This is a genomic window from Pantoea sp. X-Soil-ISGK-355, from assembly GCF_059730805.1.
Genome location: NZ_AP035971.1, coordinates 631,896 through 688,593 on the forward strand (window position 1 = coordinate 631,896; position 56,698 = coordinate 688,593).

53 protein-coding genes, 3 tRNA genes and 1 other annotated feature (2 of these 57 only partly in view) are annotated in these 56,698 nt (G+C 57.0%); of the genes, 26 read left to right on the top strand and 30 right to left on the bottom strand.

Annotated features, from left to right (window positions below):
• Positions 1-687, bottom strand: the 5' portion of a protein-coding gene (locus tag AC6I8J_RS02710; protein WP_285086527.1) for an amino acid ABC transporter permease. 120 nt of this gene lie to the left of the window's left edge; only the first 687 of its 807 coding nucleotides appear in the window; the start codon lies at positions 685-687; the stop codon falls past the left edge of the window.
• Between the two features lie 61 nt (positions 688-748).
• Entirely contained in the window at positions 749-1,561 is an 813-nt protein-coding gene (locus AC6I8J_RS02715) for an ABC transporter substrate-binding protein (RefSeq protein ID WP_161735952.1), read from the bottom strand.
• 193 nt (positions 1,562-1,754) lie between these two features.
• Here AC6I8J_RS02715 and AC6I8J_RS02720 point away from each other — a divergent pair, with 193 nt between their 5' ends.
• A complete protein-coding gene (locus tag AC6I8J_RS02720; RefSeq protein WP_497825070.1) occupies positions 1,755-2,840 on the top strand; it encodes a LacI family DNA-binding transcriptional regulator in 1,086 nt (361 codons plus the stop codon).
• 5 nt (positions 2,841-2,845) lie between these two features.
• Here the strand turns inward: AC6I8J_RS02720 and pdxR are convergent, their stop codons facing one another.
• Positions 2,846-4,294, bottom strand: coding sequence for a MocR-like pyridoxine biosynthesis transcription factor PdxR (gene pdxR, locus AC6I8J_RS02725; protein ID WP_497825071.1), 1,449 nt, complete (start codon positions 4,292-4,294; stop codon positions 2,846-2,848).
• A gap of 99 nt (positions 4,295-4,393) precedes the next feature.
• Here pdxR and AC6I8J_RS02730 point away from each other — a divergent pair, with 99 nt between their 5' ends.
• Positions 4,394-5,107, top strand: coding sequence for a GNAT family N-acetyltransferase (locus AC6I8J_RS02730; RefSeq protein WP_161735955.1), 714 nt, complete (start codon positions 4,394-4,396; stop codon positions 5,105-5,107).
• Positions 5,108-5,123: 16 nt separating this feature from the next.
• On the opposite strand, the gene AC6I8J_RS02735 is transcribed toward AC6I8J_RS02730, so the two are convergent.
• The 3 genes from AC6I8J_RS02735 to AC6I8J_RS02745 all read right to left on the bottom strand — a co-directional run bounded on the left by AC6I8J_RS02735 (position 5,124) and on the right by AC6I8J_RS02745 (position 8,821).
• The gene (locus AC6I8J_RS02735; RefSeq protein WP_497825072.1) at positions 5,124-5,711 is read right to left on the bottom strand and encodes a hypothetical protein; all 588 of its coding nucleotides are present in this window, start codon (positions 5,709-5,711) and stop codon (positions 5,124-5,126) included.
• A 218-nt stretch (positions 5,712-5,929) separates the two neighbouring features.
• Positions 5,930-8,221 (bottom strand): phosphatidylglycerol--membrane-oligosaccharide glycerophosphotransferase, encoded by a 2,292-nt coding sequence (gene opgB, locus AC6I8J_RS02740; protein WP_161735957.1) that lies wholly within the window; start codon positions 8,219-8,221, stop codon positions 5,930-5,932.
• Positions 8,222-8,431: 210 nt separating this feature from the next.
• Positions 8,432-8,821, bottom strand: a complete 390-nt coding sequence (locus AC6I8J_RS02745; protein ID WP_098051578.1) for a tautomerase family protein — start codon at positions 8,819-8,821, stop codon at positions 8,432-8,434.
• A 102-nt stretch (positions 8,822-8,923) separates the two neighbouring features.
• Here AC6I8J_RS02745 and AC6I8J_RS02750 point away from each other — a divergent pair, with 102 nt between their 5' ends.
• Positions 8,924-9,841, top strand: a complete 918-nt coding sequence (locus AC6I8J_RS02750) for a LysR substrate-binding domain-containing protein (protein ID WP_222924610.1) — start codon at positions 8,924-8,926, stop codon at positions 9,839-9,841.
• Here AC6I8J_RS02750 and AC6I8J_RS02755 read toward each other — a convergent pair.
• The gene (locus tag AC6I8J_RS02755) at positions 9,818-10,831 is read right to left on the bottom strand and encodes a glycosyltransferase family 32 protein (protein ID WP_161735960.1); all 1,014 of its coding nucleotides are present in this window, start codon (positions 10,829-10,831) and stop codon (positions 9,818-9,820) included. The genes AC6I8J_RS02750 and AC6I8J_RS02755 overlap by 24 nt on opposite strands.
• 502 nt (positions 10,832-11,333) lie before the next feature.
• On the opposite strand from AC6I8J_RS02755, the gene AC6I8J_RS02760 reads away from it, so the two are divergent.
• Positions 11,334-12,299, top strand: a complete 966-nt coding sequence (locus AC6I8J_RS02760; protein WP_253420996.1) for a beta-propeller fold lactonase family protein — start codon at positions 11,334-11,336, stop codon at positions 12,297-12,299.
• Here the strand turns inward: AC6I8J_RS02760 and AC6I8J_RS02765 are convergent.
• The gene (locus tag AC6I8J_RS02765; protein ID WP_161735962.1) at positions 12,281-12,835 is read right to left on the bottom strand and encodes a histidine phosphatase family protein; all 555 of its coding nucleotides are present in this window, start codon (positions 12,833-12,835) and stop codon (positions 12,281-12,283) included. The genes AC6I8J_RS02760 and AC6I8J_RS02765 overlap by 19 nt on opposite strands.
• A gap of 580 nt (positions 12,836-13,415) precedes the next feature.
• Here AC6I8J_RS02765 and AC6I8J_RS02770 point away from each other — a divergent pair.
• The 3 genes from AC6I8J_RS02770 to AC6I8J_RS02780 all read left to right on the top strand — a co-directional run bounded on the left by AC6I8J_RS02770 (position 13,416) and on the right by AC6I8J_RS02780 (position 16,912).
• Positions 13,416-14,804, top strand: coding sequence for an MFS transporter (locus tag AC6I8J_RS02770; RefSeq protein ID WP_222924608.1), 1,389 nt, complete (start codon positions 13,416-13,418; stop codon positions 14,802-14,804).
• 87 nt (positions 14,805-14,891) lie between these two features.
• On the top strand, positions 14,892-15,914 hold the full coding sequence (locus tag AC6I8J_RS02775) for a LacI family DNA-binding transcriptional regulator (RefSeq protein ID WP_222924606.1): 1,023 nt from the start codon (positions 14,892-14,894) through the stop codon (positions 15,912-15,914).
• Between the two features lie 11 nt (positions 15,915-15,925).
• Entirely contained in the window at positions 15,926-16,912 is a 987-nt protein-coding gene (locus AC6I8J_RS02780; protein ID WP_497825073.1) for a nucleoside hydrolase, read from the top strand.
• Positions 16,913-17,062: 150 nt separating this feature from the next.
• Here AC6I8J_RS02780 and AC6I8J_RS02785 read toward each other — a convergent pair whose 3' ends face one another.
• The 3 genes from AC6I8J_RS02785 to AC6I8J_RS02795 form a co-directional block, all read right to left on the bottom strand.
• Positions 17,063-17,527, bottom strand: a complete 465-nt coding sequence (locus AC6I8J_RS02785; protein WP_098051571.1) for a YbaK/EbsC family protein — start codon at positions 17,525-17,527, stop codon at positions 17,063-17,065.
• 94 nt (positions 17,528-17,621) lie between these two features.
• Complete coding sequence (fhuF, locus tag AC6I8J_RS02790) at positions 17,622-18,416, bottom strand: siderophore-iron reductase FhuF (protein WP_161735966.1); 795 nt, start codon at positions 18,414-18,416, stop codon at positions 17,622-17,624.
• Positions 18,417-18,600: 184 nt separating this feature from the next.
• Positions 18,601-19,698, bottom strand: a complete 1,098-nt coding sequence (locus tag AC6I8J_RS02795) for a diguanylate cyclase (protein ID WP_497825074.1) — start codon at positions 19,696-19,698, stop codon at positions 18,601-18,603.
• A 232-nt stretch (positions 19,699-19,930) separates the two neighbouring features.
• On the opposite strand from AC6I8J_RS02795, the gene AC6I8J_RS02800 reads away from it, so the two are divergent.
• Positions 19,931-20,215 carry a DUF1435 domain-containing protein gene (locus AC6I8J_RS02800; protein WP_161735968.1) on the top strand — a complete coding sequence of 95 codons (285 nt, stop codon included), beginning with the start codon at positions 19,931-19,933 and terminating at the stop codon, positions 20,213-20,215.
• Positions 20,216-20,361: 146 nt separating this feature from the next.
• Here AC6I8J_RS02800 and AC6I8J_RS02805 read toward each other — a convergent pair.
• From AC6I8J_RS02805 to rsmC, 4 genes are all read right to left on the bottom strand, one after another.
• Positions 20,362-20,448, bottom strand: a tRNA-Leu gene (locus AC6I8J_RS02805).
• Positions 20,449-20,476: 28 nt separating this feature from the next.
• A tRNA-Leu gene (locus AC6I8J_RS02810) sits at positions 20,477-20,563 on the bottom strand.
• A 30-nt stretch (positions 20,564-20,593) separates the two neighbouring features.
• A tRNA-Leu gene (locus AC6I8J_RS02815) sits at positions 20,594-20,680 on the bottom strand.
• 151 nt (positions 20,681-20,831) lie between these two features.
• The gene (gene rsmC / locus AC6I8J_RS02820) at positions 20,832-21,863 is read right to left on the bottom strand and encodes a 16S rRNA (guanine(1207)-N(2))-methyltransferase RsmC (RefSeq protein WP_253421005.1); all 1,032 of its coding nucleotides are present in this window, start codon (positions 21,861-21,863) and stop codon (positions 20,832-20,834) included.
• Between the two features lie 106 nt (positions 21,864-21,969).
• Here rsmC and AC6I8J_RS02825 point away from each other — a divergent pair, with 106 nt between their 5' ends.
• The 3 genes from AC6I8J_RS02825 to yjjG are packed head-to-tail and all read left to right on the top strand — an operon-like array spanning position 21,970 to position 23,491.
• Entirely contained in the window at positions 21,970-22,380 is a 411-nt protein-coding gene (locus AC6I8J_RS02825; RefSeq protein WP_161735969.1) for a DNA polymerase III subunit psi, read from the top strand.
• Complete coding sequence (rimI, locus tag AC6I8J_RS02830) at positions 22,352-22,792, top strand: ribosomal protein S18-alanine N-acetyltransferase (protein WP_161735970.1); 441 nt, start codon at positions 22,352-22,354, stop codon at positions 22,790-22,792. The genes AC6I8J_RS02825 and rimI overlap by 29 nt, the downstream gene beginning before the upstream one ends.
• Positions 22,793-22,810: 18 nt before the next feature.
• Positions 22,811-23,491 carry a pyrimidine 5'-nucleotidase gene (gene yjjG, locus AC6I8J_RS02835; protein WP_285086509.1) on the top strand — a complete coding sequence of 227 codons (681 nt, stop codon included), beginning with the start codon at positions 22,811-22,813 and terminating at the stop codon, positions 23,489-23,491.
• A 91-nt stretch (positions 23,492-23,582) separates the two neighbouring features.
• Here yjjG and AC6I8J_RS02840 read toward each other — a convergent pair whose 3' ends face one another.
• Complete coding sequence (locus AC6I8J_RS02840) at positions 23,583-24,233, bottom strand: YtjB family periplasmic protein (RefSeq protein ID WP_095706238.1); 651 nt, start codon at positions 24,231-24,233, stop codon at positions 23,583-23,585.
• A gap of 107 nt (positions 24,234-24,340) precedes the next feature.
• Here AC6I8J_RS02840 and serB point away from each other — a divergent pair, with 107 nt between their 5' ends.
• From serB to nadR, 3 genes are all read left to right on the top strand, one after another.
• Positions 24,341-25,318: a phosphoserine phosphatase gene (gene serB, locus AC6I8J_RS02845; protein ID WP_440829865.1), complete on the top strand. Its 978-nt coding sequence runs from the start codon at positions 24,341-24,343 to the stop codon at positions 25,316-25,318.
• A 13-nt stretch (positions 25,319-25,331) separates the two neighbouring features.
• A complete protein-coding gene (gene radA, locus AC6I8J_RS02850; RefSeq protein ID WP_010253610.1) occupies positions 25,332-26,714 on the top strand; it encodes a DNA repair protein RadA in 1,383 nt (460 codons plus the stop codon).
• Between the two features lie 75 nt (positions 26,715-26,789).
• Complete coding sequence (nadR, locus tag AC6I8J_RS02855; RefSeq protein ID WP_161735973.1) at positions 26,790-28,031, top strand: multifunctional transcriptional regulator/nicotinamide-nucleotide adenylyltransferase/ribosylnicotinamide kinase NadR; 1,242 nt, start codon at positions 26,790-26,792, stop codon at positions 28,029-28,031.
• Between the two features lie 45 nt (positions 28,032-28,076).
• Here nadR and AC6I8J_RS02860 read toward each other — a convergent pair whose 3' ends face one another.
• Entirely contained in the window at positions 28,077-29,078 is a 1,002-nt protein-coding gene (locus AC6I8J_RS02860) for a zinc-binding alcohol dehydrogenase family protein (protein ID WP_161735974.1), read from the bottom strand.
• Between the two features lie 95 nt (positions 29,079-29,173).
• On the opposite strand from AC6I8J_RS02860, the gene AC6I8J_RS02865 reads away from it, so the two are divergent.
• A complete protein-coding gene (locus AC6I8J_RS02865; RefSeq protein WP_161735975.1) occupies positions 29,174-30,070 on the top strand; it encodes a LysR family transcriptional regulator in 897 nt (298 codons plus the stop codon).
• Positions 30,071-30,182: 112 nt separating this feature from the next.
• Positions 30,183-30,560 carry a type II restriction endonuclease gene (locus AC6I8J_RS02870; RefSeq protein WP_260059136.1) on the top strand — a complete coding sequence of 126 codons (378 nt, stop codon included), beginning with the start codon at positions 30,183-30,185 and terminating at the stop codon, positions 30,558-30,560.
• A gap of 54 nt (positions 30,561-30,614) precedes the next feature.
• Here the strand turns inward: AC6I8J_RS02870 and ettA are convergent, their stop codons facing one another.
• A complete protein-coding gene (gene ettA, locus AC6I8J_RS02875; RefSeq protein ID WP_013356691.1) occupies positions 30,615-32,282 on the bottom strand; it encodes an energy-dependent translational throttle protein EttA in 1,668 nt (555 codons plus the stop codon).
• 180 nt (positions 32,283-32,462) lie between these two features.
• On the bottom strand, positions 32,463-33,227 hold the full coding sequence (deoR, locus tag AC6I8J_RS02880) for a DNA-binding transcriptional repressor DeoR (RefSeq protein WP_161731745.1): 765 nt from the start codon (positions 33,225-33,227) through the stop codon (positions 32,463-32,465).
• Between the two features lie 380 nt (positions 33,228-33,607).
• On the opposite strand from deoR, the gene rbsK reads away from it, so the two are divergent.
• The 3 genes from rbsK to AC6I8J_RS02895 are packed head-to-tail and all read left to right on the top strand — an operon-like array spanning position 33,608 to position 36,870.
• On the top strand, positions 33,608-34,525 hold the full coding sequence (rbsK, locus tag AC6I8J_RS02885; RefSeq protein WP_161731733.1) for a ribokinase: 918 nt from the start codon (positions 33,608-33,610) through the stop codon (positions 34,523-34,525).
• Positions 34,526-34,534: 9 nt separating this feature from the next.
• Complete coding sequence (gene fucP, locus AC6I8J_RS02890; protein WP_161731731.1) at positions 34,535-35,860, top strand: L-fucose:H+ symporter permease; 1,326 nt, start codon at positions 34,535-34,537, stop codon at positions 35,858-35,860.
• Complete coding sequence (locus AC6I8J_RS02895) at positions 35,857-36,870, top strand: aldose 1-epimerase family protein (RefSeq protein ID WP_260059137.1); 1,014 nt, start codon at positions 35,857-35,859, stop codon at positions 36,868-36,870. The genes fucP and AC6I8J_RS02895 overlap by 4 nt, the downstream gene beginning before the upstream one ends.
• Positions 36,871-36,877: 7 nt before the next feature.
• Here the strand turns inward: AC6I8J_RS02895 and urtE are convergent, their stop codons facing one another.
• From urtE to atzF, 8 genes are all read right to left on the bottom strand, one after another.
• On the bottom strand, positions 36,878-37,576 hold the full coding sequence (gene urtE / locus AC6I8J_RS02900; RefSeq protein WP_497825075.1) for an urea ABC transporter ATP-binding subunit UrtE: 699 nt from the start codon (positions 37,574-37,576) through the stop codon (positions 36,878-36,880).
• Position 37,577: 1 nt separating this feature from the next.
• Positions 37,578-38,369, bottom strand: coding sequence for an urea ABC transporter ATP-binding protein UrtD (gene urtD / locus AC6I8J_RS02905; protein ID WP_161731728.1), 792 nt, complete (start codon positions 38,367-38,369; stop codon positions 37,578-37,580).
• A complete protein-coding gene (gene urtC / locus AC6I8J_RS02910; RefSeq protein WP_222924594.1) occupies positions 38,366-39,439 on the bottom strand; it encodes an urea ABC transporter permease subunit UrtC in 1,074 nt (357 codons plus the stop codon). Before urtC ends, urtD begins: the two co-directional genes overlap by 4 nt.
• Positions 39,439-41,004, bottom strand: coding sequence for an urea ABC transporter permease subunit UrtB (gene urtB / locus AC6I8J_RS02915; RefSeq protein WP_222924592.1), 1,566 nt, complete (start codon positions 41,002-41,004; stop codon positions 39,439-39,441). The genes urtC and urtB overlap by 1 nt, the downstream gene beginning before the upstream one ends.
• Positions 41,005-41,103: 99 nt before the next feature.
• On the bottom strand, positions 41,104-42,372 hold the full coding sequence (gene urtA, locus AC6I8J_RS02920) for an urea ABC transporter substrate-binding protein (protein ID WP_161731743.1): 1,269 nt from the start codon (positions 42,370-42,372) through the stop codon (positions 41,104-41,106).
• A 27-nt stretch (positions 42,373-42,399) separates the two neighbouring features.
• Positions 42,400-43,101 (bottom strand): GntR family transcriptional regulator, encoded by a 702-nt coding sequence (locus AC6I8J_RS02925; RefSeq protein ID WP_161731722.1) that lies wholly within the window; start codon positions 43,099-43,101, stop codon positions 42,400-42,402.
• Between the two features lie 9 nt (positions 43,102-43,110).
• Positions 43,111-46,728 carry an urea carboxylase gene (uca, locus tag AC6I8J_RS02930; protein WP_497825076.1) on the bottom strand — a complete coding sequence of 1,206 codons (3,618 nt, stop codon included), beginning with the start codon at positions 46,726-46,728 and terminating at the stop codon, positions 43,111-43,113.
• Positions 46,729-46,730: 2 nt separating this feature from the next.
• Positions 46,731-48,527 (bottom strand): allophanate hydrolase, encoded by a 1,797-nt coding sequence (gene atzF, locus AC6I8J_RS02935; RefSeq protein WP_497825077.1) that lies wholly within the window; start codon positions 48,525-48,527, stop codon positions 46,731-46,733.
• A gap of 271 nt (positions 48,528-48,798) precedes the next feature.
• Between atzF and sltY the strand changes: the two genes are divergently transcribed.
• Both sltY and trpR read left to right on the top strand, forming a co-directional pair.
• Entirely contained in the window at positions 48,799-50,718 is a 1,920-nt protein-coding gene (gene sltY, locus AC6I8J_RS02940; protein WP_161731716.1) for a murein transglycosylase, read from the top strand.
• A gap of 45 nt (positions 50,719-50,763) precedes the next feature.
• Positions 50,764-51,084: a trp operon repressor gene (gene trpR, locus AC6I8J_RS02945; protein WP_222924588.1), complete on the top strand. Its 321-nt coding sequence runs from the start codon at positions 50,764-50,766 to the stop codon at positions 51,082-51,084.
• On the opposite strand, the gene yjjX is transcribed toward trpR, so the two are convergent.
• On the bottom strand, positions 51,085-51,603 hold the full coding sequence (yjjX, locus tag AC6I8J_RS02950) for an inosine/xanthosine triphosphatase (RefSeq protein WP_161731712.1): 519 nt from the start codon (positions 51,601-51,603) through the stop codon (positions 51,085-51,087). It lies immediately after the preceding gene.
• Positions 51,604-51,807: 204 nt separating this feature from the next.
• Here yjjX and gpmB point away from each other — a divergent pair, with 204 nt between their 5' ends.
• Positions 51,808-52,455, top strand: coding sequence for a 2,3-diphosphoglycerate-dependent phosphoglycerate mutase GpmB (gene gpmB, locus AC6I8J_RS02955; RefSeq protein ID WP_497825078.1), 648 nt, complete (start codon positions 51,808-51,810; stop codon positions 52,453-52,455).
• A gap of 39 nt (positions 52,456-52,494) precedes the next feature.
• Here gpmB and robA read toward each other — a convergent pair whose 3' ends face one another.
• Positions 52,495-53,376 (bottom strand): MDR efflux pump AcrAB transcriptional activator RobA, encoded by an 882-nt coding sequence (gene robA, locus AC6I8J_RS02960; protein WP_161731708.1) that lies wholly within the window; start codon positions 53,374-53,376, stop codon positions 52,495-52,497.
• 194 nt (positions 53,377-53,570) lie between these two features.
• On the opposite strand from robA, the gene creA reads away from it, so the two are divergent.
• Positions 53,571-54,044 (top strand): protein CreA, encoded by a 474-nt coding sequence (gene creA, locus AC6I8J_RS02965; protein WP_161731706.1) that lies wholly within the window; start codon positions 53,571-53,573, stop codon positions 54,042-54,044.
• 71 nt (positions 54,045-54,115) lie between these two features.
• Here the strand turns inward: creA and arcA are convergent, their stop codons facing one another.
• Positions 54,116-54,832 (bottom strand): two-component system response regulator ArcA, encoded by a 717-nt coding sequence (gene arcA, locus AC6I8J_RS02970; protein WP_010253677.1) that lies wholly within the window; start codon positions 54,830-54,832, stop codon positions 54,116-54,118.
• A gap of 609 nt (positions 54,833-55,441) precedes the next feature.
• Between arcA and AC6I8J_RS02975 the strand changes: the two genes are divergently transcribed.
• From AC6I8J_RS02975 to thrA, 3 genes are all read left to right on the top strand, one after another.
• On the top strand, positions 55,442-56,146 hold the full coding sequence (locus AC6I8J_RS02975; RefSeq protein WP_161731704.1) for a tRNA/rRNA methyltransferase: 705 nt from the start codon (positions 55,442-55,444) through the stop codon (positions 56,144-56,146).
• Positions 56,147-56,334: 188 nt separating this feature from the next.
• A complete protein-coding gene (gene thrL, locus AC6I8J_RS02980) occupies positions 56,335-56,403 on the top strand; it encodes a thr operon leader peptide (protein ID WP_071822204.1) in 69 nt (22 codons plus the stop codon).
• Positions 56,342-56,460 (top strand) — a sequence feature (Thr leader region). It overlaps the preceding gene by 62 nt.
• A gap of 26 nt (positions 56,461-56,486) precedes the next feature.
• Positions 56,487-56,698, top strand: the 5' portion of a protein-coding gene (thrA, locus tag AC6I8J_RS02985) for a bifunctional aspartate kinase/homoserine dehydrogenase I (RefSeq protein ID WP_161731702.1). It continues 2,251 nt past the right edge of the window; 212 of the gene's 2,463 nt are visible here — the first part of the coding sequence; its start codon is at positions 56,487-56,489; its stop codon lies beyond the right edge, outside the window.

A 56,698-nucleotide genomic window follows, 5' to 3' on the forward strand; every position in this document is an offset into this window, starting at 1 on the left:
GCGCACATCGACATAGTTGACCATGTGTGTCAGCGGCACCGTGATGATCAGATAGAACAGCCCGGCCAGCATCAGGGGCGAGAGGTTGCCAGTGAGCACTGCCGCATCCTGACCCACGCGAAACAGCTCCCGCTGCTGGGTCATCAGGCCCAGCAGGTAGACCAGCGATGAATCTTTGATAATGGCGATGAACTGGTTAACGATGGCGGGCAGCACACGGCGGATCCCCTGCGGGATGACCACCAGCCGCATTGCCCGGCCATAACTCATCCCCAGCGCCCGGCAGGCCTCCATCTGGCCGCATTCCACGCTCTGAATACCGGCGCGGAAAATCTCGCCCATATAGGCGCTGGCGATCAGGCTGAGGGCGAAGATCCCCAGCGGATAGGGTGTAGGACCGAACAGCTGATAGCTGAATCGCGCCAGGCCCTGACCAATCAGCAGAATGGTCAGAATCGAAGGCAGACCGCGGAACAGATCGGTATAGAGCCGGGCAGGTAGTCGCAGCCAGCGTGAGGGCGAGATGCCCATCAGCGCCAGCAGAAGACCAGACAGCGTGCCGAGCAGCGTAGCTGCCAGCGAGATAATCACCGTGTTGACCAGCCCGGTGGTCAGCATCTGCGGCAGTACTTCCATCATTGATGGAAAATCAAAGAAGGTGCGGGAAAGAATCGTGAGCAGGTCCATCGCCGTCTCCATGCAGGGTGGGGGATCCCCCGGTTAACTCAGGACGCGGACGTCCGCATCTTTACTGCCCGCCAGGCAGATACTGTTTTGGCATCGGCGATCCGGGGAACCACTTCTCGTAAAGTCGTTTCCAGGTGCCATCCTGCATCGCGGCTTTGATGGCGCCGTCCAGCGCAGCCTTAAAGGCGGGTTTGCCTTTGGCGATGGCAATGCCGGCCGGTGCATCAAACGAGGGGATGTCGGCGGCAGAGACCAGCTTAAAGCGGTCGGCATAGCTTTTTGCTGCCTCGTAGTCGAGGAAGATCGCGTCGAGCGTACCGTTGTTGAGCGCGGAAACTGCGCTGTTGTTATCCGGGAAGCGCACGAGATCGGTCTGGGTGAAGTGTTCGACGGCATAGCTCTCCTGCAGCGTACCCTGGACCACCCCGAGCCGGCGTTTTGCCAGGGTGGCGACATTCTTGACGCCGCTGTCAGAGCGGGTCAGCACGGTGAGAAATCCCGCCAGATAACCCGTCGAAAAGTCGACCGTCTTTTCCCGCGCCGGAGTGATACCGATAGCCGCCACCGCCGCGTCATACTGACCGTTAGCCACGGCCGGCATAATCGCCGAGAAGTCCTGACCAATAAAATCGACCTTATCGATCCCGATTCGGTGGGCGACATTCCGGAAGAACTCGACGTCAAAGCCGGTAAACTCACCGCTGGCATCCGTGAAGGTGTAAGGTTTTGAGTCGCCGACGCTGGCGATGCGTAGCTGACCCGGTTCGATCAGCCCATAAGGATTGTTATCGCTGGCAGCCAGCGTACAGAACGAAAGTGAACAGAGTGCGAGCGTGGTGCCGAGCAGCTTGCCCAGGGTGGTTTGCGATTTCATAGCTCATCCGTTTTTGCAGGTTTAAACATCAGAGACAGTTGAGCCAGCAATTATAATTGAGACCGGTCTCAACGCAGGTGACACCTCAAGACGTGGGCATTGTGAGACCGGTCTCAAGGGGTTATAATGAGTTTAAGCACAGCCTTTTTTCGGCGTCAATATTCCTGTCATCAACCTGTGATTCAAAATAATTATGACGAGTCAGAAACGACAATCGAAAGCGCCTACCGTGGCGGATGTGGCACGTGCAGCAAACGTCTCTAAAGCTCAGGCGGCCCGTGCGCTGGGCGGTTATGGGGCCGTCAGTGATGAGGTGCAGGAGCGGGTCAGCAGCGCGGCCTCAGCGCTGGGCTACCGTCCGAATGCTTTGGCCCGCAGCATGAATACCGGGCGTTCTCATACCATCGGTGTGATTGTCGGTGATATCGAAAACCCTCACTTTGGCCTTGCGCTGCGCGGCATGGCCGATGTAGCGCGCACGGCCGGTTACCATCTGCTGCTTAGCAACAGTGATGAGAAACTGCAGGCTGAGCAGGATGCAGTGCGGGTGATGCTGGAAAAGCGGGTCGACGGCATTATCGTTGCGCCATGCTGTTCGGAGCACCAGCACAACAGCCATCTGACGCAGGTACTGGAAGAGGGCAGAGCGCTGAAATTATTTGATCGCGCAGTGACTGACCTTAATGTGGAAGCGATCTGCTGCGAATTTACGGATGTCGCCGCAGAAGCGACCGCCCGATTGCTGGAGGCAGGTCATCGTCATATCGCCTATGTTACCAGCATGGCGCTGGCAACCGATTTCAGAGCACCAGAGGATTTTGGCCTGACGCCGGTTGCTCAGCGCGTTAGCGGCATGATGCAGGCCTTTGCTGCCGCGGGCGTGGAGTTTGATCCAACGCTGGTGAAAGTGAACGCGCTGGATGAAGCGGAGATTGCCCGTATTGTGGCTGAGCTGTGGCAGCGTCCGCAGCCGCCCACGGCGCTGGTGGCCTCTGACAGCGTGGTCGCGATGTGGCTGCTGCGGGAAGTCACGCAGCGCGGACTGCGCATCCCTGCCGATCTCTCATTTGTGATGTATGACAATTTTCCGTGGAGTGAGATTGTCACGCCGCCGCTGACGGTGGTGGCGCAACCGGTCTATGAGATGGGCCGTGAGGCGGCACGACGCCTGATTGAGGAGATACGCGGCGAGGCAGCCGGGCCAATGCCGCGCTTTGACGCCCGCCTGATGATTCGCCAGTCGATTGCTGCGCCGGCCAGCCTGATCAGCGCGGAATGATCAGGTTATCCGGGCCAGCCGAGCAGGCGGCTTAGCTGGCGCGTAGCTGCGGTAATTTGCGTGTCGCTGCAGTTGCCATAGCCAATAACCAGCCCCTGCTGTACCCGTTCCTGCAGATAGAAGGTCGAGAGAGGTGTGGGTGCGTATCCCGCCTGGAGCAGTTTGCGGGTGATAGCGACGTCATCCCGATGAGGATCGAGTGGCAGCACCAGATGCATACCGCTGTTACCGCCCAGCAGCGGAATCGACTGACCCGCAGCGCGCTGCAGTTCGGTTCGCAGCCATGCCTGTCGCTGACGATAGAGACGACGCATTTTACCGAGATGGCGGCGATAATCACCACTGAGAATAAAATGCGTCAGTGCCTGCTGCTCGAGACGGTTTCCGCCGCGCAGTAGCTGATGAAGCGCTGGTCGCAGTCGACTGACCAGCGGGGCGGGCAGTACCATAAAACCGATGCGCAGCGCAGGGAACAACGTCTTGCTGAAAGAACCAAGATAGATAACCGGGGCATTATCGGTCATGCCCTGCATCGCCATGACAGGCTCGCCGTGGTAATGGAAGTCGCCATCATAATCATCTTCAATAATCCAGGCCTGGTGCTGCTGCGCAGCAGCAATCAGCGCCAGACGCCGGGCCGCGCTCATTACCGCGCCGGTGGGATACTGATGGGTAGGCGTTGTATAAATCAGACGGGGCGGAGTCCGTTCCCAGTGTATCGGCTCGGGGGCAAGACCCTGCTGATCGATGGGGATCGGGACAACGTTAAGCTCCCCGGCCTGCAGAGCGGCTTTGGCACCGCGATAGCCGGGCTCTTCAATCCAGCCATGGTCGCCAGGATTGCTTAACAGGGCGACGCACAACGTTAGCGCCTGCTGCACACCTTCGGTAATCACAATCTGTCCGGCATCACAACGTACACCACGCGTGAGACGCAACTGCTGCGCCAGTACATCACGCAGTTCGGGATCGCCAAACGGATCGCCATAGCCGAGTAGCTGCGGTGGCGTGTGACTCAATATCTGATTCAGCGTCCGGCGCCATGCAGCCAGCGGGAAATGGGTCAGAGCGGGGATACCGGGACGCAGGGGCAATGCGCCGCTGTCCATTTCCCTGCTGTGGTGAAAGAGATCAATTCGTTTTGCCAGCGGCCAGCTGGCTAACGTATCGTCATCCGTCTGTACGGCAGGTAAAGCCAGCGGGCTGATGCGGCTGCCTTGCCGATCGCTCATCAGATAGCCCTCTGCCTGTAGCTGTGTCCAGACGTTAAGCACCGTATTCCGTGAAACCTTTAGCTCAGGTGCCAGCTGACGCGTGGACGGTAACATCGTTCCGGCAGCAAGCTGACCCTGCAAAATGCCCTGTTTTATCCGCCGATAAAGTTGCTGCTGCAGTGTGGTCCCTGCTGCTGGTATCAATGGAGCCAGCAGCAAATCTGGGATCTCTGGCTTCATGACCTGCTCCGTGGATCCATCATTTTTCAGGATTGTGGTACTTTTTAACCCACCATGATAGTGGCAATCTGCAGATATCATCTGTAGCCGGGAGGCGATATGTCACAACACCTGAATCAATTCGGTCAGCCGGTCGGTCAGCCTTTACCAGACTGGCAACCCCGTCCTTTGCCCCAGCATCAGGTTTTCACCGGCGAGTCGTGTCGGCTGGAGCCGTTCAGTGCAGCACGGCATGGTGATGCACTGTCTGAGGCCTGGGAGATGGCTGAGGATGGACGCGACTGGACTTACCTGCCAGCCGGTCCCTTTACCGAACGCCAGGCATGGCAGGCGTATGCCGCACAGCTTGAAGTGAGCCGCGATCCGCTGCATTTTGCTGTGATCGATCTCGCCACCGACCAGGCGGTGGGGAGCCTGTCGTTAATGCGCATCCAGCCTGAATATGGCGTGATGGAAGTCGGGCATGTCATGTTTTCGGCCCGGCTGAAGCAGACCCGCATGGCAACGGAGGCGCATTTCCTGCTAATGCGTTACGCATTTGAGACGCTGGGTTATCGTCGCTATGAATGGAAATGCGACAGCTGTAATGCCCCGTCGCGTAAGGCGGCGGCACGGCTGGGCTTCCGGTATGAAGGCGAGTTCCGTCAGGCAATCGTCTACAAAGGGCGTTCGCGTGACACCAGCTGGTTTTCGATTATCGACAGCGAATGGCCGCAGGTGAAAAAGGGCCTGAAGCGCTGGCTGGCGGAGGATAACTTTACCGCCGAGGGTCAGCAGCGCGAAAAGCTGGAGGCGCTTCGCGACAGACCCTGACCGGGCGATAACGGGATCACATTACACAATCTTTCAGAACCGCCGCCAGCAGGGTGGTGGTCATCAGGATAGACAACCGTTTGATCCAGCGCATATCGGTGGTCAGGGTCACAACGTCATTTCTCAGGCTGTCGACAGCCGAAGTTAATCGGAAATTCATTTCACTGAGAGCGACATCCAGCTTATCCACTTTGCCTTCTGACTGATTAAAACGGATGGCCAGTTTGTCTGTTTTTCTTTCAACATGGCCAAGCCGCTCATCTATCTGATGTACTTTTGTTGTGAGCTGACCAAGCCACTCATCTATCTGATCGACTTTGGCCGTAAGTTTGCCGAGTCGATCGTCCATCTGGTCGATTTTGGTCGTGAGGTTACCGATCCGATCGTCTGTCTGGTCGGCTTTTGTCTGAAGCTGGCCGATCCGGACGTCAATATGATTGGTTTTGGTCTGAATCTGACCGAGTTGCTTCCCGACCTGTGCGCCAGGCGGCCTCTGCTGCATATCGTTAAACACCTCCACCATCGCCTCCGCTTGCTGATCGTCGATCCCTGCCTGTTGCAGCGCTTTAAAGGCTTTATGGGTACTCATCATTGTGTTTGTCATCACGACACCTCCCTGTGTACTCCAGCGATAACCGCATCATGACAGGCACAAAGCGTATCCCCACTCAACCGGTTATATTTTGCGCGACATGCCGAAAAATATCAATTAGTTCAAAAGGTAACGTGCAGCGAAGTACGGGCTGGTTCGCAACAGAGAGCCGATGACAGTATGAGGTGCCTCTGCGGATTACCGCAGAGGCGGAAGGGGAAAAAACGGCGTTATGGCTGTGGTACGATTTTAATTTCAACCATACCGATGCCCAGTTTGCGCGGATCCTGGCCGGTGATATTGCCGATGTTACTCAGCTGCGGTTCCGGTGGCGCAATCACCAGCTGATGGCTGGCGTTTGGGTTATCGAAATGCAGAGTATGCGTCGATACCTCTTCGCCCAGCGACAGCAGTTGCTGCTGATCGCCAACCCGAACCGGGATCGCGCGGTGTGCGTTGGGGCCATATGCGCGTGCGGTAATGACCAGATCAAACTTAGCCGGAAGCGCATCGACATAATCGATATGCACTTCTGGCGCGAGATTGGCGTTTGACCAGCGCCCCCAGCTCTCTGGCCGTGAGATGCCGCTGAAGCTTTTAACCGTTTCTGGCGCGCCAGGCACGTCGAGCCGGAAGCTGTCAGCGCTATAGCGAATGTTGTTATCTTCAATCCGGATCTGCGCCAGGTTCTGCTGGTAACGTGCCTCGCTGACAACGCCGTCCGGAAACTGCACTTTGCCTTTCCATTGCGGTTTGTCGACATGCGTCACGGTTGGCGTGCCGCCAAGCTGCCCCATCGCCACACAGAGATCGCCGGAGAGGGCCAGCGAAGGCTGCCAGAGTCGTGCCATTTTAAAACAGCGATCCACCCAGAGAAATTTATCGGCTGAGGCGAAATCGGCCAGCTGATAGCGCAGCGGGGCCGAATATTCCCCTTCCGGCATCGGCTCCACATGCTTATCGCTGATGCGGAACAGAATCGGCAGTTTAAAGGTGGTGCCTGAGAAGCTGAACGTATTCTTCGCCTGATCCACCGTGAAGTTGTCTATCTTCTTCGGGAAATTCCAGAGCTGAATAATGTCAGGTTTCCAGCTCGCCACCTTACTCTTCATATCGTCGAACTGGGTGGAAAGTGAAAGAGAAGAAAGGCTGCTGCGGCCCAGGCCAATCGCGTTATCGCCGCCGAGAATATCCAGCAGCGTTGCGCCATTATCCAGTGTGCTGCGCTTCGCTTCCATCAGTTCCGCCTGCGGTTTATCACCCCGGATCACCATGAATAGATTACGACGAGGTTGTTTGACCAGCCACGGATGCGCCGTATTATTCATGGCCAGATGATCGGAGCTCACCACAATCACGGTATTTTTAAACCACGGCGACGCTTTGATGCGCGCAATCAGTCGCGCCACATGTTCCTGCGAGCAGGCGACCGCACTGAAGGACTGATTCGGTTTGCCTGCAATGCTGTAGCTTCTGCGATCGCAACTGCGTGAGATAAACCCGTCCGGGTGATGCGTATCGACGGTCAGCGTAAACAGCGCAAAAGGTTTACCGGCCTGGGAGAGTTCCTGATATTTTTCAAAGACTTCGTCCAGCACCGTATCGTCGTAATAACCCCAGTTATTGCGGTAAGCAGGATCGGCAACGCGACTTTTCAGCTCCTGCGAACCATAAAGATTTTCAGGGTCGAAACCGTGCGATTTCAGGAAGACATCTTTACCGGCAAAACGGAGATCGGCACCCTGAATAAACCAGTTCTGGTAGCCGGAGTTTTTCAGGATGTCGCCCAGACAGACGTTTTGCGGATAGAAGCTGGAGAGCGACGCCGACGCATTGCCGTCAAACGGCGCAAACAGCGGAATGCCGCACTGTGAGGCGACCATACCTGCAATGGTGTAGTCGGTGCCGGGTAACTGTTCAGTTTCGCTGAAGTCGATACTCTGCTCTTTCTGCCGGCTCAGCTCAGGCGCCAGGCCGGGAAAGGCGATGGGGTCGAAATAGGTGCGCTCTAAGCTTTCACCATAGATGTAAACCACGTTGAGGCGCGGCTGTTCAATGCGATTACGCGGCACTTTATAAAAGTTGTCGAAGTCAGAATCGGCCATCTGGGTATGCGACACGATGAGCGTCGCAACCTGACGAAAGGCCGGGGTAGTCTGCACTGAGCCGAGTGCGCAGGCGGCCGCCAGCAGCGACCAGCCCATGTGATGCGGACGCTTACGCCGACGCAGAATCCACGACAGCAGGCAGAACAGCAGGAACAGCACAATAATCAGCCCAATCGCGGGCACCACATACTTACTGACACCCGCGCCGGTCAGGCTATTGGTCAGGGTATAGAGCACCGCATCGTTGATGCCGTCTCCGGTAAAATAGTTGCTGGCATACAGGGTGGCGTTCAGCACAACGAAAAGCACCAGCAGGATAAGAACAAGAATAAACCAGAATTTGTTACGCCCGGCTTTACAGGAATAGATTGCAATAGCGGCCAGAAACAGCACGACGGAGACCAATTCGGACAACGGTAAATCCTCTCTCTACAGGGTTGCACGAGGCTTCACGCAACCGGCCACCTTCGGGGGATGGTTTTTCGACAATCTATATTGGCTGTCATCCGGCTGCAACATATCCGGCCCGATTTGTGCGGTGTAGAGCAGATTGGTTAAGAAGAGAGGTTTTCAGGCGTGACGGTGGCTGGCGCACCGTCAGCAGAGCAGAAGTCAGGACGTTTTTCAGAGTTTGCCGGTGAGGTATTGCGCTTCGCCGTCGGCAAAACTCCAGTCACCTTTGTCGTTGGTGATAAAGCTGATCATTAAATCGTTGCCCTGCACGCCACAGTGCTCACGCAGCTCACGCGCCAGCTCCGCCATAAAATGCTGCTTCTGTTCACGGCTGCGTGGGCTGGTATAAACCCGCACCATCACCAGATTATCGCTGCGGCTGAATCCCAGGCCGGTATCCTGAAACACCATCTGATAGCGCTTGTTTTCCTGAACAATCTGATAACGATCGCGTTCAGGCACGTTAAAAGCTGTCAGCACGGCACGGTGCGCTGCATCCAGCAGTGTACGCAGCTCTGATTCTGAACGACCCTGAATAACATCGAATTGCAGTAGTGGCATAGTGAACTCCTCATCGTGATTAATGCACCTATGGTGACTTCTTTATCCGGCGGGAAAAAGCGCGTAGCCTGAAATGATTATTCAATATAATGAACAATCGCAATGAAAGAGATGAAAACGGATACGCTATGGGATCATCTTCACTGGCTGACCGTACTGGCTGAGCAGGGCAGCTTTACCCGCGCGGCAGAGCGGCTGGACGTCAGCAAAGCGGCGATGAGTCAGAAAATCAAAGAGCTGGAGCAGATAGCCGGTGTACTGCTGGTACAGCGCACCACACGCAGCGTGCGGCTGACATCGGCGGGTGAGAAGCTGGTGGAGGAGTTGCGCGAGCCTTTTGCCCGCATCGAACAGAGTTTTTTCAGCGTGCGCGATACCGCCGGGCCAGTGCGTGGTCTGGTGCGTATTACCGCGCCGGTGGCGTTTGCCCGACAGCAACTGGTGCCGATTATTGGTGAGTTTCTGCGTGACTATCCGCAGGTGCGTCTGCAGCTGGATGTGACGGATCGCATTGTGTCGCTGAGCAGTGAGGGATTTGATCTGGCAATCCGGCACAGTGACACGCTGCCGGAAACCCATGTGGCGCTGCCGCTGTGTGATACGCAGACAGTACTGGTGGCCTCACCCGCCTATCTTAACGAACAGGGTATACCGAACACGCCGCAGGATCTGGTGCAGCATAACTGTCTTTACTATCCGCGTGGTGTTGAATCACCGCGCTGGCGGTTTGCTACCGCAGCGGATGGCGAAGAGGTGCAGGTCCGGATTCAGGGCAGTTTTGCCACCAACAACAGTGAGTCGATACGCGATGCCGCTCTGCAGGGACTGGGAATCGCGATGCTGCCCGACTTCAGCGCCCGTGAAGCGCTGGCCGCGGGCTCATTGCAGCAGGTGTTATCTGAGTGGCAGCCGGTTGAAGCCTTTGCCGCCCGCCTGTGGATCGTCCGACCCTGGGCGGCGCAGGTGCCCCGCGCAGTCACCACCTTTACGCACTGGCTACGCGCGCGTTTTGACCGTTGATGGCAATGCCAGCGCAGGTGATGGGGTGTCCATCATCTCGCCAATCAGGCTGCTGCGGTTATACAAACCCAGCCGCAGATTGAAGTCGAGATGCAGTCGCTCGTTGCCGGTTAATTTGATAATCGGTGGTGGCGTCTCTGGCCGCTGCTGAAACATCACCGACTGCGCAAAGGCGGTGCTGCTGTCGGCATGCAGGCGCTGATAGTACCAGGCGCTGGCTTCCCCTTTACGCAGATAAAGATTGGCTCGCCGGTATTCGCGCATCGCGATCTGCTGCGCCAGTGACAGGAGCTGACGTGACGGATTATCTACATTTTGCACAATCAGCGGAAAATCATCCCGCTTTTTAAGCTCATGGAAATAGTTGCGGATACCGACGTTTTTAACCGGTGCCAGCTGTTTCAGCCATTCGCGAATGAAGGCATTTTGCGGCGGCGCGGCAATGAACCAGCTCTCGGTGACCGGCGCAAGCAGGTTCAGCGTTGATTGCTCGCGATAGTAGCCGATGAGATCCATTGGCCGCGTCTTGTGAACGCGGTGTACCCAGGCGAGATTCTCAAACAGCAGGGTGCTGCAGTCGATACCGATACCGCCATAGCGGTGAATCAGCTCAAGCCGGATGATTTCACTTTTATGTGCCAGCGTCAGATCGGAAGAGATAAAGCTGAGTTCGGGCAGCCACTGCGACAGGGTGCGCTGCGTAACCAGATAAACCTGGTGATCAGGATTGTCCCGCCGGATTTTACTGATATTCAGCGCCATTGACGTCGGCAGCTGATCGTTATGCCAGACCATCCAGACAATCTTTGGAATCTCAGGCAGATCTTTCTGCTGAGCGATCAATACGACATTATCTTCCTGTCCTGGATCATATTCCGGTGCCTGACAGAGGCTCTGTTGTTTCTTATTCCATAACATCTGGCTACTGAACGATATTCTTTTCCAGTTACGCCAGATTTTATGCGCTGAACGTTGGCGATGTGAAGTCATGGTACACCTGTTATTTTTATTTTCCCGCGATAGTTCAGGCTCTGGCCGTTACGCCTGAGGCGTGAACGGACGGCATTGAATAATGGCTCATCCCGATGAATGCGGGAATTAATGAATAGTTTTCCCTGGTGGCGACGCAGTGCGGGAGCGCGCGATAGTTTCCTCACGGCTTTTTAATTGCACTGCACCTTTTTAATAAAACATTATTTACACATTAGCTATGTCTTTTTTTGACTTTAGGATAATACGGAAATCATCCGGTCACCCTATTGGAATAATAATATCGGCATGGTTAATCAGTTATTTAAATGTGTCTGAACACATAACTAAAGAATATCTGAATATTATGCTGAGCCTTTGGGTTTTCTCAGGGCCCGGACATCAGGATCAGTGAATATTGCGCTTAACGTGTAGCGTAAGCCCGGCTCAACAATTCCCGGAATCGTACAGCCTGAAGAGGATTGTCTACGCTTAAGAAGAACTTACTGAGAAAGGAGCGCGCATGCAGAGTGAATCCTATGGTTTACTGGCGGTTGATAAGCAGGGTAATCGCGTCCTGTTTCTTAATCCGGAAACCTTCGCGGTCGAGCGCGAGCTGAACGCTTTTCCACCGCGGCCGCATGAACTCCTGATGCTGGCCCCCTGGGGCAAAGCGTATGTGCCCATCTATGGTGACGGCGTTCATGGCAATAACCCGCATCCGGGTCACAAAGTGGCGATCATTGATTTGCAGCGTCGCGAGATCAGCGGCTTTATCGATCTGTCGCCGTTGCGTGCCCCACACAGTGGGCAACTGGGCCGTGATGGCAAAGTCTATCTCTGCTGTGAGCAGAGCGCCGCTGTAGCCGTGATCGATCCGCAGACCGACAAAGTGGAAAAGATCATCCCGATTCCTTCTCACAACGCGCATCGCCTGACGCTGTCACCCAGCGGCCGCAAACTGTTCACCGATAACGAAGAGGATGCGACCATCACCGTCGTGGATCTCTGTGAAGCAGAGGGACGGGTCATCGATACGATTCTGCTGCCGGGTCCGATTGCGGGCATCGCCGCCTCACCAAAACACCCTTATCTGGTCGCCAGCGCCGCGGATGCGCCGTTACTTTATGTGATCGACCGACAGAGCCACCGTATTCGCCAGCGCATTACGCTGCCAGGTCATCAGCAGCCCTGCCAGGTGGTTCGCTTCAGCGCCGATGGCGAACAGCTGGTGGCGATTGGCGATCAGGAACCACTGGTAACGCTGTTTGACGACCTGCTGAATCCGCTGGGCGATATCAGCGTGGGCAACATGCCGATGGATGGCTGCTTCACGCCAGACAGGCAACAGCTGCTGATTGCTAATCAGGATGATGGCACGCTGAGCGTGATCGATCTGGCGCAGGGTAAAGTGATTGCCACGCCGCGTGTCGGAACAGGCTGTGAGGTGCTGGGCTATTTTCCGATTGGTCAGATAAACGGACGGTGATAGATCGCGGAACTCCAGTGGCGGCTGCTGGCATGTTTTTCTGCCTGCCAGCCGCGTTTACGTAATTCGCGCGCAATCATCTTGTTCATGATGCCGTGGCCCAGCAGCAACACTGTGCCACGCTGTGAGTGTCCTATCAGCTTCTCTGCCGCCGCCGAGGCGCGGCTGCGCGCATGTTGCAGCGACTCCGCTTCACCCGCATAACCGCAGAACCACAACAGCCGCAGTAAGGCCAGCCAGCAGATCGTTGGCAGCTGAAAGGCCCCCGTCCGCAGCAGCGGTACGGCGACTTCGCTGTAGAGCGCATCAATCTCATGAGGCTGCAGGCCAAGCTGGCTCAGAGAGGATTGTGCGCGGGGCAGAGGACTGCAGACAATAATCGCGGCCTGACGGGCGATCTCAATACTGCGCGGTGGCGGCCCGTCACTGACTCCGGACTGATCGTAAGCTTCGCACCAGTCTGCAAGTGTCTGCACGCTCTGACGACCCGCGGCCTGGTGGTCAGGTTTACCGTGTCGCATCAGAATAATAGTCATAACACCTCTGTCAGGCTTTTTTTCAGGGTAACGCATTGTCTGCGCTTGCAGAGATTTTTCAGAATAAAGACGAAGTGTCATCTGCAGGTAATCAGGGTGTGCGACAACAGAACCCGATGAAAGGATTTTAGCCTCGCTTATAACGCTCAATGATTAGAGAAAATGCTAACTTACCGTGCAGAGTGATTTTTTATTGTGCGATATGGTGGAGTTAACTGGCTGAATTTGCGCTGAAAATGTGCGATGACGCAATGTGATAGTGAAGTTTTACTAACAAATTTCGTCGGGATGCCTTGATTTATCTACGCGCGTAGATACACTAGGTCCCCAGTGATTGCTCACGGTGCGATGCATAGTAGGCTCCATTGATTGTTAAGTTACATTCGCTCAGTTTAAGCGACCGGTGAAAAATACATCGGCGAAACGGGGCGAAGAACAAGATTCCAACACCAGGGAATCCTTTAACCTTTCATCATGGTTAGTCAACTGAACGTCGCCACCGGGGGAATTCCGCTTTCATCAGGGAATCGACCCATGGACGGGCGTTTATCAATCTGCATACTCATTCAGGGATAGGGTTATGACGGCACACAATTCCGTTAAGCAGCAGGCATCACTGTCTTCCACCTCAGCCGCCGACGAGCGGTTTAACACTTCTTCAGGCCGAAAAGATTTCTGGCGCGCCACTTTCTCATGCTGGCTCGGAACGGCAATGGAGTACGCGGATTTCGCACTCTACGGCCTGGCTGCCGGTATCATCTTTGGCGACGTCTTCTTTCCGGAATCGACTCCCGCGATGGCACTGCTCTCCAGCTTTGCGACCTGGTCCGTCGGGTTTATTGCCCGGCCTATCGGCGCGCTTTTTTTCGGCTGGCTCGGCGACCGCAAAGGCCGTAAGGTGGTGATGATCTCCACCATCATTCTGATGGGCGCTTCCACCACCTTTATCGGCTTAATACCGAGCTATGCCGCGATTGGCGTCTGGGCTCCGGCCTGTCTGGTGCTGCTTCGCTTTACCCAGGGTTTCGGCGCGGGCGCAGAGTTATCGGGCGGCACGGTGATGTTGGGTGAGTATGCGCCGACAGAGCGTCGCGGACTGGTTTCTTCCGTGATCGCACTGGGCTCCAACAGCGGCACGCTACTGGCCTCACTGGTCTGGCTGCTGGTGGTGCAGATGGATCAGCAGAGCCTGCTGGAGTGGGGCTGGCGTATTCCCTTTCTCAGCAGTGCCTTGATTGCCCTGGTTGCGCTGTGGATTCGACGTCATCTGCGTGAAACGCCGGTGTTTGAGCGCAGAAAAGCGGAGATCGAAGCGGAACGTGCAGGCGTACTGGCGGCGCCGGTAGTGGATCAGCGACCGTTCTTCCAGCGTACACGTGCCTTCTGGACCATGGTTGGCCTGCGTATCGGGGAAAATGGCCCGTCCTATCTGGCGCAGGGCTTTATCGTCGGTTACGTCGCGAAGGTACTGATGGTGGATAAGTCCGTGCCGACAACGGCCGTGTTCCTTGCCTCACTGCTGGGCTTCCTGATTATTCCTTTTGCAGGCTGGCTCTCCGACCGTTTTGGTCGCCGGGTGGTGTATCGCGTCTTCTGTCTGTTACTGATGATCTACGCCTGGCCTGCCTTTACCCTGCTGGACACGCGTGAACCGATGCTGGTTATCCCGGTTATCGTGGTCGGTATGGCACTGGCGTCACTGGGTATCTTTGGTGTGCAGGCTGCATGGGGCGTGGAAATGTTCGGTGTTCATCATCGCTACACTAAAATGGCGGTGGCCAAAGAGCTTGGCTCGATTTTATCCGGCGGCACGGCACCGCTTATTGCCGCTGCTATGCTCTCTTATACCGGTCACTGGTGGCCGATTGCGGTCTACTTCTCTGCAATGGCCGCCATTGGATTCTTTACCACCTTTGTCGCTCCTGAGACGCGAGGGCGGAATCTCAATCTGCCTGAAGATGCCATCTAGATTTGCCTGAGGGTGCCATCTGCCATGGGAGAGCGATAAACAGCAGGCCGTGTAAAGCGGCCTGTTTTTTTTATGGAGGAACGTGATGTGCCTAAGTCGTTAACGGGAAAAGTGACCCGCAGTGAAGTTGCGAAAGCGGCAGGCACCTCAGTGGCAGTCGTCAGTTATGTCATTAACAACGGGCCTCGTCCGGTCGCTGAGGCGACCCGCCAGCGGGTACTGGAGGCGATTAAAGCGACCGGTTACCGGCCAAATGCGGCAGCACGCGCCCTGGCATCCGGTAATACCAAAACGTTTGGACTGGTGGTGCCCAACATCGGCAATCCCTTCGTGGCGTCAATGGCGCACGTGTTGTTGCAGGAGTCGATGAACCACGGTCACGTCATGCTGCTGGGTGATGCAGGTGACGATCGCAAACGCGAACTGGAGTTGATTCAGGGGCTGCTCAACCGGCAGGTCGATGGACTGTTTTACAATAGCGTCGATCGTCATCCTTACATCGACCTGATTAAAGCAAGCGGAACGCCACTGGTGATGCTGGAGCGGGTTGAGCCTCAGCCGGGTGTGAACATGCTGCGGGTCAATGAACGTCAGGCCGCGTGGCAGGTGACGGCACATCTGTTGAGTCACGGTTATCAGCAGGTGGGGATCATCAGCGGCCCGGTCGATATGCTCAACGCGCAGGATCGTATTCAGGGCTGGCGCGATGCCATGCACGATCGTGGCCTGCCGGTTGATGAGTCGCTGATGTTTCCTGCCAGCTACACCCCACAGGGCGGTTACGAGGCGGCACAAACCATGATCGCCCGCGGCTGTGTGCCTCGTGCGTTGTTTACCAGTAATGAAGGTCAGGCGATTGGCGCGCTTCGCGCCTTTTCCGAACATCACATTCGCGTGCCGCAGGATGTGGCACTGGTCTGCTTTAACGGGACCAATCACTCGTCGTTTCATGTCCCGACATTAACCACCGTGCGTCAGCCACTGCGTGAGATGGCACGCTCTGCGATTCAGATGCTGAAAGAGGGGCAGAGCGAAGCGCAATTAAAGGAGTTTCCACACTATCTTGAAATCGGTGAATCCTGCGGCTGTCAGCCGCAAAGTCAGAGTTAATTTATAAAAATATGAAAAGAATCATTATTGATTGCGATCCCGGCAATGGTATCGCGGGTGCCAACACCGATGATGGGCTGGCAATTGCGCTGGCCTTAGCTTCACCAGCCCTGTCGCTGGAATTGATCACCACCGTAGCGGGTAACACGCCATCTGACGTGGGCGTTCGCGTTGCCAAAGATCTGATCGTCCGGCTGGGATTATCTATTCCGGTCGTACAGGGCGCGACGCAGGCGTTACAGGAAGATCCTGCGCCATGGCGCGAGATGCTGGATCATCGGGTCAATCAGCTTGCGCAGGGAAAACTCTGGCAGGATGTGCGTCAGCCAGCCGATGTTGCGGCGGATGCGCTTGATGCGGCTGACGCTATCGGCAAACTGATTTGCGACAATCCGGGCGAGATTACGCTGGTGGCAATTGGCCCGCTGACGAATGTGGCGCTGGCGATGCAGCGTTATCCCGCCATGGCAGAATCGGTGGCGGAAATTGTGATCATGGGCGGCGTCTTCTCGCTGGATGACTACATCAAAGACACCAATTTTGGTCTGGATCCCGAGGCGGCGCATCAGGTGTTGCACAGCGGTGCTACAGTGACACTGGTGCCGATGGATGTCACCACGCAGACGCTGCTGACCCAGCAGGATCTGACCCGCCTCACCGCCGTCGATCATCCGCTGACCGAATTTGTGCGCGACACGCTGCGACCGTGGATCGACTATTCAATGGAAACCCGTCAGCTGGCGGGATGCTGGATCCACGATGCGCTGGTGGTCGCCTGGTTGCTGAATCAGCGAGTCGCCTCAGGCATCGATTACCGGGTTGATATCGAACTGCGTCCCGGTGCGACGCGTGGCAAAAGCTGGCGTTATCGTCAGCCGCTTCGGCTCACTGTCGGTGTGCCTGATCACTGCGGCGCATCGGTGCATGTGCTGCATAGCGTCGATAACACGCTGCTGTTGTCGATCATTGAACAGGCATTTATGCGCCTGACATCCTGAAGTCATGGGCGATTAACTGCGCCCGCTTACTGCGCGTGATCGGCTGCCATGATAAGGCAGTGATTATCAGCGGCTGACAAAATTTGTCAGGTTGTCAGTAGCATTCGGGCGCAGGCAGAAGATGCAGGGTTTATCAACCAATACAAAGCGTTAGATCGCTTCACACACGTCGATCCAGCGGGCGTTAGTCAGTTCAGCCATCTGCTGTGGCGAGATACGGACGGCGCTGTGGATAGCGCCAGCGGCGGGCAGGACTTCATCAAAGCTGCGCAGTGAAACATCACAGTAGACGGTCAGCGGATTCTCCAGACCGAACGGACAAACGCCGCCCACTGGGTGGCCGGTCCAGTTAATCACCTCGTCGACGCTCAGCATCCGCGCTTTCGCGCCCAGCGCTGCTTTCAGCTTGCGATTATCCAGCCGGGCATCACCGCGTGTCACAATCAGCACCACGTCGTTTTTGACTTTCAGTGACAGGGTCTTGGCAATCTCTCCTGGTGTCACGCCATGGGCGCGTGCAGCCATCCCGACCGTTGCAGTGCTTTCTGCCAGTTCAATAATTTCAATTTCAGGGGCGTGTTCGGCAAAGAACTGGCGCACGGACTCCAGACTCATCTTTCTCTCCAGGCTTATCGAAGGCGTAAAAATTGCCACAAGCCTCAGTGCCTGTAAACGAGATAAACGGAGAATTCGCTGTAATTAAGTCTGTTTAGCTGCCGCTCAGTGTGCAGTTGCCGCATTGTTGGACATCAGGGATGCGATAACGCTGGCAACAGCTGCGACGGACCAGTTCGCCGTTACGCGGGATCATGGTGCGGTAAAGGGGGTTTGCGCTGCCATCCAGCAGCCGCTGGTTGAAGAACAGCGCCTGCTCCAGTTGCAGGATCAGCGCCTCATCGATCTGGCTTTTCAGCTCACCCAGGAACCACTGGAATGAGTAGCCCATGTTGTTCCAGATGAGTCGGGCGTTAATATCACCATGCTGCGTAATGCTATCGACCACCGGGATCAGATGCTGCTGAATCAGCCGATCAATGCGCTGCAGGGAATTAAGATAGCGCGCTTCTTCATCTTCCTGCACATCGATCCAGAACGTGGCCGGATGGCCATTCTCATGAAATCCGACGCGAATATGCTCAGGCGAGCAGTCCAGCGCACGTGACTCCTGCAACAACGCCATAATGAGCGGTGGCAGCAGCAGGCCAAAATACCACTGTGCCCAGAGTGACAGCACCGGTTTCGCTTCACGAACGGCATCAGGATGATCGCGATAGAGATAATCACTATAGCGCTGGATGAGCGGACCAAAGGCCTCTGACGCCGACCAGGCGGCAAGTGTCAGCGTATCGCGCGGAGCAGACTGGTTGAACTTCGTCGATTCAAGCAGATAGCTGCGCTGTTGCTGCAGCCGCTCATGCAGACTTTCCGCCAGCGGGCGGTCATTCTGCCGGAAGATCATCGACTGAGCGCTAAAACGCTGTTCCTGAGCTGAAGCAGTTGCCATGACGACTCGCAGAAAGTGTAGATAAGAAAGCAAATGATAATCGTTATTGATTAACTCTACAAGTCGCGTAAAAAAACGTCGCTGCTGGCGGGAAAAAGGCGGGGATTGAGAGCGGTCATCAGGCCGGACAGGGCAGCACTTCGCTCGCCACCGTTCCGTTCAGTAACGACCGCATTATGCTTACTCAGGCATGTTCGCTGGACCTCTGAGGCTGCTGTCGGGGCAAATCTTCCCAGGCCAGGATGGTATTGCGACCCTGATTTTTAGCCACATATAACGCGCTGTCCGCATTGGCGACCGCCAGATCGAACTCATTATCATAAATGGGCGCGATACCCGCACTGATAGTAACGTGGGTTGAAACGGTCTCATTGAAAAGGTGAGGGATTTCTAAATCCAGCACATACTGGCGGATTCGCTCTGCCAGCTTCATGGCGATGGAACTGTTCACATTGGTCATCAGCACCAGAAACTCTTCGCCGCCGTAGCGGGTGACGACATCACGCGAACGCACTGCATCACGAATCGCGACAGAGACCCGCGCCAGCGCCTGGTCGCCCATCGCATGTCCATAGTTATCGTTGTAGGCCTTGAAGTGATCGATATCCAGCAGCAGCACGTAGTGGCTGCCGGCATGGTTTTCCAGAATATTATCGAGCCGGTTCTTCAGGCCGCGGCGGTTATAGAGTCCGGTCAGCGGATCGAGCATGCTGAGATCGCTGAATGTCTCTTTCTCTTCATAGAGCTGATGCATGAGGCGCAGGGTAAAGCTGTCGGCACGGCGGCGCATCAGATGCTGCAGGGAGAAACCGATCAGGGGCAGGATGATGGTCAGCAGGATCAGCGGCAGATGCTGTCCATTGTCGAGCAATAGTACGGTGAATACCGGCGGCGCGACGTGCAGACAAAAAGCACCCAGATAATCGCTCAGGGCGATGGCACTGATAAATAACACACTGATCAAACTGATAATAAGAAAGCCACCATCAAAATAGAACACCTGATGAAAGCGATAATTAATGTGCAACGCCCAGAGCATGCCGAGCAGGAGTGCTACAGGATTTAACAGGGGAAGTTTTAGTCTGGGCCATATTAAATAGGTAATTAACATGATGCCGCTAAACGCAGCGACACAAATTACCGGCAGGGTCGCGTCATTTGTCTCATTGCTCATTACGGGCAGCAGATAAAATAGCGAAACGGCGATATTTAAAAAGAGAAAAAGCATCACTGAAAGCCGGTATTTACTCTGTTTCAGTTCTTCATATGATTGTAATTTCATTATAAATACTCGTGACGGCCCTGAAATACCAAAGCGCAAGCCGGCAAAAAAAAGATTCTGCCAGAGAGTGAGCAAATTATTGCTGTTGCTGTTATTAAAAGTGTTATCGGCCGCAATCTAGCATTTTCCAACTGGTCTGTCATCTTCGTTGCCGGACGTGGCAAAAACAGGCTGCAAGGGCGTCAGAACTGCTATATGATAATGGGAATGCTTATCATTTGAGGTTTGCGTCATGGGGATAGCGATTATTGCGGCCTGCGGCCTGTGGGGAGTCAGCTGGGCATTGGGTAAAAAGCTGGATAGCGCGTGGGGCGTATTGCTGCCCTGCATCGCACTGCCGCTGTTCGCCTTGTGGGAACCGAGCTTCAGTCAGTGGCGGATGGTGATGACGGTTGCACTGCTACTGACGGTCGTAATGCTGTTTAGCCCGCGTCTGCGTCACTATCTGCTGCTGCCCTCCTGTCTGGCGTTAGCAGGCGGACTGGCGGCTATCTCTGTGAATTTTCATCTGATTTAATCGGGGCGGAGCGGCTGAAAATTGTCGTACAGCGTGAAGCGACCGGATGAGCGAAACCAGGCTGAAAAAATGAGGTGAGCAGGGGATAAAACGATACTGCAAGGAAAACTGAAGGGCATTGCGGGAAAAACTGAGGAGGACAACGTTGGTGCGAAGAGAGGGACTTGAACCCTCACGTCCGTTAAGACACTAACACCTGAAGCTAGCGCGTCTACCAATTCCGCCACCTTCGCATCGAGTTGTCTGTTCATATCACCGCAATGGTGCGAAGAGAGGGACTTGAACCCTCACGTCCGTTAAGACACTAACACCTGAAGCTAGCGCGTCTACCAATTCCGCCACCTTCGCGCAGTGCTCGCGATATGAAACATGTGATTTTGGTGCGAAGAGAGGGACTTGAACCCTCACGTCCGTTAGGACACTAACACCTGAAGCTAGCGCGTCTACCAATTCCGCCACCTTCGCATACCCGTAACATCCTGAGAATGTTACAACCACGGAGGCGCATTCTAGAGATTTTACTCTTTGCGTCAACAACTATTTCGTCGGGCTGAAACGATCGCTGTAAAAAGCAACGTTTTCAGCCCGGCAACGCAGTTAACGCCGGGAAAAGCGCTTAGCGCGTTTTGGCTCCGCGACCGTAAACAGCACGATAAACTTTAAAACGACCGGTCTGCGCGATAACTTCGTGACTGCCGAAGGCTTCATCCAGCGCCTGCGGGTAGGGCAGGAAGGTGTTTGCGACGATACGCAGTTCACCGCCGGTGTTCAGGTGTTTCACTGCGCCACGGATCAGCGCCTGGGCGGCGTCGAGGCTGGTCTGGGTACCTTCATGGAACGGCGGGTTCGAGATAATCATGTCGAAACGCCCCGTGACGTCAGAGAAGACGTTGCTGGCGAAGACTTCGCCCTCAATGCCATTGGCGGCCAGCGTCAATTTACTCGCTTCAATGGCAGCCGCGTGCACGTCGCACAGCCACAAACGTACTTTAGGCGAACGGGCCGGCAGAGAGGCGGCAATCACGCCTGCGCCACAGCCCATATCCAGCACTTTACCTTTGGTATGTGGAGTAAAGGTCGAGAGCAGCAGGGCACTGCCGCTGTCCAGGCCGTCACGGCTGAAGACGCCAGGCAGGGTATGAATCGTCAGACCATCCAGCTGATACTGATGACCAAAGCTGCTGGCATCAAACTCAGGCTGTTTGTCCAGACGACCATGGTAGAGACCACAGCGACGCGCGCTGTCGATTTTCTCCAGTTTCACCCACGACTCCGCCATACCTTCAGCACTGCGCACGCCGCTGCGGTTTTCACCGACCACGAACACGTCACAGCCGACCGGCAGCAGAGAGAGCAGGTTCTGCAGCTGGAACTGCACTTCCGGCTTATTCTTGGTCCAGAAGTAGACCAGCGTATCGCAGCCCTGCACATCTTCTGCCTGCGCAACCATGCCGTAACGCGCCTGCTCGCCCATACGACGGCTGAGGTTTTGCCAGTGATGATATTGCTGGGTGTGAACGCGCGACGAGGCGGTTTCCAGCTGAGCGGGCAGGTCATCCTGCAGATCGCCAGCAAATAAAACATGGCGGGCGGTAAATTCATCACTGTGGCGCAGAATGACTTCGCTGGCCGGGGTTAAAGCAGACATGTAGGGCTCCTGTAAGATCTGAGCGGGGATTATAGTGGTTTGTTGGCGCATGTTCGATGGGTTTGCTAGCATAGCGACGCATTCAGGCAGCAGAACAGGTATCACCATGACGTCCAGGCGCGACTGGCTTTTACAGCAAATGGGAATTACACAGTACCAGCTGCGCCGCCCGCGCGTGCTTCAGGGCGAAATTGCCGTCACGCTGGCACCGGATACGCAGTTAATTATTGTCGCTGACGCACCGCCCGGTCTGCATGAACCGCTGATGCGCGACGTGCTGCATGCTCTCAATCTGCAACCCGAACAGGTCATGACCGTGACGCCGGATCAGCTGCAAATGCTGCCGGAGACGCTGAACTGCGCGGGCTGGCTGCTCGGCGTAGAGAGCGAACAGACTTTCAATGGCGTAGCATTAACCAGCGCCTCTTTCAATGAACTAATCAGCAGCGGCGTCGCCAAACGCGCGCTCTGGCAACAGATGTGTAACCATGACAGCCATCTCTTTACTCACCCCTGACGATCTGGCGCAGGCCTACGCCATTGAGTGTCGTAGTCACGCGTTTCCCTGGAGTGAAAAGACGTTTGCCAGCAATCAGGGCGAGCGCTTTATCAATTTACGTCTCGATGTTGACGGCAAAATGGCCGCCTTTGCGATTACGCAGGTGGTACTGGACGAAGCCTCGCTGTTTAACATCGCGGTCGATCCCGCTTTTCAGCGCCGGGGATTGGGCCGCCAGTTGCTGCAGCATCTGATCGATGAACTGATTAAACGCGACGTGCTGACGCTGTGGCTGGAAGTGCGGGCCTCGAACCAGCCCGCCATTGCGCTCTATGAGCAGCTTGGATTCAATCAGGTCAGTCGTCGCCCCAACTATTATCCCACCGCCAGCGGCCGTGAAGATGCCATTCTCATGGCCCTGACGCCGTAGTGGTGTTAAGGAGCTTTAATGATCGATAACTGGGACTGCATCCTGTTTGATGCGGACGATACCCTTTTTCATTTCGACGCCTATGCTGGTTTACAGCGCCTGTTTGCGGGTTATGACGTGCAGTTCACCGACCAGGATTACAGCGATTATCAGGCTGTCAACAAACCGCTGTGGGTCGATTATCAGAACGGCACCATCTCAGCGTTACAGCTGCAGACTCAGCGTTTTAACCACTGGAGCGAAAAGCTCAGCGTGGCGCCAGAGATCCTCAACAGCGGCTTCCTCAGCGCGATGGGCGAGATCTGCACGCCGCTGCCGGGTGCGGTCAGCCTGATGAATCAACTGCATGGCAAGGTAAAAATGGGGATCATTACCAACGGCTTTACCGCGCTGCAGCAGACGCGTCTTGAGCGCACCGGTTTCCGCGATTACTTCCCGGTGCTGGTGATCTCTGAGCAGGTCGGCGTGCCTAAACCGGCGGCAGAGATCTTTGATTATGCGCTGGAACGTATGGGCAATCCGGATCGGCAGCGGGTGCTGATGGTGGGTGATACACCAGAATCAGATATTCTGGGCGGCATGAATGCTGGCGTGAAAACATGCTGGCTCGATCATGGCACCCGGCCGCTGCCGGGACATATCAAACCAACCTGGCAGGTCAAATCGCTGGGTGAGCTGGAAGCGCTGCTGATCGGCTGATGGAAGCTGCCTCGCAAATCCGCAACTTTCCTGTAAAAAAGGCCCGCACAGCGGGCCTTTCTCGTTTTATCTTTACCGCAGCGCAGGCGCGTTACTCTTTCTTCTCGTCGTCCTCATCCCGATCCTCTTTCACCGGAGTGCTGGCGGTAAGCAGAAACGGCGACTGCTGCCAGCGGGTGCGGCGATGGCGCAGCAGGGTACGGGAGAGAATAATGCCGATCGCCAGCGCCAGCAGCATCATCAGACGCAGAATATTGGTGGTGTTATCGACCTGATGTGAGTCGGTGACCAGCACGTGGGTATCCAGCGTTACGCGCAAAAAGCCCAGCGGGCCATCGTTTCCGGCCAGCGGCTGCACAATCTGGTGGTTGAAATAGCTGCCCGCGCGCTTGCCGTCGAGCGCCAGCCGGTCGCGGACATTGATGTTTTCACCGCTGTGCGCCACCAGACTGCCGTCTCCGTCATATACGGATGCATCCAGAATACGGCTGTTCGCCGTCATCTGATTAAGGATGGCTTCGATCTGATTCCGGTTATTTTCACTGTTGTCCATCAAGGGCTTAAGGCTGAACGCCACCTGGCTGGTCAGCGTATGCGCCAACTCCTCGACCTGCTCAGAACGCGCCGTCTGATGGCCGAGACTAAACCAGGAGGCGCCTTGCATCAGCACGACCAGCAGCGCCATCGAGATAAGAACGATCACGGTACGATGTAAGCGAAATTTCAGTGCGGTTTTAGCCATTAATCATCCGGGTCATATCACAACAGAAAGCCTGGAGATTATGTTGCCAGAAGCGACGCAGACAAGGTAGCCTCTTGCGTGGTTTTGTTGTCCCTACAGGAGCTCTGATGCCAAATCGTTTAACCTGGTGCGATCTTCCCGCCGATGTCTCCCTCTGGCCGGGTTTGCCCCTTTCTCTTAGCGGTGATGAAGTGATGCCGCTGGATTATCGTGCTGGCCGTACCGGCTGGCTGCTGTATGGCCGCGGTCTGGATAAGCAGCGGCTGACCGATTACCAGCACCAGCTGGGTGCGGCGATGGTGATCGTCAGCGCCTGGAACGTCGATGAGTATCAGGTGATTCGCCTGGCGGGATCGCTGACGCCGTTTGCCAGCAAGCTGGCGCACGACGCCGGGCTGGACGTGGCACCGCTGGGAAAAATCCCGCATCTCAAAACGCCAGGCCTGCTGGTGATGGATATGGACTCCACCGCGATTCAGATCGAGTGCATCGATGAGATTGCAAAACTGGCGGGCTGCGGCGAGCAGGTGGCGGAAGTCACGGAACGCGCGATGCGCGGCGAACTCGACTTCACCGCCAGCCTGCGTCAGCGCGTGGCCACGCTGCAGGGGGCGGACGCCAATATTCTGAAACAGGTGCGTGATGCCCTGCCGCTGATGCCAGGCTTAACCACCCTGACGCAGAAGCTGCAGGCGCTGGGCTGGCAGATTGCCATCGCGTCTGGCGGCTTTACCTACTACGCCGAATACCTGCGCGACAAGCTGCATCTGTCGGCGGTGGTCGCTAATGAACTTGAAATTCGCGACGGCAAACTGACCGGCAACGTGCTAGGACCGATTGTCGACGCACAATACAAAGCCGATACCCTGAAGAAGCTGGCGCAGCGTTTTGACATCTCGCCGGAACAGACGGTGGCGATCGGCGATGGGGCCAATGACCTGCTGATGATCAAAGCCTCAGCGCTGGGCATTGCGTTCCATGCTAAACCTAAGGTGAATGAGCAGACTGCGGTCACCATTCGCCATGCCGATTTAATGGGGGTGTTCTGCATCCTTACCGGCAGCCTGATCCACGAAGAGCGTTAACAGAGGTATTGATTTGGCCAAAGCGGCAAAACGCGCATTTGTCTGTAACGAATGTGGCGCAGATTACCCACGCTGGCAGGGGCAATGCAGCGCCTGTCACGCCTGGAACACCATCACCGAGGTGCGCATCGCCGCCTCGCCCGCCGCTGCGCGTAACGAGCGCCTGAGTGGTTATGCCGGCAGCGCTGGCACCAGCCGGGTGCAGAAGCTCTCTGAAATCAGTCTGGAGGCGTTACCGCGCTTCTCGACCAGCTTCAAAGAGTTTGACCGGGTACTGGGCGGCGGCGTCGTGCCGGGCAGCGCTATTCTGATTGGCGGCAGTCCGGGCGCGGGCAAATCCACGCTGCTGCTGCAGGTGATGTGCCGGTTGTCCGAAGGGATGAAAACCCTTTACGTCACCGGTGAAGAGTCACTGCAACAGGTGGCGATGCGCGCCCATCGTCTGGGATTACCCACCGAAAATGTCAATATGCTGTCGGAAACCAGCATTGAGCAGATCTGCCTGATCGCCGAGCAGGAGCAGCCGCAACTGATGGTGATCGACTCGATCCAGGTCATGCACATGGCGGAGATCCAGTCATCGCCGGGCAGCGTTGCTCAGGTGCGTGAAACCGCCGCTTACCTGACGCGCTTCGCCAAAACGCGCGGCGTGGCGATCATCATGGTCGGCCACGTCACCAAAGATGGTTCGCTGGCCGGGCCGAAAGTGCTGGAGCACTGCATCGACTGTTCAGTGCTGCTGGATGGCGATGCTGATTCCCGCTTCCGCACGCTGCGCAGCCATAAAAACCGCTTCGGCGCGGTGAATGAGCTGGGTGTGTTTGCCATGACCGAGCAGGGCATGCGTGAAGTCAGCAACCCGTCAGCTATTTTCCTGTCGCGCGGCGAAGAGATCACCTCGGGCAGTTCGGTGATGGTGCTGTGGGAGGGGACGCGTCCGCTGCTGGTGGAGATTCAGGCGCTGGTCGATCACTCGATGATGGGCAATCCACGCCGCGTGGCGGTGGGGCTGGAGCAGAACCGCCTGGCGATTCTGCTGGCGGTTTTACACCGCCACGGCGGATTGCAGATGGCGGATCAGGATGTGTTCGTCAACGTCGTGGGCGGCGTCAAAGTCACCGAAACCAGTGCAGACCTGGCGCTGATGCTGTCGATGGTGTCGAGCCTGCGCGATCGTCCGTTGCCGCAGGATCTGGTGATCTTCGGCGAAGTAGGACTGGCGGGCGAGATCCGTCCGGTGCCCAGCGGGCAGGAGCGCATCGCTGAAGCGGCGAAGCATGGCTTCAAACGCGCCATTGTGCCGGCAGGGAATGCACCGAAAAAACCGATTGCCGGGATGCAGGTTTTCAGCGCGAAGAAGCTGGCCGATGCGCTGGCGATTCTGGACGATCTGTAACGCGCCTGCGGCCGCCAGCGAAAAGCCGCTGGCTGGCCGCTCCCACCTTAACCGCATTGATGCAGGAGGCACGACATGTCGTCGTTTGATTATCTGAAAACGGCCATTCGCCAGCAGGGCCATACGCTGCAACAGGTCGCTGATGCCAGCGGCATGACCAAAGGCTATCTGAGCCAGTTACTCAATGCCAAAATCAAAAGCCCCAGCGCGCAAAAGCTGGAGGCGCTGCACCGCTTTCTGGGACTGGAGTTTCCGCGCCGCGATAAAACGGTGGGCGTGGTGTTTGGTAAGTTCTATCCGCTGCATACCGGCCATATCTATCTGATTCAGCGCGCCTGTAGTCAGGTGGATGAGCTGCATATCATTATGGGTTATGACGAGCCGCGCGACCGCGAGCTGTTTGAGAACAGCGCGATGTCACAGCAGCCGACAGTCAGCGATCGCCTGCGCTGGCTGCTGCAGACCTTTAAGTATCAGAAAAATATTCGTATTCACGCCTTTGATGAAGAGGGGATCGAACCCTATCCGCACGGCTGGGATGTGTGGAGTAAAGGCGTCAGCGCGTTTCTCAGCGAGCACGGCATTGCGCCGGACTGCATCTACACCAGCGAAGCGCCCGATGCGGAGATGTACCAGCAGCACCTGGGCATTCAGACCGTGCTGGTCGATCCCAACCGATCCTTTATGAGCATCAGCGGCGCGCAGATTCGTCAGGATCCGTTCCGCTTCTGGGACTACATCCCGACTGAAGTGAAACCGTTCTTTGTGCGTACCGTGGCGATCCTCGGCGGAGAGTCGAGCGGTAAATCGACGCTGGTGAATAAACTCGCCAACATCTTCAACACTACCAGTGCCTGGGAATATGGCCGCGACTATGTCTTTTCCCATCTGGGCGGTGACGAAATGGCGCTGCAATATTCCGATTACGACAAGATCGCGCTGGGACAGGCGCAGTACATCGATTTCGCCGTCAAATACGCGAATAAAGTGGCGTTTATCGACACCGACTTTGTGACCACGCAGGCGTTTTGTCTCAAATATGAAGGGCGTGAACATCCCTTTGTGCAGGCGCTGATCGATGAGTATCGTTTTGATCTGGTGATCCTGCTGGAGAACAACGTGCCCTGGGTCGCGGATGGCTTGCGCAGCCTGGGCAGTTCAGTGGATCGGCGGGAGTTTCAGTCGATGCTGGTCACGATGCTGCGGGAAAATAACATCGAATTCCTGCACGTGAAGGAAGATGATTATGACGCCCGTTTCCTGCGCTGTATTGAGCTGGTGAAAGCGATGCTGGGCGAGAAAAACGCCCAGCCGTAACGCATGCATTGGCCCGGTCTGCCGCACGGCAGCCGGGTCAGGGCATTAATAGACCATCACCACTTTGCCGCGCATGTGGCCTTCCAGCACGCGCTGGTGGGCGGCGGTTAAAGTCTCAACGCTTAAGCCATGCAGTGTTTCGCTCAGCGTGGTCTGCAGCTTACCTTCATCCAGCAACGCCGATACCGCATCCAGAATCTCGCCCTGACGCGCCATATCCGGTGTATTGAACATGCTGCGGGTATACATCAGCTCGAAGTGCAGTGCCGCACTCTTCAGCTTCAGCTGGTCCATCGACAGGGGATGTTCGTTTTCCACGATGGTGCAGATATGACCCTGCGGAGCGATCAGCTTCGCCATGGTTTCCCAGTGACCGTCGGTGTCATTCAGGCAGAAGATATAATCGACCTGCTTAATGCCCTGTTTCTCCAGCTCACCGATCATATCTTTGTAGTTGATCACCAGATCGGCTCCGCGATCGCGGCACCACTGGGCGGAATCTTCACGCGAGGCTGTCGCAATGATCTTCACCTTGCTGCGCAGTTTCGCCAGCGGGATCGCCAGCGATCCGACACCGCCCGCGCCGCCGACGATCAGCAGCGTCTGATCTTCCGTTGCGGTCTCCAGGTTCAGTCGCTCAAACAGGCCTTCCCAGGCGGTCAGGGCCGTTAGCGGGATCGCCGCCGACTGCGCCCAGTCCAGGCTCTCTGGCTTGTGACCGGTGATGCGTGAGTCAACCAGCTGTTCAGTGCTGTTACTGCCAGGGCGGGTCAGATCGCCCGCATAGAAGACTTCATCGCCAGGCTTAAAGTTGCTGACTGAGCTGCCCACTTCCAGCACAACGCCACTGGCATCCCAGCCGAGAATGCGTGGCTGCTGTAAGCCGTTCTTCTTCGCCCCTTTGTGCACCTTGGTATCGACCGGGTTGACCGACGCGGCTTTGACTTCGACCCGCAGGTCATACTCACCTGGCGTAGGGGTTTCAGGAAAAATTTCGGTAAAGTTTTCCGGATTTTCGGGATTAACTGCGATAGCGCGAATAGACATAAAGATTCTCCTTGGTCAGTGTCTTAAGTGTAGAACCTGATTTTAGCGGTGATAAGATGGACAATCTCTCATAGAGTGTTCGTCTGAGGTGAACAATGGCATTTCGTCAGTGGCAGGATATGGCGCTGTTTGCGCTGGTGGCGGAATGCGGCAGCTTTACCGGCGCGGCAGAACGCGCGGGTCTGCCCAAATCAAGCGTCAGTCAGCGCATCAGCCAGCTGGAGCAGCGGCTGGGGATCCGGCTGCTGAACCGCACCACCCGCCAGCTCAACCTGACCTTTGCCGGTGAGCGCTATCTGCTGCATTGCCAGGAGATGATGCAGGCCAGTGAGCGCGCCGATCAGGCGATTGCCAGCCTGCGGGAAAACCCCAGCGGGCGCCTGCGCATTACCAGCCCGGCAGGCATTGGTGCCACGCTGCTGGCGCGCTGTAATGCAGAGTTTTTACGTCTTTATCCTGATGTGACGCTGGATGTCTCGATCTCCGATGAGATGCGCGATCTGGTACAGGAGGGCTTTGATGTGGCGCTGCGCACCGGTCAGCCGCAGGAGTCCTCGCTGATTGGCCGCCGGATAGGCAACTGCCCGCGACTGCTGGTGGCTTCTCAGCACTATCTTAATCAACATCCACCGCTGCTTCACCCACAGCAGCTCTCGGCCCACCGCTGTATCGCGCATCGCGCCTGGAATGAATGGGTGTTGCAGCGCGATGACGAGTTCTATCGCTGGCTGCTGCCGCCAGGCCATCTCACCGACAATTTACTCTATGCGCGCGAATCGGCGCTGGGCGATGCGGGTATTACGCTGCTGCCGCGCTTTCTGACCGACGGGGCGATGGCGGATCCCCGACTGGTGCCGGTACTGCCGGAATGGGAAATCGAGGGGAATGAGCTGTGGCTGGTCTATCCGGGCCGTAAACTGAATTCACCTGCGCTGGCGCGCTTTATTGAGTTCGCGCTGCAGTCACCGGTGTTCAGGGAGTTTTATCGCTGAACTTAAAATAAAAGTTATAACCGTAACCTGTAACTTTGACACCCGTAGCAGAAAATTACATTGCATTAATTACGATGGCATTTCCCTTTCTTTTCAAAGGAAGAGAAATGTTATGAAAGCTCAAAATTTAAAAAGTGCATGTATTAAAACTTTATCAAAAAGTGAACTTTATGATCAAAGAGAGTTTAATGGTGTAGCAGCTCTTAAAAATATTTTAGGTAATGAAAATAAAGATATTGAAGCAGATTTTGTACTCAGGGGCAGTGATGTCAGCTGTAGTGCATCACTGACTTGGTATGATGCCAGAAAGTCACATGAAAGCCGGTCTGAATTTCGGCTTTATTATGAAGGCAATCCGGTAATGGAGCTCGCAGTGCCTGGTGATAATATTGTCATAGGTTATGATAAAAAAAGTAAATTAACCTGCATTTTATTTAAAACACATGATGATGAGCATCAAGGGCATGTTGAAGAATGGATGCCGCTTTAAAAAAATAAAAAAGGGAAGCATCCGCTTCCCTTTTTAGTATTAATCAGACTGCGATTACTTCGTCATACGTTTGTACTTGATGCGCTTCGGCTCCAGCGCGTCGGCGCCGAGGGTACGCTTCTTGTACTCTTCATATTCGGTAAAGTTACCTTCGAAGAATTCGATGTTGCCCTCATCCTGATAATCCAGAATGTGCGTGGCGATACGGTCCAGGAACCAGCGGTCATGCGAGATCACCATCGCACAGCCCGGGAACTCCAGCAGGGCGTTTTCCAGCGCGCGCAGGGTTTCAATGTCCAGGTCGTTGGTTGGCTCATCGAGCAGCAGCATGTTGCCGCCAACCTGCAGCAGCTTCGCGAGGTGCAGACGACCACGCTCACCACCCGACAGTTCGCCCACGCGTTTGCCCTGATCGACGCCTTTAAAGTTAAAGCGGCCGACATAGGCGCGGCTTGGCATCTCGGTGTTACCGATACGCATGATGTCCTGACCACCGGAAACTTCTTCCCACACGGTTTTGGAATTGTCCATGCTGTCTCGGAACTGATCGACGGAGGCCAGCTTAACGGTCTCACCCAGCACGATGCTGCCGGAATCAGGCTGTTCCTGACCGGACATCATACGGAACAGGGTGGATTTACCCGCGCCGTTCGGACCGATAATCCCGACAATCGCGCCTTTTGGCACAGAGAACGAGAGATCGTCAATCAGCACACGGTCGCCATAGGACTTACGCAGATTGCTGACTTCCAGCACTTTGTCACCCAGACGGGCACCTGGCGGAATGAACAGTTCGTTGGTTTCGTTACGCTTCTGGTAGTCGGTGTTATTCAGCTCTTCAAAGCGTGCCAGACGGGCTTTGCCTTTAGACTGCTGGCCTTTTGGTCCTTTACGAACCCACTCCAGCTCTTTCTCAATCGACTTACGACGAGCCGCTTCAGAAGAGGCTTCCTGCGCCAGACGCGCATCTTTCTGCTCCAGCCAGGAGGAGTAGTTGCCTTCCCACGGAATACCTTCACCGCGGTCAAGTTCCAGAATCCAGCCTGCCACGTTATCCAGGAAGTAACGGTCATGCGTGATCGCCACGACGGTGCCTTCGAAGTCATGCAGGAAACGCTCCAGCCAGGCGACAGATTCGGCGTCCAGGTGGTTCGTTGGTTCGTCCAGCAGCAGCATGTCTGGTTTTTCCAGCAGCAGGCGGCACAGGGCGACGCGGCGACGTTCACCACCGGAAAGGGTGGCGATTTTCGCGTCCCAGTCTGGCAGGCGCAGCGCATCGGCAGCACGTTCCAGCTGGGTATTCAGGTTGTGACCATCGTGTGCCTGGATGATCTCTTCCAGACGGCCCTGCTCGGCGGCCAGCTTGTCGAAGTCTGCACCCTCTTCGGCATAGAGCGCATAGACTTCGTCGAGACGTTTCAGTGCGCCAACCACTTCTGACAGTGCTTCTTCAACCGACTCACGCACGGTGTGTTCAAGGTTAAGCTGCGGCTCCTGCGGCAGGTAGCCAATCTTGATGCCTGGCTGCGGACGCGCTTCCCCTTCGATATCTTTATCGATGCCGGCCATGATGCGCAGCAGGGTAGATTTACCCGCACCGTTCAGGCCGAGTACGCCGATTTTTGCGCCAGGGAAGAAGCTGAGCGAGATGTTTTTCAGGATATGACGCTTCGGCGGAACTACTTTGCCGACGCGATGCATGCTATAGACGAATTGAGCCACGTTGGTTTGAGCCTCTGGGTCTGTTGGTCGTTGGAATGATGTCGAAGTTTAGCCTTTTTCACCGTTTAATCCCAGCCAGGGGGCGGCGAATATTCGCCGGGCAGAAGGGATGCCGGACGGCGTGCGGGATAACTGACTGATTTCCGCGCTCAATTGCTGACGATAGTACCGGGGCAGCCCTCAGGGCAGGCGCAGTGGTATCGCCTGCTGTGCCAGCCAGTTCTGCAATGCCTGGTCGGGCGCGCTGTCACTCACCAACAGATCAAAGCGCTGTAGCCCGGCGATGCGGGCGGGCAGCACTTTGCCATATTTACTGCTGTCCGCCACCAGCACCGACTTTTGGGCACGCAGCATGGCGTGATGTTTCATCATCAGCTCATTGGTGTTGTAGCAGGTCGCCCCCTGATCTTTGTCGATGCCCGCCGCAGAGATAAAGGCCAGCGTCGGACAGAGATCGTCCAGGAGGGTATGCACGCCAATCGGCGTAAACAGCGCATTGTCGGCATGAAATTCACCGCCGCTCAGAATCACACTACAGGCCGGTTTCTCTTTCAGGGTCAGAAAGGTGTTCATGGCGCAGCAGATGGCAGTAAATGACAGCGTGTCAGGAATGGCATCAACGATATAGGGCAGGGTAGTGCCGCAGTCAAAGAAGACCGTATCGTTTTCGCTGATCAGGCTGGCTGCCGTCTGCGCCAGCCGCTGCTTTCTGGCGGCATTCTGCCCATGCTGATCGCTGACAAAATAGTGACCGGCATGACTTTTCGGGTCGCTGACGATATAGCCGCCCAGCAGGACCACGCTGGAGCCTGGCTCGGTTAAATCACGGCGAACCGTCATCTCTGAGACGCCTAACAAGTGGGCCGCATCTTTCAGATGCAGTTTGTCGGTGCGTTTAAGCGCCTGGGTCAGCTTGTGAATGCGTTCGTCGCGCCGGGTTTCCATGGTCATCTCTCTGTTACCTATCCTGTAGTGCGGAGCAGGAACGCCGGAATCGACGCTATATCGCGACAAACCTCACAGATTTGAATGAGTTGCGTCTCATCCGCCAGGCTGGCAGTCAATCTTACCCGCAATCTGTAAGAGCCGCAAACCTCCGCCGTGCGGTGATCCCGGCCCATCATCACTGGCGGTAACATCTCTCAGCCGTCATGGCCCCTGATGTTATCTTGTTATAATAGTAACACTTTAAATCCCCCTTTATGCCGTTTACCGCCGGTATCTGCCACTTCAGGATGTGGTTTTTGTCACATATTTAACCTTTAAGAAAGGTTATTGTTAATTTAATAACATTTTAAGTGTGAAAAACATCCGGGAGTTCTGTCATGACAATTGCGGTTATCGGCTCAAACATGGTCGATCTGATTACCTATACCAACAGCCTGCCGAAAGCGGGCGAAACCCTTGAAGCGCCCGACTTTGCCATTGGCTGCGGCGGTAAAGGCGCTAACCAGGCGGTCGCGGCCGCGAAAATGGGTGGCAACGTAATGATGGTCAGCAAGGTCGGCGACGATCTCTTTGCTCCCAACACCGTTGCTAATCTGCAGCAGCAGGGCGTGGACACGCGCTTTGTCACTACTGCAACAGGCGTCTCCAGCGGCGTGGCACCGATTTTTGTCGATGACCAGTCGCAGAACCGCATTCTGATCATCAAAGGGGCCAACCAGCAGCTGAAACCGGCCGATATCGACGACGCGGCAGAGGCGCTGAAAGCCTGTGAGCTGATCATCCTGCAACTGGAGATCCCGCTGGAAACGGTCTATTACGCCATCGATTTTGCCCGCCAGCATCAGATCAGCGTGATCCTGAATCCGGCGCCGGCCGTCGCCACGCTGGATATTCACTACGCCTGCAAATGCGACTTCTTTATGCCGAACGAAACCGAGCTGGAGATCCTCACCGGCCTGCCGGTCAACACTGATGAAGAGGTGATCCTGGCCGGGCAGTCGCTGCTGAAGCATGGCCTTAAAAATCTGATTATCACGTTGGGCAGCCGGGGCTCGGTCTGGATGAGCGGCGACGAGATCCATCGCGTGGCCGCCACGCCGGTTCAGGCGGTGGATACCAGCGGTGCGGGCGATGCCTTTATCGGCTGTTTCGCGTATCTGCTGGTGAAAACCGGCGATGTGGTCGCCGCCATGACCCAGGCCTCTGCTTATGCCGCCTGCAGCGTCACCGGGCGCGGCACGCAGCGCGCTTATCCCGACGCCGAGTGTTTCCAGCGTTTTCTCAACCGTAACTGAGGTTCTGCTATGCAACAGAAAATTGTTCAGCAATCTGATGGCTATCTGAATAAAACGCCGCTGTTCCAGTTCATTCTGCTGTCGTGCCTCTTTCCGCTCTGGGGTTGTGCAGCGAGTCTTAACGATATCCTGATCACCCAGTTTAAAAGCGTGTTCGCCCTGAGCGATTTTGCCAGTGCGCTGGTGCAGAGCGCCTTTTATGGCGGCTATTTTCTGATTGCGATCCCCGCCTCGCTGGTGATCCGTAAAACCAGTTACAAGATGGCAATCATGATCGGCCTGGCACTCTATATCGCTGGCTGTATCGCCTTTTATCCCGCTTCGCACATGGCGACCTACACCATGTTCCTGGCGGCGATCTTTGCTATCGCCATCGGCCTGAGCTTCCTGGAAACTGCGGCCAATACCTACAGCTCGATGATTGGTCATCGTGACCATGCGACGCTGCGCCTCAACGTCAGCCAGACCTTCTATCCGATTGGTGCGCTGATGGGGATCGTGCTGGGTAAATATCTGGTGTTCCAGGAGGGCGACAGCCTGGAGAGTCAGATGGCGACGATGACGGCAGAGCAGGCGCATGCCTTCCGTCTGACGATGCTGGAGCACACGCTGGAGCCTTACAAATATCTGGTGATGGTGCTGGTAGTCGTAATGCTGCTGTTTATGTTCACCCGCTATCCGCGCTGCAAACCTGAGAGTAATGAGAGATCGCGCCCCTCGCTGGGCGAGACCTTCCGCTATCTGGCCGCTAATCGTCACTTTAAACGCGGCATTGTGACCCAGTTCCTCTATGTTGGCATGCAGGTCGCGGTCTGGTCGTTTACCATTCGTCTGGCGCTGACGCTGGGGGCGACCAACGAACGTCACGCCTCTAACTTTATGATCTACAGCTTCGTCTGCTTTTTTATCGGTAAGTTCGTGGCGAACTTCCTGATGACCCGCTTCCGTGCCGAGAAAGTGCTGATCGCCTATTCGGTGCTGGGCGTGCTGACGCTGGCCTATGTGATGCTGGTGCCGAACTTTACCGCCGTCTACGCCGCTGTGTTTGTCAGCGTGCTGTTTGGTCCCTGCTGGGCGACGATCTACGCGGGAACGCTGGCGACGGTCGATAACAAATACACCGAAGTCGCAGGCGCGTTTATCGTGATGGCGATTGTCGGTGCGGCCTTTGTCCCGGCGCTTCAGGGCCTGGTTTCGGACTCACTGGGTTCGATGCAGCGGGCATTTGGCGTCTCGCTGCTCTGTTTCGCCTGGGTCGGATTCTACTTCTATGGCGAACTGCGCCATAAAAAACAGCTGGTTGCGACCGGTCGTCTGGCGGAGGAGTCACCATGAAAACCCGTTTACCTTTAGCCCGTGAACAGTTTCACACCACACCCTGGGTGCTGTTAGAGAGCGATGACTTCCGGGTTGAGCTGTTTCGCTATCCGGCGGGCATTGAGGCGGTGCGCATTCATAACCGGCGCGGCAGCGTGACCGTGCTGCCATTTCTCGGACAGATGGTCTGGGACGTGCAGTTCGACGAGCACAATCTGACCATGGGCCACAGTTTTAAACAGCCGCTGCCCGCCAAGTCGATCATCGACACTTACGGCTGTTTTGCCTTTCATTCGGGACTGCTGGCCAACGGCTGTCCCGCACCAGAGGACGATCATCCGCTGCACGGTGAGATGGCCTGCGCCCGCATGGACAGCGCCTGGCTGGTGCTGGAGGATCAGACGCTGTCGCTGGAAGGGGAGTGTGAATATGTTAAAGGCTTCGGCCATCACTACCTTGCGGCACCTGCCGTCCGCCTTCAGGCCGATCGGCCCCGTCTGACGATAGCGATGACGGTGACTAATCTGGCGGGCGCGGCGATGCCGCTGCAGTATATGTGTCACCTCAACAGCGCGTGGATCGACCAGGGACGCTTCCGGCAGTCGATTCCCGATCGGGCATTCCAGCTGCGTCGCTCGATCCCCGCACACCTTAAACCCACACCTGCCTGGCGCGAGTACACGGATCACTTATCGCGCGATCCACAGGCGTTACAACAGCTCGATCAGCCGCAACTCTGCGATCCGGAGATCGTCTTCTTCGCGGACGATCTGCCGCAGTATGGCGATGACGTGCAGTTTGAGCTGCATTCGCCGCAGGGCTATGCGCTGATGACGCGCTTCTCTACCGCGCAGTTTCCGCACGCGACCCGCTGGCTGCTGCATAACCACGATCAGCAGGTGGCGGCCTACATTCTGCCCGCCACCTGTCGTCCAGAGGGCTTTCTGGCCGCGCAGCAGGCCGGTACGCTGATCGCCCTGGCCAGCGGCGAAGAGCGGCACTTCTCCGTCGAGACCGGCCTGCTCTGAGCCGGATTTAAATCGCCACCAGGCCGCGCACACCCTCAGCTTCCATGGTGTCGCCGCGGCCACGCTGCACGATCTCCCCGCGCGACATCACCAGATAACTGTCCGCCAGCTCCGCTGCGAAGTCATAAAACTGCTCCACCAGCAGGATCGCCATATCGCCCCGCTGCGCCAGCTGGCGGATTACCGCGCCGATCTCTTTGATCACCGAAGGCTGGATCCCTTCGGTCGGCTCGTCGAGGATCAGCAGCTGTGGCCGGCAGGCCAGCGCCCGGCCGATCGCCAGTTGCTGCTGCTGACCGCCTGAGAGATCGCCGCCCCGGCGTGACTTCATCGCCAGCAGCACCGGAAAAAGTTGGTAGATCTCCTCCGGTACTTCACGTGCCTGGGCAGCCGGAAAGCGTGACAGGCCCATCAGCAGGTTCTCTTCCACCGTCAGACGCGGAAAGATTTCCCGACCCTGCGGCACATAGGCGATGCCCGCCTGCACCCGCTGGTGCGGCTTGCGGCCATTCATGCGCTGCTGCTGCCAGTAAATCTCGCCTGACTTCGCCGGAATCAGCCCCATCAGGCATTTCAGCAGCGTGGTTTTCCCCACGCCGTTGCGCCCCAGCAGACAGGTAATTTCGCCAATCTTAACCTCAAATGACAGGCCGCGCAGAATATGACTGCCGCCATAATATTGATTCAGTTCAGTAACCTGTAACATTTCAGCGCCCCAGATAAACGTCGATAACCTGCTCGTTGGACTGCACGTCGCGCAGCGAACCCTCGGCCAGCACCTGTCCCTGATGCAGCACGGTGACATGGTCGGCGATAGTCTCGACAAAGCCCATGTCATGCTCCACCACCATCAGCGAATGCTTGCCCGCCAGGCTGCGGAACAGCTCGGCGGTGTAGGCCGTTTCGGCATCGGTCATACCCGCGGCCGGTTCATCCAGCAGCAGCAGATGCGGCTCCTGCACCAGCAGCATGCCGATCTCCAGAAACTGCTTCTGGCCGTGTGACAGCAGGCCCGCGCGACGCTGGCGTTCGCCGCCCAGCCGCAGCAGTTTCAGCACCTCATCAATGCGGTCACGCTGTTCGCCGCTGAGGCGGGCGCGCAGGCTGGCCCAGACCGATTTGTCGTCTTTGAGCGCGATCTCCAGATTCTCGAACACGGTTAACGCCTCAAACACCGTGGGTTTCTGGAACTTACGGCCGATACCGGCGCGGGCGATCTCCACCGGTGAAAGGCGGGTCAGATCGCTGTCCTGGTCGTAGATCACCCGGCCAGCGTCAGGACGTGTTTTGCCGGTAATCACATCCATCAGCGTGGTTTTGCCCGCACCGTTAGGGCCGATCACGCAGCGCAGTTCACCGACGCCGATCTGCAGCGACAGATCGGTCAGCGCCCGGAAGCCGTCAAACGACACGCTGATTTTCTCCAGTTGCAGCACCGGATCGCGCTGCGCCCGATGGCGATCCGCCAGTTGAGTCTGGGTAAACAGGACATCACTCATTTTTTCCTCCGACGCAGCAGGCCAATCACGCCGTGCGGCAGAAACAGCGTGACCAGGATAAACATCAGTCCCAGGAAGAAGAGCCAGTATTCAGGGAAGGCGACGGTGAAGAAGCTGCGCGCGCCGTTCACAATCGCCGCGCCCAGCAGTGGGCCTATCAGCGTGCCGCGTCCGCCCAGCGCCACCCAGATTGCCGCTTCTATCGAGTTGGCCGGTGACATCTCACCCGGATTGATAATGCCGACCTGCGGCACATAGAGCGCCCCGGCCAGGCCGCACAGCACGGCGGAGAGCGTCCAGACAAACAGCTTGAAGCCGCGCGGGTCGTAACCACAGAACATCAGACGGTTTTCGGCATCGCGTACTGCGGTCAGCACCCGGCCAAACTTGCTGCGCGCCAGGGCAAAGCCGATCACCAGACTCAGCAGCAGCAGCAGCACGGTGGCGATAAACAGCCCGATGCGGGTGCCAGTCGCCGTCACCGAAAAGCCGAGCAGGGTGGTAAAGCCGGTAAAGCCGTTGTTGCCGCCAAAACCGGTTTCGTTGCGGAAGAACAGCAGCATTCCGGCGTAGGTCAGCGCCTGGGTCATGATGGAGAAGTAGACGCCTTTGATCTTCGAGCGAAAGGCGAAGAAGCCAAACACCAGCGCCAGCAGGCCTGGCACCAGCATGCTCAGACAGAGCGCCCAGACGAAATAGTCGGTGCCGGTCCAGAACCAGGGAAGTTCACGCCAGGAGAGAAAGGACATGAAGGCGGGCAAACCCTCACCGGCAGCCTGGCGCATCAGGTACATGCCCATGGCATATCCCCCCAGGGCAAAGAACAGGCCGTGACCCAGCGACAACAGTCCGGCGTAGCCCCACACCAGATCCAGCGCCACCGCGATCACCGCATAGCAGAGGATTTTGCCGACCAGCGTCAGGGTATAGGTGGAGATCGCCAGCGGATGCGTGGCGGGCAGCAGCGCCAGAAATGGCATCACCAGTAATGCCAGAGTGATCGCCACGCCGATGCCGATCGTCAGGCGCGGCGCGGTGCGCGCCACGCGAAGCGTGATGGGTTGCGTCATCAGTCAGTCACCCTTCCTTTAACCGCAAACAGCCCCTGCGGGCGTTTCTGAATAAACAGCACGATAATCACCAGAATCAGGATCTTGCCCAGCACCGCGCCAATCTGCGGCTCCAGCACTTTGTTCAAAATCCCCAGGCTGAACGCGGCAACCACGGTGCCCGCTAACTGGCCGACGCCACCCAGCACCACCACCAGGAACGAGTCGATGATGTAGCCCTGACCCAGCTCCGGCCCGACGTTTCCGAGCTGTGACAGCGCCACGCCGCCCAGCCCGGCAATGCCCGAACCGAGGCCAAATGCCAGCATATCGACGCGGCCGGTCGGCACGCCGCAGCACTCCGCCATGGCGCGGTTCTGGGTCACGGCGCGCACGTTCATGCCAAGGCGGGTCCGGTTCAGCAGCAGCCAGGTCAGCGCCAGTACAAACACCACAAACAGGATTACCGCGATGCGGTTCCACGGCAGCACCAGATTAGGCAGCAGCTGTAAGCCGCCGGAGAGCCACGACGGGTTCGCCACCTCCAGGTTCTGCGCCCCGAACAGCACCCGCACCAGCTGGATCAGCATCAGGCTGATCCCCCAGGTAGCAAGCAGCGTCTCCAGCGGACGGCCATAGAGATGGCGAATGATGGTGCGCTCCAGTGCCATACCGATAGCGGCAGTGACCATAAAGGCGACCGGCAGCGCCAGCAGCGGATACCAGGCTAAATAGTCCGGTGCAAACTGCTGGAACAGGCTCTGAACCCACCAGGTGGCGTACGCGCCGAGCATCAGCATTTCACCGTGCGCCATGTTGATCACCCCCAGCAGGCCATAGGTGATCGCCAGGCCCAGCGCGGCCAGCAGCAGGATGGAGCCCAGTGACAGGCCGCTAAACGCCTGCCCCAGCAGATCGCCCCACATCAGCCGTTTCTGAATCTGTTGCAGGCTTTCCGCCGCGGCTGCCCGCACCGTGGCGTCCGGCTCATTCGCGGGCTGAGTCAGGCGTTGCAGACTGGCCTGCGTGTTAGGATCGCTGGATTCGCCCAGCAGTTTTACCGCCCGCAGGCGCACCATCGGCTCGTCATCCGCCAGTTGCAGGTTCGCCAGCGCCAGCGCTAATGCGGCATGCACCCGGCTGTCCTGTTCGGCGGCCAGGCGCTGTTCCAGCAGCGGCAACTGGTCAGCGGCACCCCCATTCTGCAACTGCTGCGCTGCGCGCAGGCGCAGTGCCGCATCGCTGCTCACCAGCTGGTGGGCGGCCAGCGCATTGTTAACCAGCACGCGCAGGCGATTGTTCATAAACAGCTTTTTCAGGTTTCCTGTGGGCTGCGCCACCGCATCCAGCGGCTGCAGCGTGGATCCCTGCTGGCTGAACGGCTGTTTATTCTGGTCGATGACCACCGTTTCGGCATGCAGCGCTTCCAGCAGCGGCAGGCGATGACTGTCCGGTGCGGTGGCCCACTGTTGCAGCAGCGTGGCCTGCTGGCTGCGGCTGGCGGCGGCAAAATCAGCCGCCGGTCCGGCACTCGCAAACAGCGGGAGCAGCAGCAGCAGGCTGAAAAAGCAGCGACATAGATTCATAAAAGGAGCCTCGTTTGGGAAGGTCAGCACGGCAGCCTGTTGAGTGCTGCCGTGCTGCCGCGTCACAGCGGGTGACGCTTTCTCATCAGCAACGCGCGCTTACTGCGCGGTCTTCACCGGGTGATCGGGCTTCTTGTCGTTACCGGCAATGTACGGGCTCCACGGCTGTGCGCGCACCGGCTTATCGGTCTGCCACACCACGCTGAACTGACCGTTCTCTTCTACTTCGCCAATCATGACCGGCTTATGCAGATGATGGTTGGTCTGATCCATGGTCAGGGTAAAGCCATCCGGCGCGTTGAAGGTCTGACCGGCCATCGCCGCGCGTACTTTGTCCACATCCGTCGTGCCCGCTTTTTCCACCGCCTGCGCCCACATATGGATGCCAACATAAGTTGCTTCCATCGGGTCGTTGGTGACGACGGTAGCCGCATTCGGCAGGTTGTGTGCTTTGGCGTAGGCGCGGTAATCGGCGACGAACTTCGCGTTGGTCGGATTATCGATCGACTCGAAATAGTTCCAGGCCGCTAACTGACCCACCAGCGGTTTGGTGTCGATGCCGCGCAGCTCCTCTTCGCCCACCGAAAAGGCGACCACTGGAATGTCAGTAGCTTTGATGCCCTGGTTCGCCAGCTCTTTGTAGAACGGTACGTTGGAGTCGCCGTTGATGGTCGAGACCACCGCCGTTTTACCGCCTGCCGCGAACTTTTTGATGTTGGACACGATGGTCTGGTAGTCGCTGTAACCAAACGGCGTGTAGACCTCTTCGATATCTTTGTCGGCCACGCCTTTGCTGTGCAGGAAGGCGCGCAGGATTTTGTTGGTGGTGCGCGGATAGACGTAGTCGGTACCCAGCAGGAAGAAGCGTTTCGCGCTGCCGCCATCTTCGCTCATCAGGTACTCCACCGCCGGAATCGCCTGCTGGTTAGGCGCCGCGCCGGTGTAGAAGACGTTGGGTGACATCTCTTCCCCTTCATACTGCACCGGATAGAACAGCAGGCCGTTCAGCTCTTCAAACACCGGCAGTACCGATTTGCGTGACACTGAAGTCCAGCAGCCAAACACCACTGCCGCTTTATCCTGAGTCAGCAGCTGCCGCGCTTTCTCGGCAAATAACGGCCAGTTAGAGGCGGGATCGACCACCACCGGTTCCAGCTTTTTCCCCAGCACGCCGCCTTTTGCGTTGATCTCATCAATGGTCATCAGCGCCACATCTTTCAGTGGCGTTTCAGAAATCGCCATGGTGCCAGAGAGCGAATGCATGATACCCACTTTGATGGTGTCAGCCGCCTGCGCACTCCAGGCGAACCCCATGCTGATAACGGTAGCGGAGAGGGCGAAAGCCTTGATCAACGAACGTCTTTTCATCATTTAAACCCCTGGGTGGTTGTTATGTTATTCGGTAAGCTGGAGCCGGGCCTGCTGGAGACGGTGCAGGGTGATCTTCCTGACCTCCGCCTTACTGACGGCGATGTGATCGGTCAGGATGCGTTGTGCCTCGATGGTCTGCTGCTGAAAGATCGCCTGTAAAATCTGCGCATGTTCCTGATAAGTGGCATAGACGCGGTCATCACGGGTGAAGTCGAGCCGACGGATAATGCGGATCTTCTCCGTGAGTTCGGCGTGAATGCGTGCCATCTCCGGGTTACCCGCTGCCGCGACCAGCGTCATGTGAAACGCCTCGTCATGCTGCGACACCACCAGGCCCTCGGTGAGCGCCTCTGCCTCACACCAGAACTGATTCAGTTCGCTTAACAGCGCGCCAGACTGCGGCGCAGGCAGGGCGCAGAGGCGTTTTACCGCCTCGCACTCCAGCACCGTGCGCAGGTCATACAGCGATTCGAACCAGGCGAAATCGAAATTTTTAACCTGCCAGCCGCTGCGAAACCACACTTCGACAAAGCCTTCGCGCTCCAGCCGGAACAGCGCCTGGCGCACCGGCGTGCGGCTGACCGCCATCCGTCCGGCGATTTCGCTTTCGCTGAAACGATCGCCCGGCATCAGGCGAAAGGCGAAAATATCGGCCTTCAGCGCCTGATAGACCCGTTCGGCCAGCGCTTCCGGGCGCGCTTTAGGGGATTGAGGTTGGGTTGTCATCGGCGCTCCTTATTCCAGCCACAGCAGGGTGTCGCCAGGACTGACCGGACGGCCCGCCTGACAGGCAATCCGCGTTACCCGACCGGCCTGCGGGGCGACAATCGCCAGCTCCATCTTCATCGCCTCGACGATAATCAGCGTCTGCCCGGCGCTGACTGCGTCGCCCGGCTGCACCAGCACTTTCCAGATGTTGCCATTGAGGTCCGCCTGCACCGGCAGCCCGTTCTCCTCCTCTTCGATGACGCTGGCAGGCGTGTCATCCGCCTGCGTTGCGTTCTGCTCTTCCTGCGCCCAGAGCTGCACTTCCTGTTCAAAGGCGGTGGCCTGGCGCTGGCGGAACGCGGCAATCTCAGCGGCGTGGTCGGCGAGGAACTGCTGGTGGGCGGCAAAATCAAACTGCGTCTCTTCAATACGCAGGCTGGCACGACCTTCCCGGAAATCTTCGCGCAGCTGGTTCAGTTCGGTTTCACTTACCGGATAGAAGCGTACCTGATCGAAGAAGCGCAGCAGCCACGGCGCATCGGGCGCGAACTGCGGGTTTTTCAGGAAGGTGTTCCAGATAGGCAGCGTGCGGCCCACCAGCTGATAGCCGCCGGGCGAATCCATGCCGTAGATACACATATACATGCCGCCAATCCCGACGGTGCCTTCGGCGGTGAAGGTGCGTGCCGGACTGTATTTAGAACTCAGCAGGCGATGGCGCGGATCGATCGGCACGGCACAGGGTGCGCCAAGATAGACGTCGCCCAGCCCCAGCACCAGATAGCTGGCGTCGAACAGGGTGTCGCGTACCTCATCGCGGCTGCTTAAACCGTTAATGCGCTGGATAAAATCGACGTTGTTGGGCAGCCAGGGCGCGCTGGCACGCACCGTCTCCTGATAGCGGCTGACCGCACCCAGCGTGGCGCTGTCTTCAAATGCCATCGGCATCCACACCACGCGGGAGGGCACTTTCAGCGTGCTGACGTCGCCCAGCGTCGCTTCCAGCGCCAGCAGCAGTGACATCAGCCGGGACTGGCTAATGATGCGGCTGTCGTAACGCACCTGCAGCGAACGCACACCAGGCGACAGCTCCCCGACACCCGTCTCCGCCTGCGCCGTTAGCGCATTCATCAGCAGATGGACGCGCAGGCGCAGCGCCAGGTCCAGCACGTTGTCACCATACTCAATCAGCACATATTTATCGCCCGCCTGGCGATAGACCACTTTTGGCGTGCTGTTGGTAGCCTCAATGGCGGCCAGAATCGTGGCGGAGCCGTGAGCGGTTTCGGCCAGCGACGGCACGGCAAAGGTTGGTGGATGTTCCGGTCGCAGGGTGTCGACCAGGTGCATCTGTGCTTTTTCCCGCGCCAGCGCATCGTCTGCCGTAATGGGATGGAAGCGGATGGTGTCGCCAGGTTTGACCTGACCCACTTTCCACAGCTCGGCTTTGGCGATAGTTACCGGACAGACAAAGCCGCCCAGGCTCGGGCCATCGTGCGTCAGGATCACCGGGAAGTCGCCGGTGAAATTGACCGCGCCGATGGCATATTCACAGTCGTGAACGTTGGAGGGGTGCAGGCCCGCTTCGCCGCCGTTGGCGCGGGTCCAGGTCGGTTTCGGGCCAACCAGCCGCACGCCGAGGCGGTTGGAGTTGTAGTGCACCTGCCAGTCGCTGGCAAAGAACTCGTCTATGGCAGCCTGGGTGAAGAAGTCTGGTGCGCCGTGCGGGCCGTAGAGCACGCCGATGCGCCATTCACTGCCGTAGTGCGGAATCAGTGCGGTATCGAGTGGCTGCGGATCGCTGACTGGCGCAGGCGTGGTGCAGGCTGCCCGTTCAGGCTGTGAGATCGCCAGCATATCAGCCACGCGCAGGGTACGTCCGGCGTGACCGCCAAACTGTCCCAGTGAAAAGGTGCTGCGGCTGCCCAGATATTCCGGCACGTCGAAGCCGTTACGCACCGCCAGATAGCTGCGGCAGCCGGTCCGCGCGCGTCCCAGCGCCAGAGTCTGTCCCGCTTTCACGGCCAGCGGCTGCCAGGTGCTGACCGGTTCTCCATCAAGCCGGGCGTTGCAGTCCGCGCCGGTCAGCGCCAGAATGGCATCGCAGTGGAAACGCAGCGTCGGTCCCTGCAGAGTAAATTCCAGGCCTGCGGCTGATTCATGGTTACCGACGATGCGGTTCGCCAACCGGAACGCGAGGTCATCCATCGGGCCGGAAGGCGGCACACCAATATCCCAGTAGCCGAGGCGACCAGGGTAGTCCTGAACCGAACTGAAGGTGCCGGGCTGCAGCACTTCCACTACGGAGGAGGCAGGGACGACGCTGTCGAGGTAGCGCGTCCAGACGTTGCCACTGCGAAAAGCGTCGCTGGTGGTGATCTGGCGCAGATAGTCGAGGTTGGTGGCGATGCCATGCAGCTGCGTGGCATCCAGCGCCTGGTGTAGTTTTTCCAGCGCCGCATCGCGGGTGCTGGCATGCACAATCAGCTTGGCGATCATTGGATCGTAGAAGCTGGAGACCTCGCTACCGGTTTCGATGCCGCTGTCGACCCGCACGCCGTCAGGGAAGGTAACGCCGGTGAGCAGGCCGGGGCTGGGCTGAAAGTTCTTCAGCGGATCTTCCGCGTAGAGCCGCACCTCAATGGCCGCGCCCTTTGGAGGCCGCTGCAGACGTGCCCAGTCCACCGCATCGCCCGCCGCCACCTGCAACATGCATTCGACCAGATCGAGTCCGGTGACGCATTCTGTGACCGGATGTTCCACCTGCAGACGGGTGTTCACTTCCAGAAAGTAAAAGGTCTGCTGGTCGACGTCGTAGATATACTCCACGGTACCTGCGCTGCGGTAGTTAACCCGCTCGCCGAGCCGAACCGCCGAGGCGAGCAGGGCGTCACGCGTCGCCTGCGATAAACCGGGTGCCGGCGTCTCTTCCACCACCTTCTGATTGCGGCGCTGCAGTGAGCAGTCGCGTTCGCCCAGTGCCACCACGATGCCGGTGCCATCACCAAAAATCTGCACTTCAACGTGGCGGGCGCGATCGATACAGCGCTCCAGAAAAACGCCGGCATCACTGAAGAACTGTTCGCCCAGACGGCGCACGCTCTCCCAGGCGCTGGCGAGCGCATCGGCATCGGCGCAGCGCGTCAGGCCAATGCCGCCGCCGCCCGCCGTGCTTTTCAGCATCACCGGATAGCCTATTTCATCGGCGGCCTGTAACGCCGCCTCCAGCGAGGCGAGCAGCGGTGTACCTGGTGTCATCGGGACACCCGCGCTGGCTGCCAGCTCACGGGCGCGGTGCTTCAGGCCGAACTCACCAATCTGCTGCGCGGTAGGGCCGACAAAGGCGATGCCCGCCGCGTCGCAGGCGTCAGCAAACGGCTGGCTTTCAGAAAGAAAACCGTAGCCTGGCCAGATCGCCTGCGCGCCGCTCTGCTGCGCCGCCGCCAGGATTTTGTCGATACGAAGATAGCTGTCGCTGGCTTTGTCGCCGCCCAGCGCGATAGCGATATCGGCCTGCTTAACGTGCTGCGCGTTGCGGTCAGCGTCGGAGTAGACTGCGACGCTTGTCACCCCGAGGCGCTTCAGAGTGCGGATGGCGCGGCAGGCAATTTCGCCGCGGTTGGCAATCAGTACGGTGGTGAACATGCTCAGTGACTCCCCTGTGATGCCAGCCAGTTGCGCCAGCCGCCTGTTTCAGTAATCTCCAGCGCGGTCTTCAGCGCCGAGCCTTCGCAGATAAAGCCTTTCACCACCCGGCCATCAGCCAGCGTCAGGCTGCCGATACCCAGCGGGGCGGGGATCTCCGCCACAAACTCGCCAAAACGCGCGACCGGGATATCCCACAGTTCAACGGTGATCGCAGCGCCCTGTTCGTCACGCATCAGGCCGGGCTTTTTGATCGCGCCCTCCAGCAGGGCGAAGAGGCGATAGTGTGGCGCGGTCTGCGTCTCTTCGACCCAGACGGCCTTGCGTTCAGTGAGCTGGAAATTAAGTGGCATGCCGGTCAGATGCGCGCCCACGACCGCCAGCCGGACGTGGTCGGGTGAAGCGGGCAGCGAAGTGCGCCGGGTCGGAAAGGGCTGGCCGGTCGCGCCCAGCGGCAGCGCGAGCTGCTGCTGCCAGCGAAGACCAAATTCCGCCAGCGCCCGATCGTGCCAGGCTGGCGCAATCAGTGTGATGCCAGCCGGGAGATCGTCGTTGCGGAACGGGCCGGGCAGCGCCAGCGCTGAGAGGTCGGCAAGATTGGTGAAGTTGGTATAGGTGCCGAAATGTGAGTTGTAGAGAATCGGCTCCTGCTTCATCTCCTCCAGGGTGTGGATGGTGGGCGAGGTCGGCACGACCAGCGCATCAAACTGTGCCAGCGTCTGGTGTATCTGGCGCGTCAGCTCCGCCCGCAGATACTCCGCCTTATAAGCATCGACCGCGCTGTATTTCAGGCCGCTGGCGACGATCTCATGCACCACCGGGTCCATCTCCGCCGGATGATCGAGCATCCCGCCCACCGCCGCCGTGCGTTCGGCGACCCAGGCGCCGTAATAGAGTTGTTCAGCCAGCTTGCTGAACGGGGTGAAGTCGATAGGGTGCAGCGTTGCGCCGCCCGTCTGTAATGCCTCCAGCGCCTGATCCCAGGCTGCTTCGGCCGCAGCATCATCAAAAAATTCCGGGTTCAAAGGTACAGCAAAATGGGGATGAACCGGCAGGCTAGCCGGGGCGGTGCGCGGATTCACACGCGAATAGGCGTCACCGGCATCATAACCTCCCATGACGCTGGCGACGCTAAACGCATCTTCTGCCGTCAGCGCAAACACCGAAAGGGTGTCGTTGAGGCGACAGGCGGGCACCACGCCGCGCGCAGAGAACCAGCCTTTGGTCGGCTTGAGGCCGACTATATTGTTAAAGCCTGCCGGCACACGGCCCGAACCGGCGGTATCGGTGCCCAGCGAAAAAGCGACCAGCCCGCGCGCCAGCACGGATGCCGAGCCGGAGCTGGAGCCGCCACTGACATAATCAGCATTAAAGGTGTTACTGACCGCACCATAAGGCGAGCGGATTCCCACCAGACCGGTCGCGAACTGATCGAGGTTGGTTTTGCCGATGACGACGGCGCCAGCGGCTTTCAGCCGGGCGACGGCGACCGCGTCTTCGCTGGCGGTATAGGTAAAGGCAGGGCAGGCAGCGCTGGTGGGCCAGCCCGCCACATCAATATTGTCTTTGACCGCAAAGGGCACACCAAACAGCGGCAGCGAGCCGGGATCGCGCTGATAGTCCGCCAGCAGTGGCGCAATCTGTGCCGCTAACTGATCCGGGGTCGCGAGATAGATCCAGGCATTATCACGGGTATCCATCGCTGCCAGGTGTGCGCTCAGCAGTGAGGTTATCTGTTGCGGAGCCTGCTGATAGCGCTGCTGCCAGGCGGCAAGTGTCAGGCCGAGGGTTGAAGTCATAGGAAGAATTCCAGCTGGTATACAAGATGGGATTCAACAGAGCAAAGGATGTGCCACTTTTTTAAGACGATGATTCAACAGTTTAATGCATTCAGTGATAAGATTTTCTGATGATAATTTGCACAATGATGGCGCGCACGCTGAGCGATGACGGTGCGTTTAATGTCCGTATGCGTAAATTTTGCGAAGAACATGGCAAGAGTCCGGTGGCCCGGTTAGCATGAAAGACTGTCTGGCAACTCGCCGGCGCCCAGCAACAGAGGAGATTTACGTGGTGAAGTGGCGTAACTGGATGATAGGGATCTGCCTGGTCGGTTCGGCCAGCAGCGCATGGGCCGATTCGCTGGATCAACAACGGCAACGTTATCAACAAATTAAACAGGCCTGGGACAGTAACCAGATGGCGACCGTGGATCAGCTGTTGCCGACGCTCCAGGATTATCCGCTCTACCCTTATCTGCAATATCGCCTGCTGGCACAGGATCTCGATCAGGAAACCGCCCTGGCCGTGCAGAACTTTATTCGCCAGTATCCGACGCTGCCACCCGCACGCTCGCTCAGTACCCGCTTTATCAATGTGCTGGCCTGGCGTCAGGACTGGCAGGGCGTGCTGAACTTCAGTCCGACCGAACCCAAGCCGGTGCAGGCACGATGTAACTGGTATTACGCCAAATGGGCCACCGGTCAGCAGCAGGCCGCGTTTGATGGCGCAAAGCAGATCTGGCTGCGTGGCACAGCCCTGCCCGCCGACTGCGATAAGCTCTTCTCGGTATGGCAGGCTTCCGGTCAGGTTTCGCCTATTACCATCCTGGAACGTATCCGGCTGGCGATGAAAGCGGGCAACGACAGCCTGGTGAGTTATCTGGCGAAAACGTTACCTGCTGACTATCAGACCATGTCTGACGCGATACAGTCCCTGCAGCAGGATCCGTTAACGGTCAGCACGTTTGCCAGCGCCGTTGGGCCAACCGACTTCACCCGTCAGGCCACGATTTACGCCTTTACGCGCGTGGCGCGGCAGGACATGGAAAATGCCCGCAGCCTGATTCCGATACTGGTCCGGGCGCAGAAGATGGGGCCGGAAGATGAGCAGGCGCTGAAAGAGATTGTGGTCTGGCGCATGATGGGCAGCGATCTCACTTCTGAGCAGGCGCGCTGGCGCGATGCGGTGGTGATGAACAGTGAGTCAACCGCGCTGGTGGAACGCCGGGTGCGCCTGGCGCTTTCTCAGCATGACAGACGCGGTCTGAACACCTGGATCGCCCGTCTGCCGCTGGAGGCCAAAGAGAAAGATGAGTGGCAGTACTGGCAGGCTGACCTGCTATTTGAGAAAGATCGTAAAGAGGAAGCGGAAGAGATTCTGCGCAAGCTGATGCAGGCGCGTGGCTTCTATCCGATGGTGGCCGCACAGCGGCTTGGCGTTGACTACCCGTTGCAGGTGGATGAAGCGCCGAAGCCTGACAGTGCCACTGTGCAGGGACCGGAGCTGGCCCGCGTGCGCGAACTGATGTACTGGGGGCTGGATAATCTGGCACGCAGCGAGTGGAGCAATCTGATTGCCAGCCGCACCCACACGCAGCAGCAGATGCTGGCGCGTTACGCCAATGAGCAGGACTGGTGGGATCTCAGCGTGCAGGCGACTATCACCGCAAAAATGTGGGACAGCCTGAAAGAGCGCTTCCCGCTGGCGTGGCAGAGCGTCTATGAGCGTAACACCGAGATCAAACAGATCCCGCCGAGCTATGCGATGGCGATTTCGCGTCAGGAAAGCGCCTGGAACCCAAAAGCGCATTCGCCGGTCGGGGCGAGTGGTCTTATGCAGATTATGCCTGCCACCGCGGCGCACACCGTGAAGATGTATAACATTCCTGGCTACAGCAATACCAGCCAGCTGCTGGATCCGGAAACCAATATCCAGATCGGCACGCAGTATCTGGAATATGTCTATCAGCAGTTTAACCAGAACCGGATCTTCGCCTCTGCCGCCTATAATGCCGGGCCGGGCCGGGTGCGAAGCTGGCAGAAAACCAGTGCAGGCAATCTCGACGCCGTCGCGTTTATTGAGACCATTCCGTTCTCTGAAACGCGCGGCTACGTGAAGAATGTGCTGGCGTATGACGCCTACTATCGTCACTTCATGGGCAAGCCTGACAAGATCCTGTCAGATGCTGAGTGGAATCGCCGTTACTAGCTGTGCTAAGCTTCCGTACTCTTTAGCGAGTACGGAAGCCTCTTCATGACCCATTCTGATTCCCCTTCTACCGATGCGCATTCGCCAGAAGATAGCTGGCAACGCTTTGTCGTGCTGATGCAGCAGGCCTTTGCCGATGGTCATGCATTGCCCCTGATGCAACTGATGATGACGCCTGATGAGCGGGAAGCATTCGGCACCCGACTGCGGATTATCGAAGAGTTGATGAACGGCGAAATGAGCCAGCGCGAGCTGAAAAATGAGCTCGGCGTCGGCATCGCAACCATTACCCGTGGCTCTAACAGCCTGAAAGAGGCGCCCCCAGAGCTGAAACGCTGGCTGGAAGCGCATCTGGGACGCACCTGATCACTGCTGGTAAAGCGGATGGACGAACGGGCAGAGTGCCAGAATCAGTGCCTGATGATAGACACTGGAGCGACTGAGCAGGCCGTTCGTGAACGCCCCGATAGCACCCCCCTGGTGTTTGATATTGTCGATGCCGGTTAACCGCGCCATCTCGTCGCCCAGCTCACGGCCTTCACGCAGGCCTGCCAGCACGACTGGCGGCAGGGTAAAACTGGCCGAGCGCGATTCGCCGCGCTGCTTCTGGTTTTCCACGACCATCCAGGCAAATGCGGTGTCATCTTCAATGCCTGCCTCAATCGCTACCCAGAACGCCGCTTCAGGCCGGACCTGTCGGGCATTCATGACGCGCTGACGTGCGCCTGTTCGCGTTTCCAGATGGGTTAACGGTTGTGCTGCTACGCCGCTATCGACCTCGACCCCTTCAATATGGCAGGATCCCTCGCCGAAAACGTCGCTGAAAGCCTGAGCAATCGCGTGAATCTTCGCTGGGTTGGTTGTGGCTGCGACAACATGGTACATAATTGATTGAACCCTCAGGTGATTAAGAGCCTGGCCCATCAGGCGATTTTATGGGCTGGTCTGAACCTGGGCAGTGCCACGATCCTCGCGTACTCCGTGTACGCCGGATTATTCCGCACGCTCCGTGTCCAGACTGTCTGCAACAATGACGCCTGATGGGACAGGCTCTGAGACGATTTTTGTCGCAGTATAACGGAAACTAACATGCTACAGGTCTATCTTGTTCGTCACGGTGAAACGGTATGGAATGCGGAACGCCGCATTCAGGGGCAATCCGACAGTCCGCTGACGGAAAAAGGTGAGCAACAGGCTTATCAGGTGGGTGAGTGCGTCAAACATCTGGGCATCACGCACGTGATTGCCAGCGATCTGGGACGTACGCGCCGCACCGCGGAGATTATTGCGGACGCCTGCGGATGCGCAGTGACGCTGGATCCGCGGCTGCGTGAGTTGAATATGGGCGTACTGGAGAAGCGTCCGCTGGATGGTTTAACGGCGGAGGAAGAGCAGTGGCGCGCCACGCTGGTCAACGGCACCGAAGGCGGTCGCATTCCAGAAGGCGAGTCGATGACGGAGATGGCGACGCGCATGCACGCCGCGCTGAATGCCTGTCGCGAACTGCCTGTCGGAAGCCGTCCGCTGCTGGTCAGTCACGGTATGGCACTGGGATCGCTGGTCAGTACGATTCTCGGTCTGCCCGCGTATGCGGAACGTCGCCTGCGTCTGCGTAACTGCTCAATCTCACGTGTCGATTATCAGCAGAGTGCCTGGCTGGCAGAAGGGTGGATTGTGGAGACGGCGGGGGATATTTCCCATCTTGACGCGCCTGCGCTCGACGAGCTGCAACGCTGATGTCGTGAAAGCTGCCGTCCACAGACGGCAGCCCTGATCTTAGCTGGCGACAGTCTGACGGCGAATCGGAATCAGATATTCGCACCGAATCTCGGTCGGTGGCTCGCTAAGCTTTTTACCGCCATGAGTATAAAAGCGTTCGATGTCCTGTCCCTGACGACGGGTCAGTCCCAGCGTTGGCATGCAGGTGCCATAAAGCAGCAGGATAAATTCCTGCAGATTGACGCGCGGGCCGTTGTAGGTGAACTGCACGTAATCGCCCGCTTCCAGAATAACACTCTGGCCGGAGTGCAGGTTGACCGCGCTGTCAGCAGGCACCGCCGTGGTGTAGAGAATCTCCTGCTCATCATCTTTGTCCTGGCTGGCACGCACCTGATGCAGGCCATACAGCACCGGCGGAACCGTGTCCGTTTCCAGCAGGAACTGCTTCCAGAAGTGAATCCGCATCTCGTCGCGATAGCTGGAGATCTGCTCCAGAATACAGGTGTAGTTCTGGGTTTGCCCCACCAGTACCGTTTCCGGCAGGGTAACGAAAGCCGGTTCCGGCTGCGTCTCATCGTCCAGGCGAATCGGGGGACGAATACCGAATGAGTTCCAGTCGGAAGAGCGACGATACCAGGCCGGAGTCTGAGCAAACTGCTTTTTGAATGCGCGAGTAAAAGTTTGCTGTGAATCAAAACGATACTGCAGGGCGATGTCCAGAATCGGGCGACTGGTCAGCCGCAGCGCGACAGCAGCTTTCGACAGACGACGCGCACGGATATAGGCACCTATTGCGTGACCGGTTACGTCCTTGAACATCCTTTGTAAATGCCATTTAGAGTAACCGGCTTTCTGGGCAACATTGTCCAGTGAAAGGGGTTGATCCAGATGGCTCTCCAGCCAGACAAGCAAATCGCGAATGATACCGGCTTGGTCCATAAAACATCCTCATACTCTGGTGGTGCAGCTAAACGCATTCGAAGAATATTAGCACTCATTGCTCAAAAGACGTGGGCCGTTTTCCGGGGAAGGTTGTGCTAAATCAGTACGGGCTTAAACCCGTTTTAGTTTGGTCATTAATTCGTTTGACAGTACATTACATTCTCATCTATTCCATTTGCAATGGTAACTCCATGACAATAACGCGTCTTATGATCGCTGTGCTGACCACGCTGACCTTTTCCAGCCCGCTGCTTGCCGAACAGATTGGCTCTGTTGATACGGTATTCAAGATATTCGGGCCTGACCACAAAATCATTGTTGAAGCATTCGATGACCCGGACGTTAAAAATGTAACCTGTTATATCAGCCGGGCGAAGACCGGCGGTATTAAAGGCGGACTGGGGCTGGCAGAAGATACCTCTGATGCCGCGATTTCCTGTCAGCAGGTCGGTCCGGTCGAACTGAGTGATAAAATTGCGCAGGGCAAAGCGGAGGGAGAAGTGGTCTTCCGCCAGCGTACCTCTCTAATCTTCAAGAAGCTGCAGGTTGTACGCTTCTTCGACAAAAAGCGCAATGCTCTGGTCTATCTGACCTACTCCGATAAAGTGGTCGACGGTTCACCGAAAAATGCGCTCAGCGCCGTGCCGATTATGCCGTGGCACTGATTAACCTGCTGTATTGAGCGCAAAAAAAACGCCCGCAGGGGCGTTTATTGTTTATCGCATCTGACAGCTGCTTAATCCTGCAGATCACCACAGAAGCGATAACCTTCACCATGGATGGTGGCGATGATCTCAGGCGTGTCCGGCGTAGATTCGAAATGCTTGCGGATACGACGGATGGTGACATCAACGGTGCGATCGTGCGGCTTAAGGTCGCGGCCGGTCATTTTTTTCAGCAAATCGGCACGGGTCTGAATTTTGCCTGGATTTTCGCAGAAGTGCAGCATGGCGCGGAACTCACTGCGTGGCAATTTGTAGTGCTCGCCGTTCGGGTTGATCAGTGAGCGGCTGTTGATATCCAGCTCCCAACCGTTGAATTTGTAACTCTCTACCTGACGGCGCTCTTCGCCTGGCATCGCCAGGTTCATGGTGCGCGACAGCAGGTTGCGGGCACGAATAGTCAGCTCACGCGGGTTAAACGGTTTGGTGATGTAGTCGTCAGCGCCAATTTCCAGACCAAGAATTTTATCGACTTCGTTGTCACGGCCGGTCAGGAACATCAGAGCGACATTGGCCTGCTCACGCAGTTCACGGGCCAGTAGCAGGCCGTTTTTACCGGGCAGGTTGATGTCCATAATGACCAGGTTAACGTCATTGTCAGTCAGCACCTGATGCATTTCAGCGCCATCAGTCGCCTCGTACACCACATAACCTTCCGCCTCAAAAATGCTCTTGAGGGTATTACGCGTGACCAGTTCGTCTTCAACGATAAGAATGTGCGGGGTCTGCATGTTTAGCTACCTAAAATTTGCCAACAAATTGAAAACAGGGCGTACAGCGGTATGGCGTTCTCCATCATCGAGAGCGGCGGGCCGCGCTGAACCGTTGTACGAAATCATATTTTGATAAGCCATCTATCAACGTCAACAACAGTATTAGCTCAGCCAGTCAGGATGAAAATTGCATGCCCCGGGCGTTAATGATAATGGCGCATATCCTAACTGTATTAACAGCAACCTAACAGCACCAACTACAACCGATAAGCATAAAAACAACGCTTCGTTGACTTATATCAAATGCAATTGTAGCACGTTAACACTTTTGTGAAAAACTTCTCGCAGAATGCCTGTTTAGCTCACAAAAAGCATCATTTACGTTACATTTATCACGCCTGTGACCCAAAATGAAACCAGCGGGTAATCACATTCTATCTCTTTGAAGTTAAATAAATTAATAATGATTTCTTTAATAAGGCGGGTTTCGGGGATAAAAATATTCAGGGCATCACTTTTCACTGGTTTTAACATTGTTAACACCCGATTTTCTTGTCGCCTTCTGACAACTGGATCATTAACAGTCATGTTAATATGGCGTTATGTAAATGGACCAATGGAATAAATATGCTTTTTCCCCTGATTCTCGTCTCGCCCGCGCGGCCAGAAAATATCGGCGCTGCGGCGCGTGCCATGAAAACTATGGGGTTCAGCCAGCTGCGCATCGTTGCCAGCGACGCCTGGCAGGATCCGGCAGCGCGCCGGGTAGCCCATGGCGCAGGTGAGATCCTCGATAATGTTCAGGCCTTTACTACGCTTGCCGAGGCTTTAGCGGATATCGATTTTTCGGTCGCGACGACGGCGCGCAGCCGGGCAAAGTTCCGTTACTATGCCACACCCGAGCAGGTTGAAACGCAACTGCTGGAAAAGCGTCAGTGGGTCAACAGCATGGCGCTGGTGTTTGGCCGCGAAGATAGCGGGCTGACCAACGAGGAGCTGGAGCAGGTCGATCTGCTGACCGGCATCCCGATGGCAAATGATTATCCTTCACTGAATCTCGGTCAGGCAGTGATGGTTTACTGCTATCAGCTGTCGAAGCTGAATCAGGTTGAAGCGCCGGTCGCGTCCGCTGCCGACGGGCAGCAGCTGCAGGCGCTGCGTCAGCGTTTCCATCAGCTGCTGGCGCAACTCGATGTCAGTGATGATGAGAAGCTGTCAGACTGGATCGATCAGCGAGTGGGTTTGCTGGAACAGCGTGACAGCGCGATGCTGCATCGTCTGCTGCACGATATTGAAAAAAAACTCACAGATAAATCCTCGGCAAAAAGCTGATTTTACAGCAACAGATCGCAGGGAATTTCTGCATCGCAAACGATCGAACAGCGTTTTGCGATTTGACCGGAGGCTGTGCGCAGTGGTGGAAAACTGTCCGCCGGACAAATCGGGTTGACTTAATGTGCGCTTTGCTTTACTTCTGGAAGCAAGACGGACAGACAAAAACAGACAGAAAATAAATCTAAATGCGTAAAATCAGCCTGAACACCACAATTATTACCACCACCATTACCTCAGGTAACGGTGCGGGCTGACGCATACAGGAAAAACAGAAAACAAGCCCGCACCTAAACAGTGCGGGCTTTTTTTTCGGCTTAAATTCAGGAGAGTTAATATTATGCGAGTGCTGAAATTCGGCGGGACCTCGGTAGCGAATGCGGAGCGTTTCCTTCGCGTCGCTGACATTCTGGAAAGCAATGCGCAACAAGGACAGGTTGCAACCGTGCTCTCTGCACCTGCGAAGATCACTAACCATCTGGTGGCGATGATTGAAAAAACCATCAGTGGTCAGGACGCTTTACCGAATATCAGCGACGCCGAACGCATCTT

Excerpts from the sequence above, each read along its gene's own strand:
- AC6I8J_RS02745 (WP_098051578.1), bottom strand. The coding sequence starts at position 8,821 with ATGCCACTACTGCAATTCGATGTTATTCAGGGTCGTTCAGAATCAGAG.
- AC6I8J_RS02760 (WP_253420996.1), top strand. The coding sequence starts at position 11,334 with ATGCAGAGTGAATCCTATGGTTTACTGGCGGTTGATAAGCAGGGTAAT.
- AC6I8J_RS02785 (WP_098051571.1), bottom strand. The coding sequence starts at position 17,527 with ATGAGTCTGGAGTCCGTGCGCCAGTTCTTTGCCGAACACGCCCCTGAA.
- AC6I8J_RS02780 (WP_497825073.1), top strand. The coding sequence starts at position 15,926 with ATGAAAAGAATCATTATTGATTGCGATCCCGGCAATGGTATCGCGGGT.
- AC6I8J_RS02825 (WP_161735969.1), top strand. The coding sequence starts at position 21,970 with ATGACGTCCAGGCGCGACTGGCTTTTACAGCAAATGGGAATTACACAG.
- AC6I8J_RS02765 (WP_161735962.1), bottom strand. The coding sequence starts at position 12,835 with ATGACTATTATTCTGATGCGACACGGTAAACCTGACCACCAGGCCGCG.
- trpR (WP_222924588.1), top strand. The coding sequence starts at position 50,764 with ATGACCCATTCTGATTCCCCTTCTACCGATGCGCATTCGCCAGAAGAT.
- rbsK (WP_161731733.1), top strand. The coding sequence starts at position 33,608 with ATGACAATTGCGGTTATCGGCTCAAACATGGTCGATCTGATTACCTAT.
- robA (WP_161731708.1), bottom strand. The coding sequence starts at position 53,376 with ATGGACCAAGCCGGTATCATTCGCGATTTGCTTGTCTGGCTGGAGAGC.
- AC6I8J_RS02750 (WP_222924610.1), top strand. The coding sequence starts at position 8,924 with ATGAAAGAGATGAAAACGGATACGCTATGGGATCATCTTCACTGGCTG.
- urtE (WP_497825075.1), bottom strand. The coding sequence starts at position 37,576 with ATGTTACAGGTTACTGAACTGAATCAATATTATGGCGGCAGTCATATT.
- AC6I8J_RS02770 (WP_222924608.1), top strand. The coding sequence starts at position 13,416 with ATGACGGCACACAATTCCGTTAAGCAGCAGGCATCACTGTCTTCCACC.
- urtA (WP_161731743.1), bottom strand. The coding sequence starts at position 42,372 with ATGAAAAGACGTTCGTTGATCAAGGCTTTCGCCCTCTCCGCTACCGTT.
- AC6I8J_RS02840 (WP_095706238.1), bottom strand. The coding sequence starts at position 24,233 with ATGGCTAAAACCGCACTGAAATTTCGCTTACATCGTACCGTGATCGTT.
- creA (WP_161731706.1), top strand. The coding sequence starts at position 53,571 with ATGACAATAACGCGTCTTATGATCGCTGTGCTGACCACGCTGACCTTT.
- AC6I8J_RS02975 (WP_161731704.1), top strand. The coding sequence starts at position 55,442 with ATGCTTTTTCCCCTGATTCTCGTCTCGCCCGCGCGGCCAGAAAATATC.
- AC6I8J_RS02715 (WP_161735952.1), bottom strand. The coding sequence starts at position 1,561 with ATGAAATCGCAAACCACCCTGGGCAAGCTGCTCGGCACCACGCTCGCA.
- rimI (WP_161735970.1), top strand. The coding sequence starts at position 22,352 with ATGACAGCCATCTCTTTACTCACCCCTGACGATCTGGCGCAGGCCTAC.
- urtB (WP_222924592.1), bottom strand. The coding sequence starts at position 41,004 with ATGAATCTATGTCGCTGCTTTTTCAGCCTGCTGCTGCTGCTCCCGCTG.
- fhuF (WP_161735966.1), bottom strand. The coding sequence starts at position 18,416 with ATGGCAACTGCTTCAGCTCAGGAACAGCGTTTTAGCGCTCAGTCGATG.
- nadR (WP_161735973.1), top strand. The coding sequence starts at position 26,790 with ATGTCGTCGTTTGATTATCTGAAAACGGCCATTCGCCAGCAGGGCCAT.
- AC6I8J_RS02795 (WP_497825074.1), bottom strand. The coding sequence starts at position 19,698 with ATGAAATTACAATCATATGAAGAACTGAAACAGAGTAAATACCGGCTT.
- AC6I8J_RS02755 (WP_161735960.1), bottom strand. The coding sequence starts at position 10,831 with ATGACTTCACATCGCCAACGTTCAGCGCATAAAATCTGGCGTAACTGG.
- gpmB (WP_497825078.1), top strand. The coding sequence starts at position 51,808 with ATGCTACAGGTCTATCTTGTTCGTCACGGTGAAACGGTATGGAATGCG.
- AC6I8J_RS02800 (WP_161735968.1), top strand. The coding sequence starts at position 19,931 with ATGGGGATAGCGATTATTGCGGCCTGCGGCCTGTGGGGAGTCAGCTGG.
- AC6I8J_RS02870 (WP_260059136.1), top strand. The coding sequence starts at position 30,183 with ATGAAAGCTCAAAATTTAAAAAGTGCATGTATTAAAACTTTATCAAAA.
- urtD (WP_161731728.1), bottom strand. The coding sequence starts at position 38,369 with ATGAGTGATGTCCTGTTTACCCAGACTCAACTGGCGGATCGCCATCGG.
- AC6I8J_RS02865 (WP_161735975.1), top strand. The coding sequence starts at position 29,174 with ATGGCATTTCGTCAGTGGCAGGATATGGCGCTGTTTGCGCTGGTGGCG.
- yjjG (WP_285086509.1), top strand. The coding sequence starts at position 22,811 with ATGATCGATAACTGGGACTGCATCCTGTTTGATGCGGACGATACCCTT.
- AC6I8J_RS02735 (WP_497825072.1), bottom strand. The coding sequence starts at position 5,711 with ATGACAAACACAATGATGAGTACCCATAAAGCCTTTAAAGCGCTGCAA.
- fucP (WP_161731731.1), top strand. The coding sequence starts at position 34,535 with ATGCAACAGAAAATTGTTCAGCAATCTGATGGCTATCTGAATAAAACG.
- AC6I8J_RS02860 (WP_161735974.1), bottom strand. The coding sequence starts at position 29,078 with ATGTCTATTCGCGCTATCGCAGTTAATCCCGAAAATCCGGAAAACTTT.
- rsmC (WP_253421005.1), bottom strand. The coding sequence starts at position 21,863 with ATGTCTGCTTTAACCCCGGCCAGCGAAGTCATTCTGCGCCACAGTGAT.
- arcA (WP_010253677.1), bottom strand. The coding sequence starts at position 54,832 with ATGCAGACCCCGCACATTCTTATCGTTGAAGACGAACTGGTCACGCGT.
- AC6I8J_RS02895 (WP_260059137.1), top strand. The coding sequence starts at position 35,857 with ATGAAAACCCGTTTACCTTTAGCCCGTGAACAGTTTCACACCACACCC.
- serB (WP_440829865.1), top strand. The coding sequence starts at position 24,341 with ATGCCAAATCGTTTAACCTGGTGCGATCTTCCCGCCGATGTCTCCCTC.
- yjjX (WP_161731712.1), bottom strand. The coding sequence starts at position 51,603 with ATGTACCATGTTGTCGCAGCCACAACCAACCCAGCGAAGATTCACGCG.
- pdxR (WP_497825071.1), bottom strand. The coding sequence starts at position 4,294 with ATGAAGCCAGAGATCCCAGATTTGCTGCTGGCTCCATTGATACCAGCA.
- atzF (WP_497825077.1), bottom strand. The coding sequence starts at position 48,527 with ATGACTTCAACCCTCGGCCTGACACTTGCCGCCTGGCAGCAGCGCTAT.
- urtC (WP_222924594.1), bottom strand. The coding sequence starts at position 39,439 with ATGACGCAACCCATCACGCTTCGCGTGGCGCGCACCGCGCCGCGCCTG.
- AC6I8J_RS02720 (WP_497825070.1), top strand. The coding sequence starts at position 1,755 with ATGACGAGTCAGAAACGACAATCGAAAGCGCCTACCGTGGCGGATGTG.
- deoR (WP_161731745.1), bottom strand. The coding sequence starts at position 33,227 with ATGGAAACCCGGCGCGACGAACGCATTCACAAGCTGACCCAGGCGCTT.
- uca (WP_497825076.1), bottom strand. The coding sequence starts at position 46,728 with ATGTTCACCACCGTACTGATTGCCAACCGCGGCGAAATTGCCTGCCGC.
- AC6I8J_RS02925 (WP_161731722.1), bottom strand. The coding sequence starts at position 43,101 with ATGACAACCCAACCTCAATCCCCTAAAGCGCGCCCGGAAGCGCTGGCC.
- AC6I8J_RS02730 (WP_161735955.1), top strand. The coding sequence starts at position 4,394 with ATGTCACAACACCTGAATCAATTCGGTCAGCCGGTCGGTCAGCCTTTA.